General features: G+C 47.2%; 34 protein-coding genes (1 of these 34 running past the window's edge). 18 read left to right on the forward strand and 16 right to left on the reverse strand.

The genetic code is table 11. The features are described from left to right. Both QUB11_RS01535 and QUB11_RS01540 read right to left on the reverse strand, forming a co-directional pair. A partial coding sequence (locus QUB11_RS01535) for a DUF4347 domain-containing protein (protein WP_333389475.1) occupies positions 1 to 3090 on the reverse strand: 3090 nt, incomplete at its 3' end. Positions 3091 to 3509: 419 nt separating this feature from the next. Further along, positions 3510 to 7538, reverse strand: coding sequence for a CHAT domain-containing protein (locus tag QUB11_RS01540; protein ID WP_445300845.1), 4029 nt, complete (start codon positions 7536 to 7538; stop codon positions 3510 to 3512). A gap of 567 nt (positions 7539 to 8105) precedes the next feature. On the opposite strand from QUB11_RS01540, the gene QUB11_RS01545 reads away from it, so the two are divergent. The 4 genes from QUB11_RS01545 (at position 8106) to QUB11_RS01560 (ending at position 16391) form a co-directional block, all read left to right on the forward strand. Then, positions 8106 to 13448 carry an AAA family ATPase gene (locus QUB11_RS01545; RefSeq protein ID WP_333389479.1) on the forward strand — a complete coding sequence of 1781 codons (5343 nt, stop codon included), beginning with the start codon at positions 8106 to 8108 and terminating at the stop codon, positions 13446 to 13448. A gap of 50 nt (positions 13449 to 13498) precedes the next feature. Then, on the forward strand, positions 13499 to 13645 hold the full coding sequence (locus QUB11_RS01550) for a hypothetical protein (protein WP_333203961.1): 147 nt from the start codon (positions 13499 to 13501) through the stop codon (positions 13643 to 13645). A 375-nt stretch (positions 13646 to 14020) separates the two neighbouring features. Continuing rightward, a complete protein-coding gene (locus QUB11_RS01555; RefSeq protein ID WP_333389481.1) occupies positions 14021 to 14914 on the forward strand; it encodes an isoaspartyl peptidase/L-asparaginase family protein in 894 nt (297 codons plus the stop codon). Positions 14915 to 15116: 202 nt separating this feature from the next. Next, on the forward strand, positions 15117 to 16391 hold the full coding sequence (locus QUB11_RS01560; RefSeq protein ID WP_333389483.1) for a carbamoylphosphate synthase large subunit: 1275 nt from the start codon (positions 15117 to 15119) through the stop codon (positions 16389 to 16391). Positions 16392 to 16817: 426 nt separating this feature from the next. On the opposite strand, the gene QUB11_RS01565 is transcribed toward QUB11_RS01560, so the two are convergent. From QUB11_RS01565 to hisD, 3 genes are all read right to left on the reverse strand, one after another. Further along, the gene (locus QUB11_RS01565) at positions 16818 to 18938 is read right to left on the reverse strand and encodes an ATP-binding protein (protein ID WP_333389485.1); all 2121 of its coding nucleotides are present in this window, start codon (positions 18936 to 18938) and stop codon (positions 16818 to 16820) included. Positions 18939 to 19365: 427 nt separating this feature from the next. Then, positions 19366 to 19794 (reverse strand): universal stress protein, encoded by a 429-nt coding sequence (locus QUB11_RS01570; protein ID WP_333389487.1) that lies wholly within the window; start codon positions 19792 to 19794, stop codon positions 19366 to 19368. A gap of 324 nt (positions 19795 to 20118) precedes the next feature. Continuing rightward, the gene (hisD, locus tag QUB11_RS01575) at positions 20119 to 21432 is read right to left on the reverse strand and encodes a histidinol dehydrogenase (RefSeq protein ID WP_333389489.1); all 1314 of its coding nucleotides are present in this window, start codon (positions 21430 to 21432) and stop codon (positions 20119 to 20121) included. 905 nt (positions 21433 to 22337) lie between these two features. Here hisD and rpsT point away from each other — a divergent pair. From rpsT to QUB11_RS01605, 6 genes are all read left to right on the forward strand, one after another. Then, positions 22338 to 22640, forward strand: coding sequence for a 30S ribosomal protein S20 (gene rpsT / locus QUB11_RS01580; RefSeq protein ID WP_333066838.1), 303 nt, complete (start codon positions 22338 to 22340; stop codon positions 22638 to 22640). 361 nt (positions 22641 to 23001) lie between these two features. After that, positions 23002 to 23781: a TatD family hydrolase gene (locus tag QUB11_RS01585; RefSeq protein WP_333203938.1), complete on the forward strand. Its 780-nt coding sequence runs from the start codon at positions 23002 to 23004 to the stop codon at positions 23779 to 23781. A 588-nt stretch (positions 23782 to 24369) separates the two neighbouring features. Continuing rightward, complete coding sequence (rpoB, locus tag QUB11_RS01590) at positions 24370 to 27756, forward strand: DNA-directed RNA polymerase subunit beta (protein WP_333041547.1); 3387 nt, start codon at positions 24370 to 24372, stop codon at positions 27754 to 27756. A 169-nt stretch (positions 27757 to 27925) separates the two neighbouring features. Continuing rightward, entirely contained in the window at positions 27926 to 29014 is a 1089-nt protein-coding gene (locus QUB11_RS01595; RefSeq protein WP_333203934.1) for an HNH endonuclease, read from the forward strand. Positions 29015 to 29097: 83 nt separating this feature from the next. Then, a complete protein-coding gene (locus QUB11_RS01600) occupies positions 29098 to 30972 on the forward strand; it encodes a DNA-directed RNA polymerase subunit gamma (protein WP_333203932.1) in 1875 nt (624 codons plus the stop codon). A gap of 461 nt (positions 30973 to 31433) precedes the next feature. Next, a complete protein-coding gene (locus tag QUB11_RS01605; protein WP_333389491.1) occupies positions 31434 to 35564 on the forward strand; it encodes a DNA-directed RNA polymerase subunit beta'' in 4131 nt (1376 codons plus the stop codon). Positions 35565 to 35880: 316 nt separating this feature from the next. On the opposite strand, the gene QUB11_RS01610 is transcribed toward QUB11_RS01605, so the two are convergent. Next, entirely contained in the window at positions 35881 to 36276 is a 396-nt protein-coding gene (locus tag QUB11_RS01610) for a response regulator (protein ID WP_006632892.1), read from the reverse strand. A gap of 1508 nt (positions 36277 to 37784) precedes the next feature. Between QUB11_RS01610 and QUB11_RS01615 the strand changes: the two genes are divergently transcribed. The 3 genes from QUB11_RS01615 to QUB11_RS01625 all read left to right on the forward strand — a co-directional run bounded on the left by QUB11_RS01615 (position 37785) and on the right by QUB11_RS01625 (position 42353). Further along, a complete protein-coding gene (locus QUB11_RS01615; protein ID WP_333389492.1) occupies positions 37785 to 40337 on the forward strand; it encodes a DNA topoisomerase (ATP-hydrolyzing) in 2553 nt (850 codons plus the stop codon). 249 nt (positions 40338 to 40586) lie between these two features. Further along, on the forward strand, positions 40587 to 42074 hold the full coding sequence (locus tag QUB11_RS01620) for an ATP-binding cassette domain-containing protein (RefSeq protein WP_333389494.1): 1488 nt from the start codon (positions 40587 to 40589) through the stop codon (positions 42072 to 42074). Between the two features lie 126 nt (positions 42075 to 42200). Further along, positions 42201 to 42353: a chlorophyll A-B binding protein gene (locus QUB11_RS01625; protein ID WP_194063436.1), complete on the forward strand. Its 153-nt coding sequence runs from the start codon at positions 42201 to 42203 to the stop codon at positions 42351 to 42353. Between the two features lie 212 nt (positions 42354 to 42565). Here QUB11_RS01625 and rpoD read toward each other — a convergent pair whose 3' ends face one another. Beyond that, positions 42566 to 43732, reverse strand: a complete 1167-nt coding sequence (gene rpoD, locus QUB11_RS01630; protein ID WP_333389496.1) for an RNA polymerase sigma factor RpoD — start codon at positions 43730 to 43732, stop codon at positions 42566 to 42568. Positions 43733 to 44021: 289 nt separating this feature from the next. Here rpoD and QUB11_RS01635 point away from each other — a divergent pair, with 289 nt between their 5' ends. Next, positions 44022 to 44270 (forward strand): hypothetical protein, encoded by a 249-nt coding sequence (locus QUB11_RS01635; RefSeq protein ID WP_333054807.1) that lies wholly within the window; start codon positions 44022 to 44024, stop codon positions 44268 to 44270. 148 nt (positions 44271 to 44418) lie between these two features. Here QUB11_RS01635 and QUB11_RS01640 read toward each other — a convergent pair whose 3' ends face one another. The 6 genes from QUB11_RS01640 to trxB form a co-directional block, all read right to left on the reverse strand. Then, positions 44419 to 44583 carry a hypothetical protein gene (locus QUB11_RS01640; RefSeq protein ID WP_223300711.1) on the reverse strand — a complete coding sequence of 55 codons (165 nt, stop codon included), beginning with the start codon at positions 44581 to 44583 and terminating at the stop codon, positions 44419 to 44421. Positions 44584 to 44838: 255 nt separating this feature from the next. Further along, on the reverse strand, positions 44839 to 44982 hold the full coding sequence (locus tag QUB11_RS01645) for a hypothetical protein (protein WP_333203922.1): 144 nt from the start codon (positions 44980 to 44982) through the stop codon (positions 44839 to 44841). Positions 44983 to 45387: 405 nt separating this feature from the next. Further along, complete coding sequence (locus QUB11_RS01650) at positions 45388 to 45993, reverse strand: DUF4276 family protein (protein ID WP_333257035.1); 606 nt, start codon at positions 45991 to 45993, stop codon at positions 45388 to 45390. 51 nt (positions 45994 to 46044) lie between these two features. After that, a complete protein-coding gene (locus QUB11_RS01655) occupies positions 46045 to 47244 on the reverse strand; it encodes an AAA family ATPase (protein ID WP_333203918.1) in 1200 nt (399 codons plus the stop codon). Positions 47245 to 47391: 147 nt separating this feature from the next. Then, complete coding sequence (locus tag QUB11_RS01660) at positions 47392 to 48276, reverse strand: ABC transporter permease (protein WP_333203959.1); 885 nt, start codon at positions 48274 to 48276, stop codon at positions 47392 to 47394. Positions 48277 to 48453: 177 nt separating this feature from the next. Then, positions 48454 to 49824: a thioredoxin-disulfide reductase gene (trxB, locus tag QUB11_RS01665; RefSeq protein WP_333203916.1), complete on the reverse strand. Its 1371-nt coding sequence runs from the start codon at positions 49822 to 49824 to the stop codon at positions 48454 to 48456. Between the two features lie 584 nt (positions 49825 to 50408). On the opposite strand from trxB, the gene QUB11_RS01670 reads away from it, so the two are divergent. After that, complete coding sequence (locus QUB11_RS01670) at positions 50409 to 51425, forward strand: methyltransferase domain-containing protein (RefSeq protein ID WP_333203914.1); 1017 nt, start codon at positions 50409 to 50411, stop codon at positions 51423 to 51425. Positions 51426 to 51531: 106 nt separating this feature from the next. Here the strand turns inward: QUB11_RS01670 and QUB11_RS01675 are convergent, their stop codons facing one another. Then, positions 51532 to 51711 carry a hypothetical protein gene (locus QUB11_RS01675; RefSeq protein WP_333203912.1) on the reverse strand — a complete coding sequence of 60 codons (180 nt, stop codon included), beginning with the start codon at positions 51709 to 51711 and terminating at the stop codon, positions 51532 to 51534. A 150-nt stretch (positions 51712 to 51861) separates the two neighbouring features. Here QUB11_RS01675 and QUB11_RS01680 point away from each other — a divergent pair, with 150 nt between their 5' ends. Then, positions 51862 to 52101: a helix-turn-helix transcriptional regulator gene (locus QUB11_RS01680; RefSeq protein ID WP_172186452.1), complete on the forward strand. Its 240-nt coding sequence runs from the start codon at positions 51862 to 51864 to the stop codon at positions 52099 to 52101. 59 nt (positions 52102 to 52160) lie between these two features. Here QUB11_RS01680 and QUB11_RS01685 read toward each other — a convergent pair whose 3' ends face one another. After that, positions 52161 to 53270 (reverse strand): diguanylate cyclase domain-containing protein, encoded by a 1110-nt coding sequence (locus QUB11_RS01685; protein ID WP_333203910.1) that lies wholly within the window; start codon positions 53268 to 53270, stop codon positions 52161 to 52163. Between the two features lie 379 nt (positions 53271 to 53649). Further along, positions 53650 to 54144 (reverse strand): DUF427 domain-containing protein, encoded by a 495-nt coding sequence (locus QUB11_RS01690; RefSeq protein ID WP_333203908.1) that lies wholly within the window; start codon positions 54142 to 54144, stop codon positions 53650 to 53652. A gap of 113 nt (positions 54145 to 54257) precedes the next feature. Between QUB11_RS01690 and QUB11_RS01695 the strand changes: the two genes are divergently transcribed. Together QUB11_RS01695 and QUB11_RS01700 are read left to right on the forward strand one after the other, a co-directional pair. Then, positions 54258 to 55538 (forward strand): GH25 family lysozyme, encoded by a 1281-nt coding sequence (locus tag QUB11_RS01695; RefSeq protein ID WP_333203906.1) that lies wholly within the window; start codon positions 54258 to 54260, stop codon positions 55536 to 55538. Between the two features lie 898 nt (positions 55539 to 56436). Further along, on the forward strand, positions 56437 to 57671 hold the 5' portion of the coding sequence (locus tag QUB11_RS01700; RefSeq protein WP_333389498.1) for a cation:proton antiporter domain-containing protein. 724 nt of this gene lie beyond the right edge of the window; 1235 of the gene's 1959 nt are visible here — the first part of the coding sequence; it begins with the start codon at positions 56437 to 56439; its stop codon lies beyond the right edge, outside the window.

Here is a 57671-nt window from a genome sequence, read left to right on the forward strand (position 1 = left end):
AGTTGGCGTGGGAGTTGGAGTTGGCGTGGGAGTTGGAGTTGGCGTGGGAGTTGGAGTTGGCGTGGGAGTTGGAGTTGGCGTGGGAGTTGGAGTTGGCGTGGGAGTTGGAGTTGGCGTGGGAGTTGGAGTTGGCGTGGGAGTTGGAGTTGGCGTGGGAGTTGGAGTTGGCGTGGGAGTTGGAGTTGTTGTCGGAGTTGGAGTTGTTGTCGGAGTCGGAGTTGTTGTCGGAGTCGGAGTTGTTGTCGGAGTCGGAGTTGTTGTCGGAGTTGGAGTTGTTGTCGGAGTCGGAGTTGTTGTCGGAGTCGGAGTTGTTGTCGGAGTTGGAGTTGGCGCAGTGTCGTTATCAGTAATAGCGACGCTAACAGTCGAAATTGTGATGCCGTTATAATTAACATCGCTACTGGTAGAAGTAGGCGCGATCGCACCTGTATGATTTCCTTCAACTAAATTATCGTCAAAAGCAACAACCGCAACAGTTTGAGCAACATTCCAATTAGTGCTGTCAAAATTTATCGACGAAATCGGATTAATTTGACTGCCTGTATCAAAGCTAATCGTAACAGGTGCAGTCGGCTGAGTATTTAACTTAACACTGTAACTTCCCGTTGCACCGCCTTCAGTCGCAGTCGTGGTGGTAGTGTTAACGGTGAAACCTGCGGTGTCATCATTAGTGACAGTTGTTGCGGCCGCATCAGCGGTAATAGTAGGAGTTGCACCTGGTGCGACAGGATTAGACAAGGTGAGGGTAACAGTTTCGTCAGGTTCGATCGCACTGTCGCCTAATACATCGAGAGTAATCGTTTTGGATGTCTCACCAGTGGCGAAATTGATCGTGCCAGTCGTACCCGTTGCCCCAGAAGTGCCACCGATATTGTTGTAATCGCTGACGTTGGTAGCAGTTCCCGCGATCGCATAATTGACGCTACTCGCTACACCAGCACCGCCGCTACGAGTCACCGTAAAAGTTAGAGGAGTTGTGCCGCTATTACCTTCAGGAATGCTGGCAGTACCAGCGGCGACGGCATAAGAAACAGTACCGTTAGCAGCAATAGTTAGTGTGGTTTGAGCCGTTGTACCTGCAACCCCACCAGTAATTGTGCCAAAGTTGAGAATTGCGGTTTCGGCGTTTTCAGCTATGTTGTCAGGTTTGATAGTAACTGCAACATTTTGGGTGAGTGCGGCACCTGTTGCACCTGCGGGGAATGTAATCGAGGTAGGCGAAAAGGCGTAGTCGGAATTTTCGGTGGCTGTGCTGCTGGGGTCGATCGCAATTGGTACTGTTACATCAGCAAAAGGAGTGCCGCCGCTGAGGGTAACGGGAATATTAACTACTGTGTCTGTTGTTCCTTCTGTCTCGCTGTAAGTTGCAGCCCCGAAATTAACTGTATTGGGTGTATTTAGCAGCACAGAAACGTTGTCTGAACCGTTGTTCGCTACTGCCAAATCCGGGAGAGTGTCAGCATTAAAGTTGCCTGAAATAAGGGAAGTTGGATCTGTCCCCGCAGCAAAGTTAATGGGTGCACTAAAACCGCCATTGCCGTTGCCTACTAAAATTGTAGCGCCGCCGGTGCCTCCTACTGCTAAGTCAAGTTGGCCATCTCTGCTAAAGTCATTCGCAACAATGCCTTGCAGCCCTGTCCCGGCGCTAAAATTAGTGACTGCACCAAAGCTGCCCGTGCCATTTCCCAAGAGAATTGAAACATTGTTAGATCCGTTGTTAGCTGTGGCCAAGTCGAGGTAAGTGTCTCCGTTAAAGTCCCCAGTGGCTATCGAATTTGGATTTTGCCCAGCGCCAAAATTAGTAGCTGCACCAAAGCCGCCAGTGCCATTCGCTAAAAAAACAGAAATGGTGTTAGATAAACTGTTCGGTACAGCTAAATCGGAAAAAGTATCCCCGTTAAAGTCCCCGACAGCCATGAAAGCCGGCAATGACTGCACCGTTAAGTTGGTACTGAAATTCAATGCCCCGCTGCCACTGCTATTTGCCAGCAAAATTGTGACAGTGCCAGAGGTACTGCCAGGGCTTGCATTGACTACTGCTACGTCTGAAAAGTTATCAGCGTTAAACTTCCCAACTGCAACCGAGATAGGGGATACTCCTGTAGGATATGGAGTGGGGCTGCCAAAACCGCCCGTACCATTTCCTAGGAAAATTGAGAGGGCGCCACCACTGCCGCTACCTACTACTGCCAAGTCAGGGAAATTATCGTTGTTAAAATTGCCGATCGCGATCGATGTGGGACTTGACACCGCCAAGGTAGGAATAGGCGCGGGATTAAAGCCACCAGTCCCATTTCCTAACAGGATGGAAACAGTGTCAGATCCTTGGTTTGTTACAGCTAAATCAGGTTGGCCATCGACGTTAAAATCCCCGGTAGCAATACCGTAGGGATTTGTCCCCACGCCAAAGTTTGTTGCAGCGCCGAAAGTTGAGAGAACATACTCGTAAGCTGCTAATACTTCGGGTTCAAATACTAGCGGTGTTTTAATTTCTCCGGTTCTCACTTCTAATTCCCAGTCGCCGCCTTTTGCAGCACTTCCCGTCAGCTTTTTGGAAGCTGCAACCGACGCGCCAGTTAACTCACTCAGGCGTTGGAGAAATTGGTTAGGTTTTGTAGGTTTTGTAGCACTTTCAACTGGGCGGTTAAAACCGCTACTACACAAACTAAACCCGCCTGCGCGGGTTGAAATTCCATAGTCCGCGTAGGCGGACTTTGTTTGTATAGCCGCGAATTCTATTCGCCGGGGCTGATTAACAGCCGCGACATTACACCCGTAGAGGAGAATATCGGCACCGGGAATTAATGCTTTGCGCCACTGTTTGAGTTGAGGGGCGAAACTTTCTATGTTGCTGCTGTTGAGTGTATTTACACCGAGATGTACTGCACCTGGACTACCGTGAGAGATGATGTGGATTGCTTCTATATTTTGTTCAATTGCTAGCCTTTCGGTAATTTGCTCAATGCCATCCCGCGTTTCATCTAGGATAATTACCTCAGCACTTGGGGAAATGCCGCTAATTAAACTCTGGTAATTTTCAACAGTTGAGTCAATAAAAACTAGAATTGAAACAAATTTTTGCTGTCTCATTATGCAACCTCTTTAATTGTTAAACTTTATAGATTTTACTAAAATATAACTTACAGCAAATTCCACCTTTATGAAGTAGCACCGCCTATCGTTCTATCCCCGTAGGGACACTCCAAAAGCCCATTAGTGTCAACTTAAGCTCAAACCCAGTCAGAGACTGTTGTTTGACGATTAGGGCCAGATCCCCCCTAGCCCCCCTTAAGAAGGGGGGACAGGAGTCTTCTCAAAGTCAACCCCTACTCCCCTTCTTAAGGGGGATTTAGGGGGATCTGAACTATGGTAAAAGCGATATTTTTAAAGGGTTTCAGGCTTAAGTTGACACCAATGGGCATTGCCTTTGTCCCTACACTTCATCAACTAGCATCTGATTGCGAGCTACGCCTAAAGTCCTTACGATTGCTTTGTTCCTCGCAATGACATTACCAAGGACTCCCAATCATCGTGAAGGCAGACCAATAATAAGGATGGGAGAGATTTTCATTAGTCAGTTGAGCTAATTCTGGCGGTAATTCTAACTCCTTATTTAAGTTTGACAAAATTAAACGACCCTTTTTAATGCGAACTTGACCTTTGATCATGGCGATTTGAGCTTGCCGTAAGGCTTCGGCTTTAATCGGCGCGACCTTTAACTGATGGTAAAATTCAGCCATTAACCCTAAAGTACCTTCATCGCTGACATACCAAAGACTCGCCAAAACTGACTTCACCCCCGCTTGCACAGCTAACCCCGCAAAACCTAATTCGGTGTCATCATCACCCACAGCAGTTTGGCAAGCGCTCAACACCAATAGCTCAACTTTAGGTGGCTGATTCCACCCTAGTTGCCGCACGCGATCGAGTGTTAACCTGCTATCTGATAACTGAATGTAAGAATTGCTCGGTGATCCTGGGTTAAAGTATCCGTGAGTGGCGAGGTGAATAATCCCATAGGGTCTGTCTTTGCGCTGTGACCTAAGATTGTTGAGAGTAAAGGTTTGGTTGAGGAAGGATTCGCCTTTCCATTCGGAGGCAATAGCGTTAAGTTCTGCAGGCACTGCTGGCAAGGGTGGGTTATTAGTAAATTGTGAGGCTCCCATTGCTAAAACTTCAGCATTTTTAACACTTGCATAGCTAGTATCGGTTAAGTTGACGCTGGGAATGAGTCCGATGCTGTACTTTTCTACTAGAAATTGAGAACCGTCATGGAGGGCGGCTAAGGGGAGCAATCGCAACCCTGCATCCATACTAAAAACTAGCGTATCGATGCCCTGAGCTTTCAAATCAGCTTCCAAGGGCGCAATTATCCACTGGTAAAGTTGTTGGGATGCTGGCAAATAGCTCTCAGTATTGATGTTTCTGGAAGTAGTGAGTTCAGAGCTGAAATTGGCTGCGACTTGCATCAAAGTTTCGCGCCGGGCGGCGGGGATGGCTTTATGAATAGGGATGCCGCTAGGGGGGACTACGATCAGGTCTAATTGTTCAGGGCGGGAGAAGGCGTAGATAATGGCTGGTTTTTTACCAGTTTGGCTGGCGATGATTCTAGTTCTTTTCTGTATGGCGGTAAAAGATTGCAAATCGCGCCTGATTTCCTGATTAATGTATGAACCCACTTGTTCACTGTAGAAGATATCGATAAAGAAAATGGCTTGTGGGATATCGCCTCTATCGATTAGCCGTGTGATATCGCTGCGGCTAACTATATTTAGAGGCGATGCCGTTTGGACAATTTCGCTTACCCAATCGGATCTGTAGTTAAAAAGAGATTCAATTCTATTAATGATATTCAAATTGCCAGATTGAGCGATCGCATTGGTAATTGAAATATCCGGTAATGTCGTTTGTTCTGATATTGGAGATGGTGTTTGTTCTGATATTGGAGATGGTGTTTGTTCTGATATTGGAGATGGTGTTTGTTCTGATATTGGAGGTGGTGTTGAAGATGGTGTTGGTGGTGGTGTTGAAGATGGTGTTGGTGGTGGTGTTGAGGATGGTGTTGGTGGTGGTGTTGAAGATGGTGTTGGTGATGGTGTTGGTGATGGTGTTGGAGATGGTGTTGGTGGTGGTGTTGAAGATGGTGTTGGAGATGGTGTTGGAGATGGTGTTGGAGATGGTGTTGGAGATGGTGTTGGTTCCGGCGTTGGTAGTGGGGTTGGAGAAGGTGTTGGAGATGGTGTCGGTTCCGGCGTTGGTAGTGGGGTTGGAGAAGGTGTCGGTTGTGGTGTCGGTTCCGGCGTTGGTAGTGGGGTTGGAGATGGTGTCGGTTGTGGTGTCGGTTGTGGTGTCGGTTGTGGTGTAGGTTCCGGTGTTGGAGATGGTGTTGGTTCCGGCGTTGGTTCCGGTGTTGGTTCCGGTGTTGGAGATGGTGTTGGTTCCGGTGTTGGAGATGGTGTTGGTTCCGGTGTCGGTTCCGGCGTTGGTTCCGGCGTTGGTTCCGGTGTTGGAGATGGTGTTGGTTCCGGTGTCGGTTCCGGCGTTGGTTCCGGCGTTGGTTCCGGTGTCGGTTCCGGTGTCGGCGATGGTGTTGGTTCCGGTGTTGGAGATGGCGCGGAAGAACTGATCGCAATATTGCCCTGAGTGTAAGTGCTGGGCGGCACTGGCACCGGGAATTGTGGCGAAATAGTCTCCGAACCTGATGTAATGGCTCCCGCCGTCCCATTCGTTGTCGCATCGCCGACAATAAAAGGTGTAGTAGTGCCCCCCGCGTGGCGAAGAGTAATCGCGCCGCCACCCGTGCCATTAGCGCTGGAAATGCTCGCATTTACACCGCTGCTATCTGTAAAAGTGCCGCTGACTGTGAGAAGATTGCCAGCCGTGAGGTCAATACTGCCGCCAGTAGACTGAAGAGTGCCTGTAACGGCGATGTCGCTGGCCGCTTTGAGAGTAATATTACCCCCAGAAGAGGCGATCGCATCCAACGCCATGTCCCCTGCTGATTCCAAAATCACAGGCCCGCCTACTGTCGAAATCGCTCCCACTCCGATGCTATTGCCCGAAGCAACACCCGGTGAAGCAAAAAATGTCTCCCCTTCGGTGACATTCGGCGGCAAATTGGCAGCATTCGCCAGAGTCGAAACCCCCGATCGCAAAATTAAAGCTGCACTACCTGAAAGCACCGCCGCATCTGGATCGGCGGAACCTGACAAAGTAGTATCTGGCCCATTGATGGTAATATCTCCGGCCGCGATCGCGCCTTTTGCTTCTACCTTAAGTGAGGTTCCAGTATAATCCCCAAATCTCACATCTCCATCCGAGCTAATAATCGGGTCGTACAAACTCAGAAAACTGCCGCCGTTGCCAGACAATGTGAGAATAGAAAAATTACCACGCGCAGCGAAGTGAGCATCACCGGAAACAGTGCCATTGCTCAATAATGTGACATCCCCTGCGGATTGGAATGCAGGGCTAGGGTAATCTAGCGCGAAGATATCAATATTTTGATTACCTTGTATAGTAAGATTGCCACCTGCGATCGCCCTGAAAGGATAACTGCCATCCCTCACCCGCACCGTATCTCCTGCCAACAGAAACAAATTGTTCTCAGTAAGTAGCTGGCTTTCTACCAAAGTGAGATTACGTGCTGCCGAGAGTGTACCATTCTGACTATTAACAGTAGAACTAGCGATCGCCACATCCCCGCTTTCCACCCTCAAACCCGCCGTCAAAACCACTTCTCCTGCACCGTTAACGGAGACGCCAGTAGCAGAGTTCCCACCTGGGCCCGCAAGCAATTGCGGAAGAGACAAAGGCAGAGATAATTGCCCATTCTGTGCCAACAATTCCCCGCCAACAACCCCAATTTCTAAACTTAATAAATGTCCTTCTTGACTAAGCCGAATAGCATTCTTACCGGGGACAGCAGCGACAATAATATTACCTTGGGGAGCATGGAGAGAACCAGTGCTGACGACAGTACCGCCGATTAAAGTTATACTTTTTCCCGGCATAACAGCTAAATTACCTGCATTGAGGATACTTCCCGGTTGGCTGAGATTAAAGTAAAAAGTGTTCGGAGTTCCTATCAGCTTACTGTAATCATTCGCTCCAGCCACATTGAATAAACCGGAATCAAAACCGATGTTAGTAGCAGTAGTAGCTGTAAAGGCTGCCGGAAGATTCAAGCTAGCATTAGGGCCAAAGATAATGCCCGAAGGATTTATTAAAAACAGGTTGGAATTGCCGCCACTTACTTGAATCAAACCATTAATAATAGAAGGATTGCCGCCTACTACCCGACCCAGAATGTTGCGAATAGCGTGATTAGAGATAAAATTAGCAATCTGCCCTTCGCTAAGCCCAAACTGTTGAAAACTGTGGAAAAGATTCGCTCCATCTCTAGAAGTTTGGCCGCCTGTAATATTCAAGCGATCGCCGCTAGGCGTGACAGTAGTGCCAGTGCGATCGGCTGCAGGAACAATGGGTTGTGCTTGTACCACCGCTGTACTCAAAATAGTGGCTGCGAGCGCTAGCATTGCAGCACCATGTATAGAAAATAAGGCTAGTTTCATTAGCTTTTAGCTGGCAGAGCACGTATCTGACAATTATAATTTTAAGGTATTGGCTGCTAAGTGCGGTCAACTGCGACCCAGGCTTAGCTATTAAGAACGTCGTCACCATCAGGGCGGTTGCTTTACCTGAAACCTAAATTCTGCACCCTCAACTGTCACGATCGGTTTTTACTTATTTTTAGCCAGCAATAAAGCTATAATTTATAGTTTTCTACCGTACATTGACTGATAAAAAACTTTTTAAAGCTATAATTTATTATTTTAAAAATAGAGTTTTATGCGTAATTATGCTGTGTGATACTCCAGGCTGCGTAATGTGGGCTGAAAATGAAAGCAAAAGTGCGATCGACTGTTAAGGCATCCTACAAATTAGGCGATCGCGATCGGGGCAACCACAAAGTATTTGCAGGCTGCTACCGGACAAACTAAACATTTGTTACAAAAAGATTTTTTTTTCCTTTCAAACGCGCTATTGTATACACAAAGCTAGTGCGTTTTGAGTTAGCTTTAATTTTTACCATAAAAATCAATATGCTCTCTATTCCAGGCGTTGCTGTCCAGACGCTGCTTTACGAAAGTGTCAACTCTCTGGTTTACCGGGCGATTCGGGAAGCAGATCAAGAGCCAATTATCCTCAAACTGCTCAAAGAAAGCTACCCCACACCTCAAGAATTGGTGCGCTACCGCACCGAATACCGCATCACCCAAGAGCTAAAAGAGCCGGGAGTCATACAAGTTTATGACTTGCAAAAATACCAAAATAGCCTCGTGATGTTTGTGGAGGACTTTGGCGGCGAATCCTTGACAATTTGGATGCAGCAGCGAAAGTTTAGCCTAAAGGAGTTTCTGCAAATTGCGATCGCCACCACGGAAGCATTAGGCAAAATTCACAGCGCCAACATCATTCATAAAGATATTAACCCCTCAAATATTGTTTACAACGCCGAAACGAAACAATTAAAAATTATCGACTTTGGTATTTCCACTCAGCTAACCCGAGAAACGCCAACCCTGAAAAACCCCAACATTTTAGAAGGCACATTAGCCTATATTTCACCCGAACAAACGGGGAGAATGAATCGCACTCTCGATTACCGGACTGACTTTTACTCGCTCGGCATCACCTTCTACGAATTGCTGACAGGAAAACTACCTTTCGAGACTGAAGATCCTTTAGAACTTGTTCACTGCCACATTGCTAGACAGCCACTTACCCCGCACGAAATCAAGCCAGAAATTCCCCTAATCGTCTCCCAAATTGTCAGCAAACTGATGGCGAAAAATGCGGAAAACCGCTATCAAACGGCATTAGGGCTCAAGCACGATTTAGAGAGATGTCTAGTTCTATTACAAGCAACGGGTAATATTGAGCTGTTTGGCTTGGGAACGCGGGATATTACAGACCGTTTCCTGATTCCCGAAAAACTCTACGGCAGAGAAACTGAAGTTGATGACCTATTAGCAGCCTTTGAACGAGTGAGTACAGGTAGCGCCGAAATGATGCTGGTGGCTGGCTTATCTGGGATTGGTAAAACCGCCGTAGTTAACGAAGTCCACAAGCCGATCGCCAGACAGCGTGGCTATTTTATCAAAGGCAAATACGACCAATTTCAACGCAATATTCCTTTCTCAGCATTTGTGCAAGCTTTTCGCGAATTGATGGGACAATTATTATCAGAAAGTGACGCTCAGTTACACAGATGGAAAACCATGATTCTCACCGCAGTAGGCTCCCGTGGGCAAGTGCTGATTGAGGTGATTCCTGAGTTAGAACACATCATTGGCGCTCAAAGTCCTGCACTAGAATTGTCCGGGAGTGCCGCCCAAAATCGCTTCAATCTGCTGATGCAGAAATTTGTGCAAGTATTTACCCAAGCAGAACATCCCTTAGTGATGTTTCTGGACGATTTGCAGTGGGCAGATTCAGCATCTTTGAAGTTATTACAACTATTGATGGAAGATACGGGGCATCTGTTAGTATTGGGTGCTTATCGGGATAATGAGGTATCACCGGCTCATCCGTTTATGTTGACTGTGGATGAGATTGTGAAGTCTGGGGCAGTAGTGAATACGATTACCTTGCAACCGTTGAGTTTAGCCTATCTCAATCAGTTGGTAGCAGATACACTGATTTGTAATTTATCCTTTGCCGGGCCATTGACAGAACTGGTTTATCAAAAAACCAAAGGTAATCCCTTTTTCTCTACTCAATTCCTCAAGTCGCTGTATGAAGATGGTCAAATTATCTTTGACTGGGATCTAGGGCATTGGCAGTGCGATATTGCTCAAGCTAGACTTACCCACGCCTCGGATGTGGTGGAGTTTATGGCGGCGCAATTGCAGAAGTTGCCGAAAGAAACTCAGAATGTTCTCAAGTTGGCGGCTTGCATTGGGGCACAGTTTGATTTAGATACATTGGCAATAGTCAGCGAACAATTACCAGAACAAACGGCATCAGCACTCTGGAAAGCCTTGCAAGAAGGACTTATTAGACTGATAAAAGAAGGCTATAACTTCCTTCAGACAGATGCTCAATACCCTACTGAGTCTGTGGCTAACCCAATTTATAAGTTCCTGCACGATCGCGTCCAGCAAGCAGCTTATTCCCTAATACCAGAAAACAAAAAAAAAGCTACTCATCTCAAAATTGGACAGTTACTCCTACACAAATATTCGGACATAGAAAGAGAAGAAAAACTCTTTGATATTGTGGGGCATTTAAATCAAGGAATTGAGTTAATCAATCAATTAAGCGAACGAGAAGCCTTAGCCCTACTCAACTTAGAAGCGGGAGGTAAGGCCAGAAATTCTACCGCCTACGCAGCCGCAATGGTCTATCTGCAAACAGGGATTGAGCTACTAACAGCCAACTGCTGGCTTCTTCAGTATGAATTGACCCTGAATCTCTATGTTGCTGCTACCGAAGCTGCCTATTTGAATGCTGACTTTGAGGGTATGGAACAGATGGCAGCATTGGTATTGCAAGAAGCTAAGACGATTTTAGACAAAATTAAAATTTACGAAATTCAAATCGCTACTCATGCAGCCCAGGGCAAGATGTTGGAGGCGATCGCAGTGGGTAGAGATGCCCTGCGACTACTGGGGATCGATCTCCCCAGCGAACCTGACAAAGCCACGATTGGTAAAGCGCTGCAAGCCCTGGCTAGCCAACTTCAGGGCCGACAGATCGAGCAACTGCTTGACTTGCCTTTGATGACAAATCCACAGAATCGGGCAGCTATGCAACTCTTAAGAATGTTAGGTGCACCCGTTTTTCAAGCAATGCCCGGTTTGCTGCCCCTAGTTACCTCCACGATGGTGAGTTTATCGCTCTCCTTTGGGAATGCACCCGCATCGACGGTGGGGTATGCCATGCACGGGATGGTTCTGTGTGCCTTTTTAGGAAAGGGGGAAACGGGTTATGCCTTTGGTAAATTGGCACTTTCATTGCTCGATCGGTTCAATGTGCCCGAATTAAAGTCCATGATTCTGTTTGTGTTTAGTTGCTTTATTCAGCATCACCAAGAAGCTCTCTGGGCAACGGTACCGACGCTGAAAGATGGCTACACGGCGGGCATGGAAACGGGCGATTTTCTATACGCTGGCTACAACATAACTATTTACTTTTATGCCAACTTTTTCGGTGGGGTAGAACTAGACAATTGGGGAGCCGAACTAGCAGATTACAGCACTGCCTTAGATCGGGTGAAGCAATATTCTGCTCAGGATGATTTGGATATGATGCGGCAGACGGTGCAGAATTTGACGGAATGTGTGAGTCAACCGGATTGCTTAATAGGAACTGCATACGATGAAACTGTAATTATTCCTAAGCGCTATCATAACAATGAATTCACAGCGCTCGCTTTTATCTACATCAACAAACTACTTCTTGCTTACTCGTTTGGGAATTATTCGGCTGCCATATACCACATTACCCAAGTTAATTCGTATTTGATGGCAGTATCGGGAAGTGTTTATTTTCCCATTTTCCCTTTCTATGCCGCCCTAACACACTTGGCGCTATTTCCCACACAGCTAGAAATTGAGCAAGTAGAAATTATCGCTCAGGTACAAACACATCAAACCACTTTACAACAGTGGGCGGAAAATGCTCCCATGAATTATCTGCATAAATGGTATTTAGTTGAGGCAGAACGCTATCGAGTTTTGGGCAATAAAGCTGAGGCCATTGAAATGTACGATCGCGCCATCTCCCTTGCCAAAGAAAATCTATTCCTCAACGAAGAAGCCCTTGCCAACGAACTAGCCGCCAAATTTTACCTAGAATGGGGCAAAGAAAAATTTGCCCAACTCTACATGATTGAGGCGTATTATTGTTATGTTCAATGGGGAGCCACTGCTAAAGTAAGGGATTTAGAAACGCGATATCCCCAGTTATTGAAACCTATTCAATCGCCAAATAAAAACACTAAAACTACCGCAACAGTGACGACTACTGGTTCGGGTAGTAATCTAGATATCACCACAGTTATGAAAGCTTCTCAGGCGATTTCAGGTGAAATAAGGCTCGATCACCTAATGTCTAGCTTAATGAAAATTTTGATGGAAAGTGCAGGGGCGCAAAGAGGATATCTGATTTTGTCATACCAGGGAACGCTGTTAATTGAAGCTGAAGGGACAATAAATTCAGAACAAGTTACCGTGTTGCAGTCAATCTCCGTTGAAACCTGTCAAGAACTTTCCTCCGCAATTGTCAATTATGTGGCCCGCACTCAAGAAAGCGTGGTATTAGATGATGCAGTTCGAGAGGGACAATTTACTAACGACCCCTACATCCAAAAAAATCAGCCCAAATCAATTTTATGTGTACCCCTGATTAACCAATCTCAAATCGTCAGTATTGTTTACCTAGAAAATAATCTGACAGCCGGAGCTTTTACGCCAGAAAGAGTGGAACTATTAAAAGTGTTATCTGGACAGGCTGCTATTTCGATTCAAAATTCTAAGCTTTACACCGAAGTCCGCGAAAATGAAACGAGGTTGGCTCAACTTAACAAAGCTTACGAGCGCTTCGTCCCCAGTCAATTCCTCCAGTTTTTAGAGAAATCAAGTATTATTGATGTGGAATTGGGCGACCAAGTGCAGTTAGAAATGTCGGTACTATTTTCCGATATTCGCGACTTCACCACGCTTTCAGAAACAATGACGCCGGAGGACAATTTCAAGTTTATTAATTCTTATCTCAGTCGCATGGAACCCGTCATTAATACAAATAATGGGTTTATTGATAAATATATTGGCGATGCGATTATGGCGCTGTTTAGCGGTGAAGCTGACAATGCTGTGAACGCGGGAATTGCCATGCTGCATCGCCTCGTTGAATACAATCAAATTCGGGCTAATTCTGGCAATGCGCCGATTCAAATTGGGATTGGCATTAATACGGGTTCTTTGATGTTGGGAACGGTAGGCGGACAAAATCGCATGGATGGTACGGTAATCAGCGATGCGGTTAATTTAGCCTCTCGCGTAGAAGGGTTGACAAAAAATTATGGGGTGTCGCTGTTAATCACCCAGGAAACTTACTCGCGTTTAGAAAATCCATCCAAGTACGCAATCCGCACTCTCGACACAGTAAAAGTTAAGGGAAAATCGGAATTAGTAACAGTTTATGAGGTGTTTGATGCTGATGGGCCCGAAATCAAACAGGGCAAGTTAGCTACGCTGCAATTGTTTGCCGAAGCTTTGGAAATTTACTCGGAAAGGAAGTTTGGTGAGGCAGCGCGGCTGTTTGCCGAGTGTTGGCGTCAGAATCCGGGCGATGCCGTCGCTAAAATTTACTGGGAACGCTGTCAGTCTACTTTAAGGACTCGCACAAAAATCAAAGACAGGCTACACAATTTAGATTAATCATAAAAGCCCAAAGCTCGATCGCTACATTCTTTGAGCGGGAGATCATTTTGATTTTTCACCAGTGGTATGGGGGCGACGGTTGGGTGCAGTCTCGGTTGGAGGGAGTGTGGCTGCTGCCACTGAATTTGGGGCAAACGGCTAGTTTGTTGCGGCTGCGGGAGTTTTTGGCGGGTAAGTATAAAGGCTCAGAGTAAGGTGAAGCCCGATCGCACTTATTGTCTCTCAAAGTCTCCTTCTTCACCTTTACCAATTTTGCCTGTTAATGTGTAGTGCATCGCCTTAAATTTTACCCCCTTTTTACTCCCTAAATCTTTCAATTTCCCTAACTAACTCGAAGCCAAATTGCCTCACACTATTGACATAACTTTGGTCAGATATCTATTAATAATTTGTAAATAGCCAGGTCTGAAGGAACACCAAGCTCGACAAAAATAATTATCTCTGAAGATAGAAGAACCCCAAATTAAACACCGCTAATCTATAAAACTATGAGGGAGAAAAAACTACTTAAAAATTGATTAATGTAATAAATTTTTAAGTAGAGCTTAAGATAAAAACAAAGGAAATTTATGGTACTGAGTATTATTGTTCATGGTGGAGCAAAAACCATCTCAGAAGAGAAGGTTGCAGCCAACAATGCAGGCTGTACCGCAGCAGCCGAAGCTGGTTGGGCAGTGCTCACAAGCGGGGGTACAGCAGCAGAAGCTGTTGAGGCAGCTATCCGGGTTCTCGAAGCTGACCAGACATTTAACGCAGGCTTTGGATCGGTTCTCAACAACCAGGGAGAGGTAGAGCTAGACGCAGCGATCATGGAAGGCCGTTCATTAGCTTGGGGAGCCCTCGCCAATGTTCAAGGCGTGCGCCATCCCATCTCAGTGGCCCGAAAGATTATGGATAAAAAACCCATGTTCTTAGTAGCGGATCACGCCGAACATTTTGCAGCAGAAAATGGAGCCGAGATGTCTGCAAAAGAAGACTTAATCGCGGATGAGCAACAGGAAGAGTGGGAGGAGGAAAAAGAAGTTATTGACCGCCCCAATACCGTTGGTTGTGTAGCTTTAGATAGTAGTGGCACCTTAGTTGCCGGTACCTCAACAGGCGGCACTATGAATAAGCCCGCCGGTCGCGTCGGCGACAGCGCCATTATCGGCTCAGGCTTGTTTGCTGAAAATGAACAGGGCGGTTGCTCGACCACAGGCGATGGCGAGTCCATTATGCCAGTAGTTCTAGCTAAGAGGGCGATCGACATTCTAGCGTCCGGCAAGCACCCAGATGAAGCAGCGCAGATGGCAATTGAGACTCTGGCCTCTAAGGTGGCCGGAGAAGCTGGGTGCATCCTCATTGACCCTCAAGGGCGGGTTGGCTGGGCACATAACTCAACGGACATGGCTTGTGCTTATAGAACCTCAGAAATGGACAAGGTGGCTGTGTTCACTAAGAAAAAACAACTCGTCCATCGTTGAAATTATTGAGGCTGCATTCTCTCTAGTTGGAGAGAGTTAAAATTCCGCAACTAATCTCTTGTTTCCTAGCTATTAAGTAGCTTGACATCAATAAACACTTTGTCAATTTGTAGGGCGGGCCTTGCCCACCCTACTTTTAATTATGTCGAGCTACTTAATAGCTAGGAAAACAGTTCAATTCAAACTCGACTGGGATGTTTCTATGAACTCAACATACGACTTTCCTTACTTTCAGGGTAATTCTCTTTCCGATTTGTTTGCTCCAGACATCACAGATGCACGTTATGCGTTCATCCTAAATTACCCTGCAACTGCCAGTTGGGCTGCTTACCCCAACAGGGAAAAATACTTTATTCAAGACGGCAGCAGTGAAGCCACCAAAACTTCTTTCGACAAGATTGGCCAGAAGGAACCTTGGAAAAATCTGGCAGTGTTAGGCGATGCCATCCCAGGAATTGTGATTAATCACCCGCCGAACTCGCTGATTGACTATTGGCGGGAGCATTTGGGATTCAGCAACAGCAGTATGGAGATGATAGACTGCTCAACTTATCTCGAAGATCTCAGCGTAAGCGATCGCTTTGACAAACTCCTGACTCTATTTCCCTTCGACAATCTCAAACCCGAAAAACACGCCGTTCATCCCGACATCCACTACCACTTGCTCAGCAAAGCAACGCTAGCAGAATTAGGCGTGCAATGTCCGAAATACGAAACCTACAATCTGCACGAAGTCAATCTCGAAAGCATTCAGTTACCAGAGCAATTCCCCTACTTGATTAAAACATCTCACGGACTTTCTGGAGAAGGCACTTATATTATCAAAAGCGCCAGCGATATGAACTACTGCTTGCAGGAAGTGAGGAAATATCTCGATATTAAGTTGCTGGATACGATTATTGTCTCGGAATTCGTCAAGAATGAAGTGCAGAACTATTGCGTGCAGTTTTATGTAAGCAAAACGGGAAATATCACGCTTATCGGCACTACCGGCCAACTTGTCACTCCAGAGGGCAACTATTTAGGGGGACTGATTCACTACCGCGAAACCGACATGAGTAGGTTTTTTGAGATGATTGCCGCTATTGGTAAATATGCTCATCAACAGGGTTATTTCGGCGTTATTGGCTTCGACGTGCTGGAAGACTCTGAGGGACTGTTGTATGCCATTGATGCCAATTTCCGAGTTAATGGCTCGACTCCGCTTTGCTTACAGCGCAATACCTTACTGGGGCTGGGAAAGGAGGTGGCTCAATATTCCAGTAACTACCGCATGGATGGGACTTTGGAATCGATTCTTGTCACGCTGAAATCAGAACTCGATCGCAAGGACTTGATAATCTTGTCGGCTTTAGAGAAGGTTAAATACGGGAAAATCTACACGGAAATTTACGGGATAGTTGCGGGTGAGGATATGAAGGAAATGCACCACATCGAGCAGAATTTGCACAGTAAGGGATTGCAGCAAGTTGGTTGATATCTACTCTACCGATTGCAGCGGTTATGGGGTTTTCCCCCTCATCTCGCGCCCAGGGTTCGGTGATATCGGGAAACGGGCCATCAAAAATCAAAATTGAAGGTTCCACAGCTTTGAAGTGACCGAAAGCATCCAGGATACAAGCCCCCGGATTCATCCGTGGAGAAATAAAAAACCTGTAAGCTGTTCTGCATTTAAATTGTATGTCAAAAAATAATCAAACTATTGTGGGGAGTAGGGGCCCTAGCGTCCCGCCCGCCCTGAACCTACAATTTAAATGCGCGACAGCTTATCCGATAAACTTGCCCCCGAATTTATCCGTGGGGTCCATGCTTCAATCTAAAATCTAAAATCTAAAATCTAAAATCGATAGACCCGATTCATGGGGTTCGGCAAGATAATGCCACAGTTCGCGAATATCCTCAACTAAATAACACTTTGATTTAGGGGAATTTCGATCCAAAACTCTGTTCTTTCTCCGGGTTCTGATGTACACCACAGTTTCCCTTTATGCTTTTGGATCACAATTTGATAACTAATAGACATCCCCATTCCCGTACCTTTTCCTACCGATTTGGTGGTAAAAAATGGGTCAAATAGCCGTTTTTTGACTTCCTCTGTGATGCCACACCCATTATCAGCAATACAAATTCTGACCAATTCTGAGTTATACAGACTCGTACTAATCCGAATTGTCTTTTTCTCCACCCGATGCTCATCTAAAGCATCCAGAGCATTTGTCAGAATATTCATAAATACCTGGTTAAGCTGTCCTGCATAACATTCGATCGGCGGCAGATTACCGTACTCTTTGATCACTTCAATCTCTGGATGTGTGTGTCTGGGCTTGAGACGATTTTGCAGAATCATCAGGGTGCTTTCAATGCCTTCATGGATATCGACAGCTTTGAAATCTGCTTCGTCCAATCGAGAAAAGTTCCGTAGAGATTTAACAATATCGCGGATACGTTCTGAACCTACTTTCATAGAGTTGAGCAGTTTTGATAAGTCTTCGCTCAAAAATTCGATCTCAATATCTTCCGACTTGGCTTGAATCTCCGATACCGGCTGGGGATAATACTTTTGATAAAGCTGTACTAGCTCTAGTAAATCTTGGGTATATTGGCTAAGATGAGATAAATTACCGTGAATAAAATTCGCGGGATTATTCACTTCATGGGCAATCCCGGCTACCAGTTGCCCCAGAGATGACATTTTCTCACTTTGGATGAGTTGGGCTTGAGTCTCCCGTAGTTCTTGAGTGCGTTCTTCTACTTTTTGTTCAAGGGTTTGGTAAGAGTTCTTTAATTCGTGACTCATTTGATTAAAAGATACTGATAAACTTACCAATTCCTCTACGAGAGTGTCGGGAACATTTTGCTCGAAATTTCCACTGGCGATCGCCTGACTGGCTTGACTCAATCGCCGAATAGGTTTAGCTATCCATTGTGAAGTGATAATTGCTAATCCTGTTGCGATTACCAGTGATAATAGACAAAGGATAATCGTCGTAGTTCTATTATAATTTATTTGCTCCATAAAATCAGATTCAGGCACGACGACTACAATTAGCCAATCGATGCCTCTACCATCATTCAGCGGTAGCAACTGAACAAACTGCCGCTCACTTTTGAGGGTAAATTCTAACTGTTCTGATTTATGAATTTGGTCAAAGTTACCAAAATATTTCAGCAAATATTTGGCTGTCTCCCGCACAAATGGTTCCCTACTTTCCACGGCGTCAATCATTTTCTGAGCTTTACCTTGTCCTTTGATTAGTGGCTCTGTTGTGGAACTAGAAATCATTGAACCCGATCGCTCCATCACAAAAGCCTTACCTGTTTTACCAATAGACAAACTTCCCAGAAATTCCCTTAAATTTTCTGAGAGGACAACAAGAGTGGCACAGACACCCAGAAGTTTACCTTCTGGGTCATAGACAGGTTCGCTGGCAGTAATTGCAGGCTTACCATTGTTGACAATATTCACAAAAATATTGCTCCAAGTAGGTCTCCCTGCTTTCACAGCAGAAAGATACCAGGGGCGTTGGCGAGGATCGTAAGAAGAGTTTACCTGTTCTAGGAATTTTCGCCTATCGCCCCAATTATCCATTTCATAAAAATAAAAATGATAGTTTGTTTCTTGATTACTCGCAGTCATCGCGATTTTTGACTCTCGACGAGTCGCACCCAGATAATATCCTTGAGCATCGCCACAATAGGATGAAAAAACAAAAGGGGAAATTTGCACTTGGGTTAAAAATTGCTTAGCGTTGCGGCCATTCACCATGTCCATGTGGCCCTGTGCAAAAGCGACTGAATTCACACGATTGATATCATGAGGTTTGTTGATATATTGCTTGAGTTCTCCTTCAATGCGTGCTATTAGTTCCTGACGAAGTTGAGCCGCCACATCGTTAACCGCTTTTTGTCCATTGCGTAAGGAAAGCCAACCTGTTAAGCTCACTGCTGTAAAGATTTGTAGAACAAATGGAACAACAAGAACACCGCGCAGAGGAATTTTTAGGCACTTCGCAGTTGGAGGCATAGATGATAATGCTTAGCCATTGGTTCTTTGTCTATCATAATATCAATTCCTCAAAGGAGCCTGAAGCGGAGCTATCCCGATCGTGAATCGCCCTTTTTGTAGCCCCGTTACTCTGCGGTTAAAAGCGATCGCTTACTGGAAGTTTTTTATTTGTCCGTTGGTCGGTAAATTGACAAAATAGCATATATTTGATAGAGCGTTAATTTTTACATTCTACTAACAAATGATCTTATACAAAATCCGGGTTGCTCATCCCCTTTATCCTATGGTATGGTGCGTCGATTGATCGCTTTCTGGGGAGCAAGCATTGTTCGTGGCGAGGCACCCTACTTTTACTAAACATCAAGGGGATACGATATCCGGATTGGGTATTAATAGCTATCTTGGTTGATGTAAATGCAATAGTCGATCGCATTTACCAGCCTACTTACTTCGCCCGCACCACCAACACCGAACAAGGAGCCTCAGCCACAACCTCCGCACTCACCGAACCCTCCAAAATTCGCTTTAAACCAGTCAAACCCCGACAGCCGATCGCAATTAAATCCGCCTTATAGATATGAGCTAAACGCACAATTTCTTCTGCAGGTTGTCCCGAAACAATCTCCAATTCGCTCTGGCAAGGCAACTTTTCCTGATAAGATTGCAGCAACTTCTCTACCTCTCGGTAAGCAATCTCATCTCCTTGAGCGTGAGGTCGATCGACAACCGCGTCAAAATCCGACGTACCAGAACTCACAACATGAACTAGAATCACCTTTGCCGTCGGTTCTAGCTGAAATTGTCCTACAACTTGCAATACCTGAGTCGCTAACTCTGAATTGTCGATCGCTACCAAAACAGTATTCAATACCATGCACCTTTAAATTTCAGATATTTAGACTTTAAATTTTTCGTTGATTGTCGCCTACTTTCGACAATTTCGCGCTTCCCACCAACATCATTATTACCTACCCAGAAACCCGGTTTCTTAACATAATTGCGTCATTTAAGCAAGATTCTTGAAGAAACCGGGTTTCTTAAGCCCGCAGTGCGTAAGTAGGTAGGTGCAAATAAACTGGGCCGCTTGTCACAGAATGTAAAGCTACCATAATCGCAAGAGAATTGCTTCCTTTCACTGCATTTCACTCGCTTTTGACTACCTATGTATTTTGCCGATCGCCCATCTCAAATTTACCATCTAAAACTCACCCTTTCCCTCATTTTCAGTCCGCAGCCGCACCGAATCAGCGTGAGAAGGAAGCCCCTCTGCTTCGGCCAATACATTAATCGCCCTACTCACCTTCTTAAGTGCAGCCGGCGAATATTGAATCAAACTCGAATGCTTCATAAAAGTTTCGACACCCAGCGGCGACGCATAGCGCGGAGCCCCAGAAGTCGGCAAAGTGTGATTCGGGCCAGCCAAATAATCACCTACAGCTTCCGGCGTCGAGCAGCCCAAGAAAATCGCCCCAGCGTGGCGAATTTGGTCGAGCAAAGCCCAAGGATCTGCAACTTGCAATTCCAAGTGTTCGGGCGCAAACTCGTTAGAGAGTTCCGCCGCCGCTTTGAGCGAGTCAACTACCACGACTAAACCATAGTTGGCGATCGCCTTTTCTGTTAAAGTTCGGCGCGGGTGATTTGCCAACTGTCTGTCTACCTCAGCTACCACCTTCCTAGCCAGCACCGAATCCGCCGTCAGCAAAATTGCCGACGCCATCGAATCGTGCTCAGCTTGAGCCAACATATCCGCAGCCACGTGTACAGGATTCGCCGAAGCATCCGCAATAATCAACACCTCCGACGGGCCAGCCAGAGAATCGATCCCCACAGTCCCGTAAACCAGTTTTTTAGCCAGGGTGACGTAAATATTCCCCGGCCCAGTAATTAAATCCACCTTCGGAATAGTTTCCGTACCGTAGGCCAAAGCCGCGATCGCCTGCGCCCCGCCTACCCGATAAATCTCATCAACTCCCGCTTCCTGAGCCGCTACCAGCACCGCAGGATTCATTTTCTTCTCCTGTCCGGGGGGAGTACACATCACCAGTCTCGGCACCTTGGCGACCTTCGCAGGAACCGCATTCATGATCACCGAGCTTGGATAGGACGCCTGACCGCCAGGAATATAGATTCCCGCTCGATCGACCGGCGTGTAGCGCTTACCCAAAACAATCTCGTCATCACCAAACTGCACCCAAGACTTGGGTACGCGCTGTCGGTGAAACGCCTCTACCTGTTTGCAAGCCAGCCGGATGGCATTTAATAATTCTTTAGACACCTGTTGGTAAGCAGCATCCAATTCGGCGCCGCTCACCCGTAAATCTTCCACATTTAGGGTCATGCGGTCAAATTCAGCAGTGTAGTGCAGCACAGCCTGATCGCCTCTGCGCCTTACAGCTTGCAGCACCTCCCGCACGGTGGCTTCTTTGTGAACGACAAGTTCGTCATGGGTGCGATCGCAGATCCGTCGCAGTTCAGCTTGTGCCTCAACCCACTGAGTAATGATTCGCAGCATGGAGATTAGGAATGCCGTCTATAACTTCACTAACATTTGCTTGACAATTGGGGATTTTTGTGGCGATCTCCTAGAGAAGTAGGCCACCACCAGTCCACAAGCTTAAACCGCGAGAGTCGCGGCATTTTCCAAGGCTTCAGTGCAGCATTTAAATCTCTGTCGAGGATTTTGCAACACTGAGGACAAGTCACGACCTTCTCTCTTGAATTGCCCGCCAGAGAACCGGTTGCGGAGGGAGAGGGTGGGAACGCAGAGGGGGAGAGTGTCCGACCCCGATAATATCCGAGAGGGAGAGTGTTCGAGGGGGAGAATTTTGATTCTGCCTTCTACCTTCTACCTTCTGATCCGGCTGTCTTCTACCTTCTACCTTCTACCTTCAGCTTTTTACCTTCTACCTTCGGTAAGTGCTTCTTGCCGAAGCCCAAATAACCCGTATTCTTTGTTATAGCTTAACTTGGATTTTTCCGAGAATTGGATTTTAAGCAAAATAGGTGCTATATTAGTTTTTCCAACACCTGATATTTTTTTTATAAAAAAACGCCAAATTATTGTATACTTGAAAATTGCGCGCAAGAAACCGTGACTTTAACTCGTGACGGTGGAAACACCGCAAAACGCCTCCGTAACACCCGTGTCATACCTGTGGGTATTGTCAGGGGTAAAAAACAGGCAGTTAAATGAGTCAATAAAAAATTATTGCGCGGGCCTCGCCAAAAAGTAGCCACAGATTCAGCTCAATCTGAATCTCAATCTGAGCGAATCGAGAGTGGCTGTCTCACTCCGCTCTTAAAAATCAAGCTTTTTGCGGATCGATCCCGAAAAGGTTGTCCTTCAAAATCCCCCTGTCTTGGGACTGTCTTGAGACTAGGGTGTATCAATGAATACCTACTTCCAGCAACTGAACTATGGCAAATATTAAGTCCGCCGTCAAACGAGTCAAAATCGCCGAACGTAACCGCTTGTACAACAAATCTTACAAGTCAGCGGTCAAAACTTTGATGAAGAAGTATTTCGCTGCCGTAGACAAGTACGCAGCAGCTCCGAGCCCGGAATTAATGCAAGAAGTCCAACAGCGAATGTCTGAGGCATACAGCAAAATTGACAAAGCTGTCAAAAAAGGTGTACTCCACCGCAACAACGGCGCTCGCAAAAAGTCCCGCTTGGCAAGAACCCTCAAGCCACACGAAACATCCTCGGTAGCGTCTTAAGGAAGCAGAAAGTTCGGCAACGAAGCAGTGTACAAGATTGAAGGGATGGATGTTGAGGGAAGAAGTCAATCGATTTTCGATTTTCGATTTTCGATTTTCGATTTTCGATTGAAGCATTGACCCCACGGATAAATACGTTCGGCAAGTTTCATCGGATACAGGTTTTTTATTTCTGGACGGATGAATCACGTGGCGGGTATCCTGGATGCTTGATTGTCAAGCGTGAAGCAGGAAGAAGGAAGAAAGAAGACGGAAGATTTTTCCCGCACACTCTCTGCCACTCCCACTCCCAGACTCTCTCACTCCCCCCCCGCCCTATCCCACCAAGACTCTCCCGTATCACCTCTAATCTGCTTCCCCCATGCAGCTCATCGACACTCACGTTCATATCAACTTTGAAATCTACAAATCTGAGTTAGAAGCCATTCGAGAACGCTGGCGCGAAGCTGGTGTAGTTCGGCTGGTTCATTCTTGTGTAGAGCCAGAAGAGTTTGCCGGTATTCAAGCAATCGCCAACCAGTTTGCAGAAGTGTCCTTTGCGGTTGGACTCCACCCCCTAGATGCGGACAAGTGGAAAGACGAGACTGCCAGCCAGATTAGGGAATTAGCAAGTTCGGACTCTAGGGTAGTGGCGATCGGCGAAACCGGACTGGACTTTTTTAAAGCTGACGATCGAGAACACCAGTTTAAAGTGTTTGAGGCACAGCTTTCAATCGCCCAGGAACTTGACAAACCAGTCATTATCCACTGTCGCGACGCCGCCGCCCCAATGGCCGAAATGCTGAGGAACTTTTGGCAAACACGGGGGCCAGTGCGCGGGGTCATGCACTGCTGGGGAGGCACACCCGAAGAAACCCAGTGGTTTTTAGACCTAGGTTTCTACATCAGTTTTAGCGGAACAGTCACCTTTAAAAAAGCCTTGCAAATACAAGAATCAGCTTGTATGGTAAATAGCGATCGCATCCTAGTCGAGACAGATTGCCCTTTTCTCGCCCCCGTACCCCAGCGGGGAAAACGCAACGAACCAGCCTACGTCTACTACGTAGCCGAGCAAGTTGCTAAATTGAGAGGAGTTTCTCTCTTAACTTTGTCCCAGCAGACAACCGAAAATGCCTGTCAGCTATTCGGCTTTTCAGTTTAGTTATAGCAGAACAGAGAAACGAGGAAAACAGGTCGATTTAGGGGCAAGCTATAGGGATAATCCCATTTCTATCCTGCCAGAAAAACCGGATTCATCCTTTGTGTGAGATTCTTTTGGCGTTGCCTGCTGCGATGGGATTTGCGTCCTATAATAAAAGAACCAACCGATCGGGCGTTGGCTTAGTATCCGCGACTGCGATGTCGCCCGCTTGAGGCCAACACAACGCGAGTACGCCAACCTTCGGGATCGCCAAAAACTTCACGCAATACCTCAAACTTACACATAGCGAAGAAACTTGGAACCTCAGCAATTTGGCAATAGCTGTCCAGTCAATTTTAGGAGTCAAAAGTGTAGGGGATTTACCCTGGAACACCACGAGATCGGAGCTAAAAGCATCTCGATCGAAACCAAAATCCGCACAAAAATACTGCGAGCAACCCGAAAAAATAACCGTTGCAGCAGTTGGTAGGCGATCGAAAACATCATATAAATTCTCTCACACAATCAATCAAAAAAACGCAACAAGGTAAAAAAGCCCAGCCTTGGCGCCATGTAAAAAGCTAGAGCCACTGCGGAAAAAGGACACCCATGACCACTAAAGATTACACAGAATTCGCCTTCACCTTGCCCGATTTGATCGAAATCCAGCGGGCAAGTTTTCGCTGGTTCCTAGAAGCCGGGCTGATCGAAGAACTCGACAGCTTCTCCCCGATTACAGACTACACCGGGAAGCTGGAACTTCACTTCATGGGCAAAGACTTCAAACTCAAGCGCCCAAAATACGACGTGGACGAAGCCAAGCGCAGGGACAGCACCTACTCGGTGCAAATGTACGTCCCCACCCGCCTGATTAACAAAGAAACAGGGGAAATCAAAGAACAAGAAGTCTTCATCGGCGATTTGCCCTTGATGACCGAGCGCGGCACTTTCATCATCAACGGCGCGGAACGGGTGATTGTCAACCAAATCGTGCGTTCCCCCGGCGTCTACTACAAATCGGAAACCGACAAAAACGGTCGCCGTTCCTATAACGCCTCGCTCATCCCCAACCGAGGCGCTTGGCTCAAGTTTGAAACAGACAAAAACGATTTAGTCTGGGTCAGAATCGACAAAACCCGCAAACTATCGGCTCAGGTGCTGCTCAAAGCCCTCGGCCTCACCGACGGCGAAATCTACGACTCCCTGCGGCACCCGGAATACTTCCAAAAGACGATCGAGAAAGAAGGACAATTCGGCGAAGAAGAAGCTTTGATGGAGCTCTACCGCAAACTCCGTCCAGGTGAACCCCCCACCGTAGCGGGCGGCGAACAGCTCCTTAACTCGCGCTTTTTCGACCCCAAACGCTACGATTTGGGCCGAGTCGGCCGCTACAAACTCAACAAAAAATTGCGCTTGACAGTCCCCGATACCATGCGGGTGCTGACATCCCAAGATATCTTGACGGCGATCGACTACTTAATTAACCTCGAATTCGACATCGGCTCCACCGACGACATCGACCACTTAGGCAACCGTCGCGTCCGCAGTGTCGGAGAACTGCTGCAAAACCAAGTCCGAGTCGGACTCAACCGCTTAGAACGGATTATCCGCGAAAGAATGACCGTCTCGGATGCCGACTCCCTCAGCCCCGCTTCTCTGGTCAACCCCAAACCGCTGGTAGCAGCAATCAAGGAATTCTTCGGTTCCTCCCAGCTATCCCAGTTCATGGATCAAACCAACCCTCTGGCAGAACTGACGCACAAACGTCGGCTTTCCGCCTTGGGCCCTGGAGGTCTGACTCGGGAACGCGCCGGGTTTGCAGTACGGGACATTCACCCGTCCCACTACGGCCGGATTTGCCCGATCGAAACACCAGAAGGCCCCAACGCCGGTCTGATCGGTTCCTTAGCAACCCACGCCCGCGTCAACCCCTACGGCTTCATCGAAACTCCTTTTTATCCAGTAGAAAAAGGACGGGTGCTGCGCGACAAAGCCCCTGTTTACATGACAGCCGATGAAGAAGACGATTTGCGCGTCGCCCCCGGAGACATCAGCCTCGACGAAAACAACAACCTCTTGGGCGAAACCGTAGCCGTCCGCTACCGCCAAGAATTCACTACCACCACTCCGATGCAGGTGGACTACATGGCGATTTCGCCCGTGCAAATCGTCTCCGTCGCGACATCGCTGATTCCGTTCTTGGAACACGACGACGCCAACCGAGCTCTGATGGGATCGAATATGCAGCGGCAAGCTGTGCCGCTACTGAAACCAGAACGGCCCCTAGTCGGTACGGGCTTGGAAGCTCAGGCGGCCAGAGATTCCGGGATGGTTGTGGTTTCCCGGATCGACGGCGAGGTGATTTACATCGACGCTACCCGGATTATTGTCAAACCCCTGGCTGTAGATGCCGAATCGAATTCCAGCGAAGAACATTTCCTGATTAAGGAATACGACGATCTCAAAGTCAAACAGCCCTCGGTTTGGAAGCAAAAATATGCTGGCTGCATCGAACACGAACTGCAAAAATATCAGCGTTCTAACCAGGATACTTGCTTAAACCAGCGTCCGCTGATTTATGAGGGCGATCGCGTCGTAGCAGGTCAAGTGCTCGCCGACGGTTCCTCCACCGAAGGGGCAGAACTCGCTCTGGGTCACAACATCCTCGTAGCTTATATGCCCTGGGAAGGCTACAACTACGAAGACGCCATGCTAATTAGCGAGCGTTTGGTGTACGAAGATGTCTACACATCGATCCACATTGAAAAATACGAAATCGAAGCCCGCCAAACCAAACTCGGCCCCGAAGAAATCACCCGTGAAATTCCTAACGTCGGCGAAGACGCGCTGCGTCAGCTAGACGAACAGGGCATTATCCGCAAAGGTGCTTGGGTAGAAGCCAGCGACATCCTAGTGGGCAAAGTCACCCCCAAAGGCGAATCCGACCAACCGCCGGAAGAAAAACTGCTGAGGGCAATCTTCGGCGAAAAAGCCCGCGACGTGCGCGACAATTCCCTCCGCGTCCCTAACGGCGAAAAAGGCCGCGTGGTGGACGTGCGGGTGTTTACCCGCGAACAGGGCGACGAACTGCCCCCCGGCGCCAACATGGTCGTCCGCGTCTACGTGGCTCAAAAGCGCAAGATTCAAGTCGGCGACAAAATGGCCGGCCGCCACGGAAATAAGGGTATTGTGTCCCGCATTCTGCCGATGGAGGATATGCCTTATTTGCCCGACGGAACTCCCGTTGACATAGTGCTCAATCCCTTGGGCGTACCGTCGCGGATGAACGTGGGTCAGATTTTTGAGTGCTTGCTAGGATGGGCGGGCGAAAATCTGTCGATGCGGTTCAAGATGGTGCCTTTTGATGAAATGCACGGGGCTGAAAAGTCGCGCGAAACCGTACACGGCAAGCTACAGGAGGCACGCGAAAAAACCGGCAAGCCTTGGGTGTTTAATGAAAAGCACCCCGGTAAGACTATTGTCTACGATGGCCGAACTGGGGAACCGTTCGATCGCCCGATCACAGTCGGCATCGCCTATATGCTGAAGCTGGTTCACTTAGTAGACGATAAGATCCACGCCCGTAGCACAGGCCCTTACTCGCTGGTAACGCAGCAGCCTTTGGGCGGCAAAGCGCAGCAGGGGGGTCAGCGGTTCGGAGAAATGGAAGTCTGGGCGCTGGAAGCGTTCGGCGCCGCTTATACTTTGCAAGAGTTGCTGACTGTGAAGTCGGACGATATGCAGGGGCGGAATGAAGCGCTGAATGCCATTGTCAAAGGCAAAGCTATTCCGCGCCCCGGTACGCCGGAATCTTTCAAGGTGCTGATGCGGGAGTTGCAGTCTTTGTGCTTGGATATTGCCGTGCACAAGGTGAATACGTCCGACGAGGGCAGCGAACACGTTGAGGTGGATTTGATGGCGGATGCTGGGGGCAAGCGATCGCCCTCCCGGCCTACTTACGAATCGCTTTCTCGTGACGAACTTGACGAGGATTAGGGATTTTAGATTTTAGATTTTAGATTTTAGATTGAAGAATTGTTTGACAGCATTCAATCTTACATCTCACATCTCACATCTAAAATCGAGAAGTCCCAATTAAAATGCCTCAGCAGTGGTACGAACACTGGTGAGGCGAATCAACGCTCTTAAGAGGAGAGACGCTGACATGACTATTGTAACAGTTGTCCCAGGAATAGAAGGAGAATTTGACCGGGCGACAGGCTGTATTAACTGGCAAGGGAGCAAGTTTGGCAACGGTTACGGGCGCAAGTGGCTCGATGGCAAAACGGTATTAGTCCACCGATTAGTCCTCGAATCAAAAATAGCAGGATTCCTTGGTTCCGGTTATTTTGCTTGCCACACCTGTGACAATCGAAGCTGCATCAACCCAGCACATCTCGTAGCGGGAACTGCGGCGGAAAATACCGGGCAGATGATCGAGCGCGATCGCAAAACTCCCAGACGCAAAAGTATTCCCGGTATTGGCATATTGTCGATCGCACAACTCCGGGAAATTCAGACTAAATATTTATCTGGAACAGTCAAAAACCACCTAGCAAAAGAGTATGGAGTACAACATGAAACTATTACTAAGATACTTCAGACAAATATTCCCGATAACTTCACTACAGTTTTGCCCGGTTTTTTAGGAGAAATTCAAGACAACGGCTGCATCATTTTTCAAGGCTCAAAGGACGGTCAAGGCTATGGCAGATACTGGAAAAATGGGAAATCGAAATCAGTTACTCGTGCTGTTTTAGCTGAGAAATTAGGATGTGAAATTCCGACTTCGATAGATGCTTGTCATACCTGCGACAATCCCAGTTGTATTAATCCAGAACACCTTTGGGGTGGTACTCGCACTCAAAATTCATTAGATGCTTCTAAGAAAGGACGCACTCAAGGCAAAAGTCATCCCCTTTCCAATGCCAAATTAGACTGGGAAAATGTGCGAGAAATTAGGCAAAAGCTAGCAGCCGGAAAGAGGATGAAGGATGTAGCACAGGAATACAGTGTCGACCGCAAAACCATACACGATATTAAGTATCACGTCACTTGGAAAGAAGAAGGTCAAGAGGTTCCAGTTCCCCGCATGGGTGGACATCTCGAACGCAAGCTAACTTTTGCTCAAGCTATTGAGATCCGAGAACGAATCCAAGCCGGAGAATCCCTTGCTAAAATAGCTCAGGAATTTGGAGTATCCAGAAATATCATTTCTGATATTAAAAGAAACATCACCTATAGAGGAGCGTAATATTGATTTGAGTTCAAAACGAAGCAAACAAAAAATATAAATTGCCAGCACTAATCGACAGTAAATAATCAATTGGAGTCAAAATGGCTAAAATAGAACAACGCTTTGATTACGTCAAGATAGGATTAGCTTCACCAGAAAGAATTCGACAGTGGGGAGAGAGAACTTTACCCAACGGTCAGATAACCGGTGAAGTGACAAAACCCGAAACAATAAATTACCGGACATTAAAACCTGAAATGGATGGCTTGTTTTGCGAGCGCATTTTTGGGCCTGCAAAAGACTGGGAATGTCATTGTGGGAAGTACAAACGAGTTCGCCATAGAGGCATTGTTTGCGAAAGATGCGGTGTTGAAGTCACTGAATCTCGCGTCCGCCGTCACCGGATGGGATTTATCAAATTAGCGGCTCCCGTAGCTCACGTTTGGTATCTCAAAGGCATCCCGAGTTACATGGCTATTCTGTTAGATATGCCGCTGCGAGATGTCGAACAAATCGTCTATTTCAATGCATACGTTGTCCTAAATGCAGGTAATGCAGAGAAGCTGCAATACAAGCAATTGCTCACGGAAGATGCTTGGCTGGAAATAGAGGACGAACTTTACAGCGAAGATTCCACACTCACAGGTGTAGAAGTGGGGATAGGTGCTGAAGCTTTGCAAGTTTTGCTGCAAAATATTCCGCTAGAAAGTGAAGCGGAAAAGTTGCGGGAAGATATTGCCAATGCTAAAGGTCAAAAACGGGCGAAGTTAATTAAACGTTTGCGGGTAATTGACAACTTCATCGCTACGGGATCTCAACCCGATTGGATGGTGCTCAATGTGATTCCGGTGATTCCCCCCGACTTGCGGCCAATGGTACAGCTAGACGGCGGGCGTTTTGCAACCAGCGACCTCAACGACCTTTACCGGAGAGTAATCAACCGGAATAATCGGTTAGCGAGACTGCAAGAAATTCTGGCGCCGGAGATTATCATCCGCAACGAAAAGCGGATGCTGCAAGAAGCTGTGGATGCGCTGATTGACAACGGTCGCCGGGGCCGGACAGTGGTGGGGGCCAACAACCGCCCGCTGAAGTCACTCTCAGACATCATCGAAGGGAAACAAGGTCGCTTCCGGCAAAACTTGCTGGGTAAACGGGTTGACTACTCCGGACGCTCAGTGATTGTGGTAGGGCCGAAACTGAAAATTCATCAGTGCGGCTTGCCAAGAGAAATGGCGATCGAACTTTTCCAGCCTTTCGTCATCCACCGCCTGATCCGCCAAGGACTAGTCAACAACATCAAAGCAGCCAAAAAACTAATCCAGCGCAACGATCCCAGTGTTTGGGACGTGCTTCAAGAAGTGATTGAAGGACACCCGGTAATGCTGAACCGGGCCCCCACCCTCCACCGTTTGGGGATTCAAGCCTTTGAGCCGATTTTGGTGGATGGCAGAGCAATTCAACTTCACCCGCTAGTCTGTCCCGCTTTTAACGCCGACTTTGACGGAGACCAAATGGCAGTACACGTCCCCTTATCTCTGGAATCTCAGGCAGAAGCACGCTTGCTGATGCTGGCCTCTAACAACATCATGTCGCCAGCAACCGGAAGACCGATCGTTACCCCTTCCCAAGACATGGTGCTCGGTTGCTATTACTTGACAGCCGAAAACCCTGACGCTCAAAAAGGAGCCGGCCACTACTTCTCCAACCTTACCGACGCCGTTGTAGCTTACGAACAAGGAATCGTTGACTTGCACTCCTATGTGTGGGTGAGGTTTCAAGGCGCCATAGAAAACGCAGAACCCGAAGGAGAACCACTGAAAGTAGAACGCTCTACCGACGGCATCGTGACAAAAGAATACAAGTTCCGCCGGGTTCGGGAAGACCCAGAGGGCAACACTCTCAACCAGTTCATTCGCACTACCCCGGGCCGGATTATCTATCACCAAACCATCGAATCGGTAATTAACAATTAGAAATGGGTAAGGGTAAGAGGTAAGGGATAAGAGGTAATGGGTAAGAGGTAATGGGTAATAACTGATAAATGATCGCTAATAAATAATAGTGATTAAAACCAGAAAATTTACCCATTACTACTTACAAATACTTTCAGCGACGCGGTGACTGAGCAAAGTCTAAGGGTAGAAAAAGCTACCAACTACCAACTAAGTAGGTAAGTGCAAATAAACTTTATTATGGGAAGGGCAGGTGAGTCGATTCATCTCCTAGCTTAGCTCTCTTCCTTATACGCTAAATCAGCCCTTACAAAAGGCTCGTGGTTTTTTACCCCGCTGTACTTATCAATTACCAATTACCAATTACCAATTACCACTTACCAATTACCAATCCTTCGGCTACGTTCTGAAACCTTGGGCTTAGCTCAGGGGAGCCGAAGTCGAACAGCAGTAAAAGTTACCAATTACCACTACTCAGAAAAATGACAGAAAATAAAGAAATTGTTTTTCGCAATCGAGTTGTTGACAAAGGTCAGCTCAAAAAATTAATCTCTTGGTCTTTCATGCACTACGGAACGGCCCGTACAGCGCAAATGGCCGACAAACTCAAAGACTTGGGTTTCCGCTTTGCGACACGAGCGGGAGTTTCGATTAGCGTAGACGACTTGCAAGTGCCCCCGTCAAAACGATCGCTCCTCGATGCCGCCGAAGAAGAAATCCGCATCACCGAACAAAAATACACCAGAGGCGAAATCACCGAAGTCGAACGCTTCCAAAAAGTAATCGACACCTGGAACAGCACCTCAGAAGACCTCAAAGACGAAGTAGTCAAAAACTTCCGAGCCACAGACCCCCTAAACTCCGTCTACATGATGGCCTTCTCCGGAGCACGGGGAAACATCTCCCAAGTGCGGCAGCTAGTCGGAATGCGCGGACTGATGGCAGACCCCCAAGGCGAAATCATCGACTTGCCAATTAAAACCAACTTCCGCGAAGGACTCACCGTCACCGAATACATCATCTCCTCCTACGGCGCCCGCAAAGGCTTAGTAGATACAGCCCTACGGACAGCAGACTCAGGCTATCTTACACGTCGCTTAGTGGACGTATCCCAAGACGTAATTGTGCGGGAAGTGGACTGCGGCACCCAGCGGGGAATTCGAGTCCGGCCCATGACCGACGGAGCAACAGTCCTGATTCCCCTCAAAGACAGACTGCTAGGGCGCGTGTTCGCCAGAGACGTGGTACACCCCAAAACCGGGGAAATCGTAGCTTATCGCGACGAAAAAGCCATCCGAAATCAGCCAATTACCGAAGAGTTGGCGACGGAAATTGGTAATTCTGGCGTGGGAGAGGTGTATTTACGATCGCCCCTGACTTGCGAATCTACCCGATCAGTTTGTCAGCACTGCTACGGCTGGAGTTTGGCCCACTTGAAAATGGTGGACATGGGAGAAGCGATCGGGATTATTGCAGCTCAGTCGATCGGCGAACCCGGAACCCAACTCACCATGCGTACCTTCCACACCGGCGGCGTATTCACCGGAGAAGTCGCCAAACAAGAACGCGCCCCCTTCCCCGGCGTAGTCAAATTCAAAAACCTGCGTACTCGCTCCTTCCGCACCAGACATGGCGAAGAAGCACTGGTGGCAGAAAACAACGGCAAGCTTGTGTTTGAGGGGGATGGTTTTGAGGAGGGGAAATCCGGGGCTAAGAATCAAAAACTGAAAATCGAGTTGGCGATTGTCCAGGGTTCTACTCTGATGGTCAAAGACGGACAGCGGGCGATTCCGGGTCAAGTTTTGGCTGAGGTGCCGATCGTCGGTCGGGCTGCGCGCAAGACTACGGAAAAAGTGACTACAGATGTGGCTTCTGACTTAGCGGGAGAAGCGAAGTTTGCTGATTTGGTGCCGGAAGAAAAAACCGATCGCCAAGGGAACACGACGCGCACAGCCAGCAAAGGCGGGCTGATTTGGATACTCTCAGGAGAAGTCTACAACCTGCCCCCCGGCGCCGAACCAGCAGTGAAAAATGGCGATCACATTCCGGCCGAAAGCGTGATTGCTGAAACTAAGCTGGTCTCGGAACATGGTGGGGTAGTTCGCATCGCTGACCCCAGAGAAATCGAAATTATCACCGCCCAAGTCCTGCTCGACCAAGCGGTGGTGCGGGCAGAAAGTGCGGGGGGCCGGGACCATTACACGATCGAAACATCTTCTAAGCAGCGGTTTTCCCTGAAGACTGCTCCTGGGAGCAAGGTGATTAACGGGGAAGTGGTGGCGGAACTGCTGGACGACAGCTACCGCACGGCTACAGGGGGGATTGTCAAGTACGGGGGAGTGGAAGTCCACAAGCGCGGCAAGGCTAAACTTGGCTACGAGGTTGTCAAGGGTGGGACTCTGCTGTGGATACCGGAGGAGTGCCATGAGGTGAATAAGGATATTTCTCTGCTGCTGGTGGAAGACGGCCAGTACGTAGAAGCCGGTACAGAAGTCGTTAAAGATATTTTCTGCCAAACCAGCGGGGCAGTAGAAATCACTCAGAAAAATGACATCCTCCGGGAAATTGTCATCAAGCCGGGCACACTCCATGTAGTTGACCGCCCGCCCCTAACATTAGGGGAAGGTCAAATTGTGAACGCCGGTCAAGAAATTTTCCCAGGCTTGGTTGCGGAAGAGTTGGGCTATGCCGAGTATATCGAAACCCCCGAAGGCCCCGCCTTGTTGCTGCGGCCTGTCGTGGAGTTTCCAGTGCCCGATAAGCCACCCGTGCCTTCTCAGACGGCGCTGAACGAGTCCATCTCTTTGAAAGCGGTGCAGCGGCTTCCTTATAAGGATGGAGAGCGCGTCAAATCTGTCGAGGGATTGGAACTGCTGCGGACTCAGCTTATTTTGGAAATTGGTTCGGGGGCTCCGCAACTGGCGGCGGATATTGAGCTGTTGCCGGATGAGGATGATGCTGCGGCTTTTGGGGCGGATGGTTCGGGGCCGGCTTGGGGTTCGGCTGAGGATGTTAGTGGGTCGCAGGAGTTGGCGGTGGCTGTGGATGATGGGGGCGATCGAGTTTCCAAGACTTTCCGCTTGCAGTTGGTGATTTTGGAGTCGCTGGTGATTCGGCGGGATGTGTCTGCTGACCCGACTCAGGGGAGCACTCACACGCGGCTGTTGGTGGAAGATGGACAGTCGATCGCGCCTGGGGCAGTAGTCGCCCGGACGGAGATTCTCTGCAAAGAAGCCGGTATCGTTCGAGGCATCCGCGAGGGGCTCTTAGAACCAGTGCGCCGACTGTTGGTGATGCGAGATGCCGATTCTATTTCGATCTCTGTGGCGGGTACCCCCGATGTCAGTCCGGGTCAACTGCTGGTAGCTGGTACCGAAATAGCTCCCGGAGTTGTTCTGGAAGAGTCGGGCCAAGTTGTGAAGGTTGTGCCTGCGTCGGAGACAGAACCGGCGAAACTCTTGCTCAGGGTAGCTCGCCCTTACCGGGTTTCCGCCGGTGCCGTCCTGCACGTAGACGACGGCGACTTAGTGCAGCGGGGCGACAATTTGGTGATTCTGGTGTTTGAGCGGGCAAAGACTGGGGATATCATTCAGGGTTTGCCCCGGATTGAGGAGCTTCTGGAGGGGAGGAAGCCGAAGGAGGCTTGTATTTTAGCTAAGCGGCCGGGGACGGCTCGTGTGGTTACGGATGATGATGTTGTGGAACTTGCGGTGATTGAGGATGATGGCCGGATTGAGGAGTATCCTTTGTTGCCTGGTCAAAATCCGATCGTATCCGACGGCCAGCGCGTAGGCGTCGCCGAAGCCTTGACCGACGGGCCTGCCAACCCCCACGAAATTCTGGAGGTGTTCTTCCACGTGCTGAAGGAGCGGCAGTCTACTTTTGAGGCTGCCTTGGAGAGTTTCCAGCAGGTGCAGACGTTTTTGGTGAATGAGGTGCAGTCGGTTTATCAGTCTCAGGGCGTGGATATTTCTGATAAGCACATTGAGGTGATTGTCCGCCAGATGACCAACAAAGTCAGGATGGAGGATGGCGGCGATACCACTATGCTCCCGGGCGAGTTAGTGGAGTTGCGGCAGGTGGAGCAGGTGAACGAAGCCATGTCTATTACTGGCGGGGCGCCGGCGGACTATACTCCCGTGTTGCTGGGGATTACTAAGGCTTCGCTGAATACTGATAGCTTTATTTCCGCTGCTTCGTTCCAGGAGACAACGCGGGTGTTGACTGAGGCTGCGATCGAAGGCAAATCTGACTGGCTGCGGGGCCTCAAGGAAAACGTAATTATCGGCCGCCTGATTCCAGCCGGTACAGGGTTCAACGCCTACGAAGACGCTGGGGTTCAGGACGCAGGCTTTGACGGCGCCGTATTTGATGACGACATCCACGACTTACAGGAAGATGTTGTACTTGACGATCGCACTGCCCGTCGTGCTTATACGATCGAAAGCGGTTATGAAATTGGCCGCGGAGCCGATCTTGAGCCCGATGAGGACTTTGAGGAAGTTGAGGTGGATGAAGACGAGTTTGTCGCTGAGGCTGAGGATGATGCCTTGGGCCCAGATGCTGACGATGATGATGATATCGGTTTTGACTTCGATGAGGACGAAGACTAATCGCAGTCTTGGGGCTGCATGAAGTGAGTGAATGGTGTTGCACAGGGCGATCGAATAATTTCGTTCCTCGTCGCAACGCACACTCCTATGTCACTCGTCATAAAAATCTCAAATTTTTCCTCAGAAATTACAAGTCCGAACTCATAGCATTGTGTAATCGGGACATCGAAAGGAAGAAGGAAGAAGGAAGATTCAGAGTTTAAGCAAACTTTGTAAATAAGAGAGTTTTAATTGTTTGTTGGTTCAAACGAACAATTCTTTCTTCCTTCTTCCTTTTTCCTTCTTTCTTCTTATTCCTTCTGCATATATGGTTCACTCAATCAGGCAGCAAAGCCTTGATTTGATTAACAAACTCTTGATGGTCTACCACAGGTTTAGAGATGTAACCGTCGGCACCGCTTTGATCCAGAAATGTTTCTTTATCACCAGCCATCGCGTGAGCAGTCACCAAAATAATCGGCAGCGATGCCGTTTGCGGGTCAGCTTTGAGCAGTTGAGTAATCTTAATGCCGTCAACAGATTTGCCCTGGTACACGCTGCGGGAAAGAGACACATCCATTAAAATCAAATCAGCTTCGCCGTTGGCAGCAATTTGCATCACCTCTTCAACATTTTCCGTGTGCTTCACGGCTAAGCCCCCCCGCTTAGTCAGAATTTTGGAAAAAACCCGAGCATTAACCAAATCGTCCTCTACAATCAGAACGGTTTTCATAAATAAATATGGGAAGTATAGAAACTTTGTGACTTTAGTCCAAAGAGGAACACGACACGGGGACTACATTCCCCGTCAAAAATGCAGAGTTTTTAGCGCCATCAGCCGGGAACCCTGCAAAACCCGTATGTATATCCTTGAGCCACTAGCTGTGAGAGGGTTTACAGATGCCTAGAAGCATCCAGTACCATCATTTAGACTACTACACACAGACAGTTTAGTTGTTTTTTATAACTACACCTGGCACTGGTGAGAGCCTCAAGATTCTCAGGTAGCAGGTTTCTAGTACAATCTAGGACGCAGGGACGACGCCTCGCAACCCGGTTTTTGCTCGTTTCGGCCGGCTATAACGAACTATTGCTATGAAAAAACCCGGTTTCTGACTACCCGTGCGTCCTGGACTTATAATATCCTCTCTTTCGGTAAAGCCTCCGGCTTCTACCATTTTAGATTTTAGATTTTAGATTTTAGATTTTAGATTTTAGATTTTAGATGGGAACTGATTGACTGGATATCAGTTTGGATCACGGGCCTACAGTTGCATTATTTTTTGAACTGGGATTAGAGTCGGGAATGTGTGATAATTATTTTCCTTCTTCCTCATTAGAATCAAGCCATGTTTATTCACGTACTCCCGTCGCCACAGCATTCGGAGTAGCGAATCTAGCGGGGATTGGTGGGGATTGTTGGAGATTCCTAATTCTCAGTTTTAACCCCTCAAAAACGGCTTAAAATATCGATGCTTGCGTTCATCAAGGGGATGTCAGACTAGGAGATATCGCCAGGAGAGCTTTTGAGTGATGAATTCATCAATATCGGCATTTTTGACACTCTCAGCGAGTCAGGGCCACGCTCTATGGTTGAATAAGCCCAAAACTTGGACTTCACTCATAGTCCAGTCGCCTCTACACGCTCAGAACAAGTACCAGTACCAGAGGTATTCAAATTCCGCTTACTTTTCTTTTTTAATAGTTTCGGAGTTCATCACGCTTGCCAAAATACGGTAAGCTCGATCTTCAACCATTGCTGCTTGATCCACGCTACGGCTGTACCGAGACGAGCTCAATGCGGGGTTTCTCCTGAAGAGAATATTTCTTCGTGTAGATGGTTATTCCTAATTGCAATTAAATTCTATCATGGATTGACGGGGACTCAAGTCCCTCGTGACGCTTTCCTAGGAAAAGCTAAAGCCTCACTAGGTTCTGAGTTTCGGGCATTCCGTGTTCTCCTGTGAATCAACCTTCTCACGGCAGAAGGTAAATAGACAGGTAGGCACAAATGAAGGCAACATAGAGGTTAGGGTAAGAGTGGAGAGTAAGAGGCAAGTGTTGCCCGTCTTCGGGACTCTGATTCTGCTTTCACAAGTTAAGTTTATTTTTATTCTTCAACTGGGCGGTTGGGTCGAACTTTCGGTTCGCCTGCGGCAAAGGCTTTTAAATCGAGACAGGGAACCTCGGCATTATTGACAGAGGCTGTTTTCACTCAGGAATTAACGGACACAAGGACTCATGGCTAAACAACTCAACCTACTTTCCGGGCAAGTAATTTCTACGCCTCTGCACGCCGAGATGCAGCAATCGTACCTCGAATATGCCATGAGTGTGATCGTCGGGCGAGCTTTGCCTGATGTCCGCGACGGTTTAAAACCTGTTCACCGTCGAATTTTATATGCGATGCACGAACTCGGTCTGACGCCAGACCGACCTTACCGTAAGTGCGCCCGGGTAGTTGGAGATGTTTTGGGAAAATATCACCCCCACGGCGACCAATCGGTTTACGACGCTCTGGTACGCATGGTTCAGGAGTTTTCGAGCCGCTATCCTTTACTGGCGGGTCACGGCAATTTCGGTTCGGTGGACAATGATCCGGCGGCTGCTATGCGCTATACGGAAACTAGGTTAGCACCGATCGCCCACGAAGCTATGCTAACCCAAGTAGGCGATGCAACTGTTGATTTTACTGCTAACTTTGACAGTTCGCAGCAGGAACCGACGGCGCTGCCTGCTCAGTTGCCGTTTCTGTTACTCAACGGCTGTACGGGCATTGCTGTGGGGATGGCAACTAATATCCCGCCGCACAATTTGGGGGAGGTGGTAGACGGTTTAATTGCTTTGATTGAAAACCCGGAACTATCCGACGAGAAGTTGATAGAACTGATTCCGGGCCCGGATTTTCCAACCGGAGGGGAAATCGTCGCTACAGAGGGCATTGTTGACGCCTACACTAAGGGTCGAGGCAGCATTGCGGTCAGGGGTGTGGCCGGGGTGGAAGAGGTGCCTGGTAATCGCAAGGTGCGTACTAAAACGGCGATCGTGGTGACGGAGTTTCCGTTTCAGGTAAATAAGGCGGCTTGGATTGAAAAGGTGGCGGAGTTGGTCAATGCTGGCCGCCTCGACGGTATTTCTGATTTGCGTGACGAGAGCGATCGCGAAGGCATTCGAGTGGTGATTGAACTCAAGCGGGAATTTACTCCAGAAGCGGTTCTCGCTCGCCTTTACCAACAAACTGACCTGCAAACAAATTTTGGGGCGATTTTGCTGGCAATTGTCAACGGTCAACCGCGACAGTTGACGCTCAGACAATTGTTGCAGGAATTTCTGGATTTCCGGGAAGTGACTCTTACCCGCCGCTACAATTACGAGTTGCAAGCAGCAGAACGCCGCTGTCATATTGTCCAAGGCTTAATGTTGGCTTTGACAAATCTCGATACAGCGATCGACATTCTCAGAAATTCTCCTGACGGCTCTACTGCTAAGCAAACTTTCCAAGTTCGCCTCAATTTGAGTGAAAGTCAAGCTGATGCGATTTTGGCGATGCCTATGCGGAGACTGACTGGTTTGGAAAGGCAAAATTTGCAGTCTGAGTTTGATGAGTTGATGGCTAATATTCAAGAATTGCAGCGGTTGTTGAGCGACAGGCGCGAACTTTTGAAAGCTTTAAAGAAGGAATTTCGATCGCTAAAACGTAAGTACGCTGACCCCCGCCGCACTAAATTCGCCAATGGAACTGCACGCGCAGCAAACGCCGAACCACAATTTTCTGGTAAGAAAAATTCTGCGGTAAAGCAGTTGTCGCCGGCAACGATTCAGCCTAGCTTATTACCGGTTCTAGAGGCAGAGGAAACTATTGTTGAATTTTCGCACAAGCAGTACGTGCGACGCTTGCCGACTGGGGAAAAGCCACGCTCGAAGAGTCGCGAAAAATCGGTTTCAGCGTTAGAAAAGAATGAAGATTTTATTGTGACGGCAAATCTGACGAAAACCGATCGCACTTTGGTCGTTTTAACTCCTAACGGCAAAGCTTACCCGCTGAAAGTGGCCGATATTCCTAGTAGTAGCGCCAAAGACCGGGGAACGCCGATCGTTAGTTTGTTGTCGCCGAGTGCTACTAAAGATAGTGCCGATCGCGCTTTGTCGGAAATCACAGTTGCACACTTTATTTTGCCGGAAAATTCGGAAGCCGCAGATTTAGTAACTCTGACTCAGCAAGGAAAAATTAAGCGCTTGGCGATGCAGGAATTTGCTGATTTGACTAATCGTGGGGTTACTGTTGTTAAACTCAAGGAGGACGATCGGCTGCGCTGTGCGAGTCTGGGTAAAGTTGGCGAGCAAGTGGCGATCGCAACTTCAGGAGGCAGAGTCCTCCGGTTTGAGATTGATGATGAACAACTGCCGCCAATGGGCCGCGCGGCCCAGGGTTCTCAAGTCACCAGGTTGCGGAAGCAGGAAGAGTTGGTGGGTTGCATCACTCTTTACCCGGACGACAGTCTGGTACTATTTTCCGAGTTGGGTTGGGCAAAACGAATGCCGGCAGGTTCTGTCAGACTTACTAACCGGGGGGAAATTGGCACTCAAGCTTTTCGCTTCGCAGAGCCTAAAGATGCTTTAGTTGGTTTGCTGCAGGCTGTTCCGGGTACGGATGTCAAACTTTTTACTAATTCTGGCCGCCTGTTGCGATCGGCTATTGATGCTATAGCTTTTTGGGGGAAAGATGCTGCGGGCGATCGAGTTTTTGACCTCAATCCGGGTGAAAGAATCATCAAAGTTATCAGCAGTCAATAGTCAATAGTCATGGGGCATGGGGCATGGGGCATGGGGCATGGGCCAAACAGGGCATTGAGGAATTAATCTGACTTCTTCCATCTGACTTCTGACTTCAACATCCATCCGTTAAATCATTTAAATCCTTTACACTGCTCGTTCCCCAACTTCCTCCTTCCTTGAATATCTCAATTACCAATGCCCAATGCCCAATTCCCAATTCCCAATTCCCCAATCTAAAATCTAAAATCTAAAATCTAAAATTGTTTAATGGCGCAAGTTGTATTAGAAAATATCTACAAAAGTTTTCCGCTCCGCCAAGGAGAACAGGAAAAAGAAGCAAACACCGTCGCAGAAAGTGTCTCACCTATAGCCGATCGCCCTGCGTCTAACAGCGTTTTGCGGCGCATTAACCTGACGGTCGAAGATGGGGAATTCATGGTGCTGGTGGGGCCTTCTGGCTGCGGAAAAAGCACTTTGCTGCGATCGATCGCCGGTTTGGAAGTTTTGACGGCCGGCAATATTTGGGTTGGCGATCGGCTCCTTAACGATTTGCCTCCTAAAGACCGAAATATCGCTATGGTATTTCAAAATTATGCTCTCTATCCTCACTTAACAGTTTACGATAATCTCGCCTTTGGATTGCGCCGCTCTGAAAGGGAGAAGGAAGAAGGAAGTTCGGCAACGGATTCTGTAACGGATGTAACGGATGTAACTGATAGAAGGAAGAAGGAACAAGGAACAAGGGAAAAGGGAGCAGCTAGAAGGAAGCAGCTAGAAGGGAGCAGAGAGAAGGCAGAAGAGACAGAAAAAGAAAAAGGAAGCAAGGAGAAGGCAGAAAAAATCAGGAATCAGGTAAAAGAGCTTATTAATTATTTAGCTTCTAATACTTTAAACAACGAGCGAATATATGCTTTATGGGAGGATTTTTTGGTAGGAGCGACTCGCAAGTTGCCTCCCGGTTTGCGCTATTTGTCGGAACGGGAAAAGGCTGTAGGAAAACGAGTGCGGGAGGTAGCTGAATTATTGCAAATAGAATCTCTTTTAAATCGCTTGCCAAAACAACTTTCGGGAGGGCAAAAGCAGCGGGTAGCTTTGGGTAGGGCGATGGCTAGAAATCCTGAAGTTTTTTTGATGGACGAACCGTTATCGAATCTGGATGCGAAATTGAGGGCCCAAACGAGATCGCAAATTGTGCAGTTGCAGCGACAGTTGGGAACTACAACTATTTATGTAACTCACGACCAAACTGAGGCGATGACTATGGGCGATCGCATTGCTATTATGAAGGTCGGCCAGATTCAGCAAGTAGCTCAACCTCTAGAGCTTTACAACAAGCCGGCTAATCTGTTTGTTGCTGAGTTTATCGGTTCTCCGCCGATGAATTTTTTGTCTGTGGAATTTAGTGCTCCGCTGTTGATTTCTCACCCGCAATTTCGCTTTACTTTACCCGATATTTGGGCAAAAAGTCTACAACAATATGACGGGCGAAGGCTGATTTTGGGCATTCGGCCGGAACATCTGAGCATTAACCCTCCGGCTACCAAAAATATTTCGGTACAAGTGGAAATTGTAGAGGCTTTGGGACACGAAACTTATTTGGGGGTTTGTTTGACGGATGCTCCGGCGGTGCGGATGCAAGTGCGGGTTCCTCCTGAGCGATCGATCCGAGTTGGCGAGGAGCTTTGGTTGGCTATCGCCCACGACAAGATTCACTTGTTTGACCCTGATACCGAGTTGGCTATTTTTCCTCGTTAGGCAAAATCATCAAGGTCGATCGACCGTTGTGACCGATATCACTCATCACAAGCTTGCACTTTTTTCAAGTCACTGTTATATTTATTTACATAAGCCTTACAAAAGTTAACGAAAGGAGTTCGCACTATGCAAGAACAAAAACGCAACGCTTGGAACTGGGGCTTCAGCGAAGGAGCCGAAAATTGGAACGGTCGTTTGGCGATGATTGGTTTCTCTGCCGCTGTCATCATCGAATTGGTTTCCGGTCAAGGCGTGCTTCACTTTTGGGGCCTGATGTAATTTTCTAGTTAAGACTTTTGTGACAATGCAAAGCTTGGGAGTTCCGTAACGGACTCCCTAAATTTTGGCAGCGCGATTTGGGCCACAAATAGCCAATTGCTCCCTGCAGTTAGCAGCACAAAATTTAACAGCTCTAGCTCAAACCGGGTCGGGGGGTTCCCCCCCCCCAAAAGAGTGATAATCACTCTTTCGGGTGATGCTAGCAAATTACTCTAGCGGATATATTCTTTCAAGATGCTGTTCCGGTTGGGATGGCGCAACTTCCGCAGAGCTTTAGCCTCGATTTGGCGAATCCGCTCACGAGTGACGTTAAAGATTTGACCAATTTCCTCCAAGGTCTTCATCCGTCCGTCATCTAAGCCGTAACGCAGCCGCAGTACATCTCGTTCTCGGGGGCTGAGAGTATCCAAAACGCTTTCCAAGTCTTCCCTGAGCAAGTTTTTCGAGACTTGATCTTCTGGTGTTTCCCCGTCAGATTCAATAAAGTCTCCCAGACGCGAATCTTCCTCTTTGCCGATCGGAGTTTCTAGAGAGATGGGCAACTGTGCGGACTTAGCGATAAACCGCAACTTCTCGATCGTCATCTCCATGCGGGTAGCAATTTCTTCTTCCGTAGGCTTGCGACCCATTTCCTGAGACAGGAGTTTGGTAGTTTTCTTGATCCGCGAGATGGTTTCGTAAAGGTGAACCGGTAGGCGGATAGTGCGGGATTGGTCGGCGATTGCCCGGGTGATGGCCTGACGTATCCACCAAGTTGCGTAGGTAGAAAACTTGTAGCCTTTTTCGTGATCGAATTTTTCAGCGGCCCGGATCAGACCCAAAGAGCCTTCCTGAATCAAATCTTGGAAAGACAAACCGCGATTCATGTATTTTTTGGCGATCGACACCACCAAACGCAGGTTTGATTGCACCATTTTCTCCTTGGCCCGCCGACCAACGTGAAGTCGGTGACGGAATGCAGGAAGTGCCATATCTACAGCATTAGCCCATTCGCTGTCTTTGGGTTCGCGGTTATACTCTTCGAGCAGTTGTTCTCGAACTCGCTCTAATTCCAGCAAATCTGCAATTTTGCGCGCTAGTTCAATCTCTTCGTCAGCTCGCAGCAGTCGAATCCGACCGATTTCTTGCAGGTAAAGACGAATAGAGTCTTCAGTATAATGCTTTTTCTTTGCCTGTGCCCGCCGGCGGGCTTTGGCGCCTTTGCCAGATTTAGGGTCTTCCTCAGATTGAGAGTCTAAGAATTCTTCTCGATCGTCTTCTTCGTCGATAAAGAGCTCTAACTCGCTCTCAGGTAGAACGCTTTCGGCGCCCCGAAGCAACTCGAGTGTTTCCATTTCCGGTGTAATTGTGGTTTCGAGTACGGTGTTAGCCTGGATCATGCCGTCTTCCTCATGCTCCTGAATTAAAGAATAAATAACAGTGGAATAGTGTCTGTTTGTAGTTTAGACAAGTTAGCCAGTATTGACATTCCCGCAGGAAAAAATAGTGGGATTTTCGGTCTGCTAGCTGAATCTGTTACCGAAACAGCACCTGTTTTATGAGTCACAGTTCGAGTTCTGGCTTGAAGCAGGCAACGCATTCAATCGATCGCAAATTTTAACATCGCGACCTTGAATTGAGCTAGCGGCTTTTTCTTTCGGAACGAGTTACCACATCATCTGCGATACCTTGCCCACAGAAGCAAACCATGAAGTGCGATCGATCGCACTTCCAAAAATACTGGCTTTTTTACTCGGTACTTCGAGCTTTTACCCGTACAAGTTTTCCCGCACGGAACCCTCTAACTTTTGTATTGGAGGTATCGAACTTTTGATTCGCCTTGCTTTCACTCTGGTTGTCAGACATGACAGTTGCACGGCAAATTTTCGCCACCTTGGATGTCGGTCTGCTGCCTCAAATGCAACAGCAGAGGGTTGAAGCACCAAAAGGGGAGAATCGGATCTTGCCAAGACCTTCCCGATTGTAGCCTTTCTCACAAAAAATGGAAGTTGTTTTCCATTGTTTATCAAGAACTAGGAAAACTCTGTCAGCTTAGCTTGACAATACTAACTCATGTCCGGCTCTGCTAAATCCTGAGAACGGCCCGCAAAAACTTTGGCACGATCGAACGGCGCTGTTTTCTGCGTATATCTGGGTGAACGGCTGCGGCGTAGTTGGCCAGACAGTTAGCAGACAATTTTTGAGTTGCCCAAATTGGAACCAATACAATCCGTGTAGATACACCCATCATTACCCTGTTTCCCTGAATTGAATCATACGCAATCTGCGATTGAATAAAGCTCGTAGCTTTAGTTTTAAGCCGGCCACTCTGGATTAGAGACCGACTCTGACCCCCTATGAAGCGTTGCGGGTTGAGTAGTGCAACAGGGGCTTTAATTGTTAAGTTAGCTCAAATCTCAGAAATTGGCTTTAATTTTGACGTTAAATCACATTAAGTTCTTAACGTCACATTCTTATTTAAGCAGTTCGACACGAGTTTGTCGCGTCAGTGGCAAAAACCACCAGGATAAATTCTACTGAGAGTTAAGCCACCGCGCCACTCTCGGCTGCGGACTTCTCTAAATTTTTTGGCTTTCGGTTCGCACTTGCGCGATCGCACGTTTCTCTCACAAACAATACAATTAGCCATCTCCCGGAAGTATAACTTCACGATTCCTTTAAATATATCGTGACAGTGTGAAGATTCGATAAACCCCTTTAATTAAATTTAGATAGCATTCCCGAATTGTCTGGATAATTTCAAGCAGACGAAACAAAAGCCACAGCGGGCGTTGCTGCAACTGTCGGCCGATGATAACTCCCCCAGGGAAGAAAAACTTATCCAGTTAGCGATGTGCTTGCTATTGTTAGAGAGGGCATAAACTGCAGGAGGCTTAAACAAGGGAAGGGTAGGACGCTGGTGCGATCGCTAAAACTTTTGTTACATTTATTTACAGCGTGTCCTCCGAAAGCGCGGATCTAGGTTTGAGCTCTAAATTATTTATCGCCCTCCTAGGTCAGCAATGACGAGAGCGAAAATTGTCTATAAAGTTGATTATACCTGCTTACTATTGATGATTTCTAATAAACCTTGATAAAAGACTTTGAAGCTTTTAGAGAGATTTGATTCAGGATTCATATATTTAGAAATTTCGCTAGAGGCTTTATATTTTTCTAGTCCTCCCTGATGGTATCCAGCGTTCCGTAATACTCTTTCTAAAGCCTCCCAGGTGCCTCCTTTGATAGCATCAGGCTCTCGATATTTTTTTTGATTAGCTAAATTGGGAGAGACTTTAGGGTAAGCTTGGCGAATTGCTTCAACATCGCCGAAAAACCACGCTTCTAATTCTTCAACTACAATTCGATTTAAGACTTGGAATGATTTATCTTTTTGACAGGAAGATTTAGTGATTAATCCCGATGATATTGCCATTATTTCTAGTTGTTGTTTTAATTTGAGACAATCTTCTCGATCTTCATCTATTAAAATAACAATTTTCCAATCAGGCGGAAGCCATGCTTGATAACCTTTCAAACGGTTAGGCAATTTAGCCAGTAAATCTGTTTTCCCTCGAAAAGCATGAATTTTATAGGTAACAGTCGATGGCAAAATTTTGGGCAAAAGCTGGGTTAAAGCTGATTCTAGGGATGCTTCTTCCACTAAAAACTCAAGATGCAAAATGCTCGCCTCCTCATAAGTTTCAGGTTAAAATCATTGCGGTACACCCGCATTTTTGAGGGGATTTCCCACATCAAAGAAATCTTCCATCCACAGCGATCCGAGTAACGAACCGTTTTCTATGAATTGTTTGATTCCCGGCATATCGGCGGTTTTTTTGGCTTGAGTATAACCTTTTTCATCTCTATATAATACCCATAATTCTTCTGGTTTTAAACGATCTACAAAAAAGGGAGAATGGGTTGTTATCATTAATTGAGTATTCGCCGAAGCCGAACGACATTCTTCTGCAAGCTGAGGTAATAATTGCGGATGCAAATGATTTTCTGGTTCTTCTATTCCCACTAATTGCGGGGGATTGGGATCGAATAAAACTGTCAAATAAGCTAAGAGTTTTAACGTACCATCGGAGGCATATTTTGCCAAAATGGGATGAGAAAAAGGAGCATCTTTAATTTCCAACAAAAGTCTGCCATCCTGCATGACAAGAGCCTCGACTTTTTCGAGGCGTGGAATACGAGCAGAAAGGGTTTTTAGTATTTGTTCTAACCGTTGGGGATGTTGTTCTTTTAGGTATTGGATAACATTAGGTAAATTGTCACCAGTGGGGGACAATCTTTCCTGTGCACCTGCTTCGGGAAGGCTGCGGGTATTATCTGCGGTTAAATAGGATAAATACCAACCTGTAATAAAGCGTCTTAATGCGCTGACGCGAGGATGTTTGGCAAATTGTCCTAATGTATTTACTGCTAATAATTCAGATGATGCTAGTTGTTCGGTTATCCTTTCGCCTTCTTCATCAGGAGTTGCGCCACTAATGACTTGTCCTTCGCCTTTTTTGAAATCTAAAAAGCGAAAAGGTTTACCTTGACCTCCTCGTCTCCACTGTAACCATTCTTCAGCGATAAAAGGACGATTATTTTCTTCATCTATGGCGAGATAATAGGTGATTAACGGTGATTTTGATGTCTCTCGATATTTTAATTCAATGATGATACAGCCTGTACTATCTCTGGTGCGTAATTCTCGAAATCTGCCTCGTCTATCCCATGCTTTTCTGAGGCTTTCGGTGAAACATTCGGACAGGAAAGCGAAAACATCAAAAATAGTTGATTTTCCGCTGCCATTTGGTCCTAAGAAGACGGTTAATGGAGTAATATTTTTAAGTTCTAGATTATGTAAAGCTCGGTAATTTTGGACTTTTAGATATTCTATGCGTGGAACATTTTTCATGATTTCGCCTCCTTAACTATACTTGGTGTTTCTTGGATAAGTAGGTCGTTTTCATTAAACCTAAAACGCTTTTTCGTTAGATTCCCGACTTCTCAAAGAAGTCCGGAATCTGGGTGTTTGGTTTTTTGAGATTGTGCTACAGAAAAATTACTGCTGATTCCGCAGGCGAGGATTCACAAACTCGTTTAATCCTTCTCCCACCAAAGACAATCCCACTACCATTAAAGTCATCGCCAAACCGGGAAACAAAGCTGTCCACCAAATGCCAGTAGGTAGCGCATCTAAAGCTAAACGCAAGTCGTGGCCCCATTCGGGAGTTGCTTCTGGAAGTCCTAATCCGAGAAATCCCAAACCTCCTAATGTTAAAATTGCATCGGCAGCGTTGAGCGCAAACAGCACCGGTACGCTCTGAATCACATTCAGAAACAGGTAGCGCGAAAGCACTGTCCAAGTGTCAGCACCCATTGCTCGCGCGGCTTCGACAAACAATTCGGTTTTGACGCTGACGGTGTGATTCCTGACGACGCGGTAGTATTGAGGGATGTAGGAAATGCTCAGGGCGATCGCAGCATTCAAAACTCCTTTTCCCACTACAAACGCTAACGTCAAAGACAGCAGCAGCCCCGGCAAAGTATAAATTGTATCCATTAAAAATAACAACACTCGATCGAGCTTACCGCCCAAATAACCGCTAACCAAACCCAGCGGCACACCGATAAACAAACTCAAAGATGTGGCTAAAATTACCACTTGCCAAGCAGCGCGAGAAGCAAACAGCGTGCGGGAAAACACATCGTAGCCGCTGCGGCTAGTACCAAACCAATAATTCGCCGACGGCGGTTCGTGGATGGGGTTACTCAAAGCCTCGGTAGGATTTTGCAGCCATCCCCAAGCTTGCATAGCTGGAGACAAGGTTGCTACCAATATAAACACGGCAGTTATTGTCAAACCTGCCCACATCATTTTCATTGACAGGCTTGACGGTGAGGCACTGTTGAGAAATCGCGGCAGTCGGAGGCGGCTTTGAGCCATAATTGATAATTCGTGCGTCAGATTTGTTTTCATCAGCATATCAATATTTACCGAAAACCATAGGAAGACTTTTTAACCGGAGATGAACGCAGATAAACGCAGATGTAATCTTATCTGCGTTTATCTGTGTTCATCCGCTGATATCTGCGGTTAAAAAGTCTTCACTAATTTGCCTTTCTACAAATTACTAGCAATTAACTCGCGGTACTGGCTTTTCGGCTTAACTCCCTTGAGCTCAGTCACCAAAGCTTTGTCTTTGAAATACTGAATCGTCGGCGTACCAATTACGCCAGCATTTTCAGCAATTTCTGGATCTTCTTCGATGTCAATTTCCACGTAGTGGATTTTGCCCTCGAACTCATCTACTACTTTGCTCAAAATCGGCTTAAGGCTGTGGCAAGGGCCGCAAGTCGGAGCGGAATATTTGACCACAATCAGTCGATCGCTATCGTGGAACAACTTCCGCAAAGCATAACCTCCTTCGTGGCGCGTGTCTTGGATATCAAAGTTCTCGCTGGTTTTGCGTACTTTTGGAGCTTCCGGCGCTGCTGTGGGTTGCTCGGATGCCTCGGTTTGATGGAATTCCTGCGTTAAACCGTTAACTGACAGCCAACGTTCTGCCAGCATCGCCCCCATACAACCGCTACCGGCGGCGGTGATTGCTTGGCGAAACTCGTGGTCTTGCACGTCGCCGACGGCGTAAACTCCCTCGACGCTGGTTTCTACCGAACCGTGTTTGGTAACGATATAGCCTACTTCGTCGAGTTCTAACTGACCTTGGAACAGTTGAGTGTTGGGAGTGTGACCGATCGCGTAAAACAATCCTTTCACCAGCAAATCGCTCTCAGTGCCGGTCACGATATTTCTAAGTCTCACCCCGTCCATTTTGCCACCCGCTTCGCCCAAAATATCCACTGCTTCGGTGTTCCAGTGCACGGTAATTTTGGGATTGCTCAGCACTCGGTCTTGCATGGCTTTGCTGGCGCGCATTTGATCGCGCCGCACCAGCATATGTACGTGAGAGCCGTATTTTGTCAAATAAATAGATTCTTCCGCTGCTGTGTCGCCCGCGCCGATGACAGCTAAATCTACTCCTTTAAAAATTGGGGTAGCACCGTCGCAAATCGCACAGGCAGAAATGCCGTGACTCCAAAATACGTGTTCGCTAGGCAGCCCCAGCCTTTTCGCCGTCGCGCCTGTAGCGATTACTATCGTGTGGGTTTTGATTTCTCTATCTTCTGATCGCACTGTAAACGGACGCTTGGTCAAATCCACCGAAATTACATCTTCTGTGTATAATTCGGCACCCCAGCGCGCTGCTTGAGCTTTCATCCGATCCATCAGTTGCGGCCCGGTGATGCCTTCGGGAAAGCCGGGAAAGTTTTCGACTTCTGTGGTGGTCATCAGTTGACCGCCGGGGACGCCTCCCGCTTGGTAGCCTTCAAAGACTACGGGTTTCAGGTTTGCCCTCCCGGCGTAGATTGCTGCGGTGTAGCCTGCTGGGCCTGAGCCGATAATTACTAAGTTTTCTACGGTTTGTTCGGTCATAGCTATTTATTCAAACTCATAACGACTTCGTTTTACTAATTCTAGCAGAGTTCGAGCAAGTTTGGTTTGATGCCATTGTGCGATCGAGCATCTGTATCTATTGTTGAGGGTCGATCGGTCTTCGGGGCAATTCCGGCTACTTTAATAAGCAAAAACAATCTAAAAGTCGATTTAGTTTTAAATGTTCGATCTATTTTGACCTCTCAATTGTTAAGCAAATCTAAAGACGACCAAAATTATTGACTTCATTCTCAATTATTTTACCTATTTACTTGTTTTGAGGCTTGTGGTACGATTTTCATAATCCAGGGGCATTATGACTAATTTTACTTTTTGACGCTGAAAGCTTTTAAAATCGTAAAATTAACGAATTCGCAAATGTAATAAGTACAATTATTTATGCAAAATCCGTATTTTATGGTTTAAGAATTGTAACGCAGATTTTGCCAGATTTGACAAAATACAGTATTTGTGGTATGCAAGGTGCAAGCGGGGGGAAATTAGAAGGAAATTTTTAACCGCTTTGGAAGCACAGGCGGGACGCCCGTGCCACGATAAACATAGAATTTTGTAATTGTGTCTAGATGGATAAAACCAAGATATTGTTTGTGTGCAGTCAGAATAAGTGGAGAAGTTTGACTGCCGAGAAGATATGCGAGAATGTTAGTGGCTACAGTGTGCGATCGGCGGGAACGGAAAAAGGTGCAAGAATTAGAGTAACTGAGGGTTTGCTGGGCTGGGCGGATTTGATATTTGTGATGGAGAAGAAGCATGGCGATCGACTTCGCAGCAAATTTCCCGAAAGTCTCGAAGGCAAGAAAGTTATTTGCCTGCAAATCCCGGACAATTACAAATATATGGAACCGGAGTTAGTCGAGCTTTTGCAGGCGAAGCTCAGCCTCTATATGGAAATGCCAGAGAACGAGATAAATTTTATGCAGCGAGTTTTGGAACCGGAAGTGATGGATTCCTTGGAAGAGGCGATCGAATACGATTCGATGGACTTTGCTGACGTTAATGCTGCTTTTGCTCAGAGTGCTGCGGCGTTGGGGCCGGTTTTTGGAAACGTTTTGGATGCGGGGACGGGTACGGCGAGAATTCCGATCGCCCTTTGTCAACTCCGGCCAGCATGGAAATTGACTTGCATTGATTTGTCGCCAAATATGCTGAAAGTCGGGGCCCAAAATGTGGAAAAGGCGGGCGTGCGATCGCAAATCAGTCTCGAATTAATTGATGCTAAGGCAATGCCGTATCCAGACAGTTATTTTGACATGGTGATTTCCAACAGCATTATCCACCATTTGCCCGATCCGCTGCCGTTTTTGCAGGAAATCAAGCGGGTGTTGAAGCCGCAGGGAGCAATTTTTTTGCGGGATTTGCTGCGACCGGAAAAAGCGGAAATCAGGGATAATTTAGTCAATCTGTATGCAGGAGATTGCAACGCGCATCAGAAACAGTTATTCAGCGATTCGTTGCAAGCAGCATTTACGCTGGATGAAGTTGAGGAGATGATCCAAAATGCCGGGTTGGATGGGTTGAGGATTTATGAATCTTCGGACAGACACTGGACGGCAGAACGTGCTTGGTGCGAGTCTTTGTAGGCACGGGACGATCGTCCGATAAAATTTCAAATGAGAATAGGAGCGATCGCGCCTTTCGAGCTATGCGCCTTACCGTTGGGCGATCGCTTCCAAACTCAAAACTAATTTACGAGCGATCGCCCGGATCGAACACGACTATTAGGCGAGCTTCCGGCAACAACTGTCGCAAAATGCGGATCTGACCGTCTGCATCCGACCAACTGCGAAACCGACCCACGACGCTTCTTTGTAAATTGGGAAGCAGGCGAACAATAATCCAGGAATTCAGACGCTGTTTGTAAGGCATAATCGATTCATGCTCCTTTCCAAAGGGGTATTAGAGCCAGTCCTTGTACTTTCCACGGTTCTGGACTGGCTATTAAACATATTGTCTAATCAATTTATTGTTTAGTCAAGATGCTTAAGCATCTTATATAAAAAATGTGCGATCGAGGATATGCCGAAAAAGCCCGTTCCGCGACCTGAAGATGAAGAGTCGCATTTGAAGAAGCTCAGGGAAGAACTGGAGATGAGTCAAGAAGATTTGGCCCGAGAGCTTGGCGTTTCGTCGCAAACCATCAGCCGTTGGGAGTTGGGGAAGAATGTGCCGACGTTCACCGTCAAGCAGATGAAAGCTTTGGAGAAATTGCTCGCTAGCATCGGCAGGTCGATCGGGGATTTGCCAGACAATCTGTGATCGAAACCATTAAACCAGCCCACGGATAAATCCGTGGATCACTTTTTCCAATCTAAAATCTAAAATCTAAAATCTAAAATCACTCGATCGCGCCCTCGGTCTTTAGCTTGATAAAGCGAACGGTCTGCCGCCGCAAGCAGTTTTTCCGGGGAAGTTTCGGGCTGAGGAAACGTGCTCGCTACCCCCAAACTCAGCGTCACGAAAGAACACACCGCTGAATTAAGGTGTTCGATTTCTAGTTCTTTTACCCAAACTCGAATTTGCTCTGCAATCCAAACAGCTATTTCTGACGAAGTGCGGGGTAAAATTACCGCAAATTCTTCACCTCCGTAACGAGCTACCAGAGTCTCCCCCGAAACTGCCCCTGCTGAGTAATGTACAGCCTCAACAATAGTTTTGGCTACCTGTTGCAAACAAGCATCTCCCGCCTGATGCCCGTAAGTATCGTTGTATGTCTTAAAAAAGTCAACATCGCATAAAATCAAAGATAGTTCTGCTGCTGCTTCTCCCAATTCTTGCCATTTTTTCTCTAAGTATTCGTTAAAACAGTGGCGGTTGGCAATCTGAGTTAAGCCATCTAAGTTGGCAAGGCGATACAATTCGGAATTAGCTGCTTTTAATTGAGAGTTAGCTGCTTCTAACTCGGATTGCGTGAGGGATAAATTGTAATAAAGTTCGCTCATAGACCAAGTAGCTTGTTGGTGAATTTGGGATAAAGCTACCCACAGTTGATGCACGTCTAAAAGTCGGTAAACTTGAGGTTCTAACTGCACAACAATCGGCTCGTAAAGCAGTTCCGGCGGTCGCTGCACGGAGCGCTGAGCGGCCATGACAATTAAGGCTACTCCTGGTAAAATCAAAATATCGGTTTGAGCTATTTGATACAAGGCTATAATCGGTCTGCAAGCAAATATATCTACTCCGTAAGGGCGGCTCATGCGTTCCATAAATCGCCGACGCGATATCATCCCTAAAAATTCCCCATTTACGGTCAAGATAACTCCCGGAAGCAGCGGGTGAGATTGAAACAACCGAGCTACTTCTTTGGCGAGATATGAGGAGTCAACCTGAAAATTGAATAGAGCCAGATCCTTAAGGGTAGACTCTAAAGATAAATTTTGGGGTGAGTTTTCTGCCGAGTTAGACGGCTCAATAAATTCAACAGACACAGCGCAGATCCGAATAAACAATAAACCAGCAACAAAGCTAGTGTCAGCTATTAAATTATATAATTATTTATTTATTACCAGTGACCGTATTCTTTACTACACTATTTATTTAAGCTGCGTTAGTTTCTGCCGTGCCTGCATTGTATTGATTCATCCTCACTCAATTATAGATTTATATTTATTGAATTATTACTCAATTTTTGACTCTTGGTTTTTTGCGCCGTAAAACAAACCAGTTTCTGCACGAGTCCTCAACTCATTCACGGGGCACAAAAACTCAAAAAACCAGGTTTTTAAACCGGGGTCGAGGCTGTAACGAGGTTTTGGGTAAAAAAACTCGGTGTCTGCCCCTGTCCTCAACTCAAAACTCAAAACTCCCTCACCACCCCCAAGTTCCTGGCCCTCCCTTAAACGGGCCGACAATATCTTTGGTAATCCAGCCGCCGTAAAAATCCCCTGGTTGAGATTGCACTAATTCCCCGTCCACATAACAGGCATCCATCTTGCTCGGATAAAAAGCCACATAATCTTTAATAGCTGCAAAAACCTGATTAGGATTGGGATAAAACCAAGCAGCATTGACTACTTCTTTCGACTCTACGGTCACAGTGTAATAACCGGCTTGTCCCTTCCACTCGCACCAAGAACCCCGTAAAGTTTTGTGCAAATATTCCATTTTGATGTCATCGGGGCAGATATAGTAGGCAGGAGGGTGACTGGTCTCCAATACCCGCTGAGGACGGCGCGTGTCGGCGATCGTCACTCCATTAAAAATTATCTGTACGTGTTTGGTCGATTCCTCAAGCCGAGGGGGACGCGGGTAATCCCAAACAGACTCTTGACCAGGGCCGGGCTCTATTCGATCGAAGTTCATGTGCACCATCTCCCCTCCAAAAAAAACAATTAGCGACTTAGCATTACAAATTAATGTACCCTTAATCGAGTCGCTGCTTCAGAGCAAACCAGCTTTTCTCAACTCTTTGTAATATGAGTATTCGCGGTATAGATGTTTCCGACTACCAGCCCAATGTCAATTGGCAAGCAGTTGCCAGGGATGGTATTACCTTCAGTTTTGTCAAATCGACCGAAGGTGCAACCTTCGTTGCCCAAACTTTCGCTCGCAATTGGGCGGCGATGAAAGCGGCGGGGATTCAACGCGGTGCTTACCACTTTTTTCGACCTGCAAGCAGCATTCAAGGACAAATAGATTTGTTCTTGAAAACTGTAAAACTCGAAGCGGGGGATTTGCCCGCAGTCTTGGATATCGAAACTACAGGCGGTTTGAGTGTGGATCAATTGTGCGATCGAGCCGCAATTTGGTTAGAAGCAGTCGAAAAAGCCACCTTGATGCGGCCGATTATCTACACTTACCCCGCTTTCTGGGACAACTTGGGGACAAAACGGTTTGCCGATTACCCGCTGTGGATTGCTCACTATACCACTGCTGAGGAACCTTGGGTTCCCGGCGGCTGGAAAACTTGGACTTTTTGGCAGTACAGCGACAGCGGCAGCGTCTCCGGCGTATCGGGCAATGTAGACACCAATATTTATGAAAGCGTCCGAGAAGGCGCCGTAAGTTATAAAGTTGCAGACATCCAGAGGGAATTAAGAATTAAAGGTTTCTATCAAGGCGCGATGGACGGTAAATTTGGAGCCAACACCACAGCGGCGCTCATCTCGTTTCAGAAATCTCAAGGTCTGAATCCAGACGGCATTGCCAGCCTCAAAACCTGGGCCGCTTTGATGCGAAAATCTCCCAAAGTAGTTGTCCCCCCTCCAGCGCCGACACCCACTCCGCAGCCGACTCCCACTCCGACTCCCACTCCCATATCAGACGTGCGGCTGACTCAGATATTTTCGTCTTATCAAGCTAAGGCTACCCAAGATACTGCCTTAATTTGGCTGCAAAGTCAGGTTCCTACCTCTGTTTTAGCGGACTTTGCTCAAAAATGGCGGGCAACTACCTTACCTCAAGACAGTAATTTGCGATTGATAGATGTGGGCAAATTTTATCGCGGTTTAGCACAACAAGACCAAGCTTTAGATTGGCTGCAAAAACAAATTTCTCCGGCTATTATTAACGAGTTTGCACAAAAATGGCGCTCTCAATCTATAGTCACTAATTCTCCGATTCGGCTGATAGATGCGTGCAAATTTTATCGGGCAGCACCAAACCAAAACCAGGCTTTAGATTGGCTGGAAGGGCGAATTTCGCCGACCATTCTATCGGAGTTTTTTCGCAGGTGGCAGAATGCCACTCGATTATAGATTTGAAATTTTAGATTGACTCTACAGATGAATCTTGCGATTTTAGATTTTATATCATGTCCGATCGAGTGACCGCGATTAAAAGGGCGGGTTTTTGAGATGGTCAATTATTGGCCGGTATTGTTGGTGAACCCGCCCCTACCTTATTAGGGGTAATCGACCGGACATAATATTAGATGGGAACTCTACTCTAAAGATGAGTCTGAGGGCGATCGATTAGATTTTAGATTTTAGATTGACTCTACAGATGAATCTTGGGATTTTAGAGTTTTTTAGATGGAAACTACTCTAAAGATGAGTCTGGCGGCGATCGATTTGAGATGTGAGCTTTTTGATTGGAGATTGACAATCAAGCATCTAGGATACAAGCCCCCGGATTCATTCCGAAAGCAGACTCAGGACCGGTGAAATAAAAAACCTGTAAGCTGTCGCGCATTTAAATTGTAGATTGAGGGCGGGCGGGACGCCCACCCCACAAGACTTTAAAAATTTTTGACATACCATTTAAATGCCGCAACAGCTTATCCGATGAAACTTGCCCCCCGAATTTATCCGTGGGGTCAATACTTCAATTCTAAAATCTAAAATCTAAAATCTAAAATCTAAAATCGATTGACTCCCCATCAAAATTCGTCAAATCCTCTCCCTCTGTGCCCGCATCCCCATCGGACTCTGGAAAATAACAGACAATTTCTGGCTTAGCTACAGCTAGCTGCCATCTTTGACGCCAAGAGAATTATCTGATAAAGTTATAGCGACTATCAAGGTTTTTTAATCTTATTGGGAAAAATCCAGGGCCGTGCCGAGTTTGTAAGCTGCGCCGAAAATAGCGCCTGCACTCAAATTACCCGCGATCGCACATTTAAAACTAAGCGGGCAGCCTGTAACAATTATATCTATGGAAATCTCCTTTAACATCACCCTGTTGATGGTCATGACCGTCATCTGTGGCATCAGCGCTCAAGTTCTGGCCGCTTATCTGAAAGTTCCGGCGATCGTCTTTTTGCTGTTGTTTGGCATTTTAGCCGGCCCAGACTGCTTGGGAGTGCTGCACCCGAATCTGCTGGGCAGCGGTTTGGAAGTTATGGTATCCCTTTGCGTAGCTTTAATTCTCTTTGAAGGCGGCTTGAATTTGGAATTGCGAGATTTAGGCAAACTTTCCGGCAGCATCCGCAATTTAGTTACGGTAGGCACTTTAATTACGCTCATAGGCGGCGGAATGGCCGCACACTGGTTGGGAGAATTTCCCTGGCCGATCGCATTTCTGTATGCTTCTCTAGTAGTCGTCACAGGCCCGACAGTAATCGGCCCTTTGCTCAAACAAGTATCCGTTGACAAACAAGTTGCCGCCTTGCTAGAAGCAGAAGGCGTTTTAATCGATCCTGTCGGGGCAATTCTGGCAGTATTGGTGCTGAATATTATTTTGAACGGCAATGCTGATTTGCTGGTTTTGTTCCGAGATTTAATCGTGCGACTATTAGTTGGCGCAGTCATCGGAGTTACGGGAGGTTGGCTGCTGGGATTCATTCTCAAGCGATCGCAATTTCTCTCAGAAGACCTCAAAAACTTAGTAGTTTTAGCCGGTTTGTGGGGATTTTTCGGCTTAGCAGAAGAAATCCGCAGCGAATCGGGACTGATGGCAACAGTCCTCTCCGGCATCGTCCTCAGAGCCGCTGCTGTGCCCGAAGAAAGGCTGCTGAGGAGGTTTAAAGGGCAACTCACAGTCCTGGCTATTTCCATGCTGTTCGTGCTGCTGGCGGCCGATTTATCCCTCGCTAGTGTGGTCGCCCTCGGTTGGGGAAGTTTGTTTACAGTTTTAGCTTTAATGTGGGTAGTGCGGCCGATCAATGTTTGGTTGTGTACTTGGAACAGCGGACTAAATTGGCGACAGAAATTATTTGTTTGTTGGGTAGCGCCGAGGGGAATTGTCTCAGCGTCGATCGCATCTTTATTTGCAATTTTGCTCACCCAGCGGGGAATCAACGGTGGCGACTCGATTAAAGCCTTAGTTTTCCTAACAATTATTATGACAGTTTTCGTCCAGGGACTAACCGCCGGCCGGATCGCTCAACTGTTGGGCATCACCTCAAAATCGGCAACTGGTGCAGCAATTGTAGGGTCAAATCCTTTGAG

Source organism: Microcoleus sp. B6-A1 (assembly GCF_036705085.1).
Taxonomy (GTDB): domain Bacteria; phylum Cyanobacteriota; class Cyanobacteriia; order Cyanobacteriales; family Microcoleaceae; genus Microcoleus.

Bases quoted from the DNA above. Each gene is read 5' to 3' on its own strand.
- QUB11_RS01540 (WP_445300845.1), bottom strand. From the start codon at position 7,538: ATGCTAGCGCTCGCAGCCACTATTTTGAGTACAGCGGTGGTACAAGCA.
- QUB11_RS01545 (WP_333389479.1), top strand. From the start codon at position 8,106: ATGCTCTCTATTCCAGGCGTTGCTGTCCAGACGCTGCTTTACGAAAGT.
- QUB11_RS01555 (WP_333389481.1), top strand. From the start codon at position 14,021: ATGGTACTGAGTATTATTGTTCATGGTGGAGCAAAAACCATCTCAGAA.
- QUB11_RS01560 (WP_333389483.1), top strand. From the start codon at position 15,117: ATGAACTCAACATACGACTTTCCTTACTTTCAGGGTAATTCTCTTTCC.
- QUB11_RS01565 (WP_333389485.1), bottom strand. From the start codon at position 18,938: ATGCCTCCAACTGCGAAGTGCCTAAAAATTCCTCTGCGCGGTGTTCTT.
- QUB11_RS01570 (WP_333389487.1), bottom strand. From the start codon at position 19,794: ATGGTATTGAATACTGTTTTGGTAGCGATCGACAATTCAGAGTTAGCG.
- hisD (WP_333389489.1), bottom strand. From the start codon at position 21,432: ATGCTGCGAATCATTACTCAGTGGGTTGAGGCACAAGCTGAACTGCGA.
- rpsT (WP_333066838.1), top strand. From the start codon at position 22,338: ATGGCAAATATTAAGTCCGCCGTCAAACGAGTCAAAATCGCCGAACGT.
- QUB11_RS01585 (WP_333203938.1), top strand. From the start codon at position 23,002: ATGCAGCTCATCGACACTCACGTTCATATCAACTTTGAAATCTACAAA.
- rpoB (WP_333041547.1), top strand. From the start codon at position 24,370: ATGACCACTAAAGATTACACAGAATTCGCCTTCACCTTGCCCGATTTG.
- QUB11_RS01595 (WP_333203934.1), top strand. From the start codon at position 27,926: ATGACTATTGTAACAGTTGTCCCAGGAATAGAAGGAGAATTTGACCGG.
- QUB11_RS01600 (WP_333203932.1), top strand. From the start codon at position 29,098: ATGGCTAAAATAGAACAACGCTTTGATTACGTCAAGATAGGATTAGCT.
- QUB11_RS01605 (WP_333389491.1), top strand. From the start codon at position 31,434: ATGACAGAAAATAAAGAAATTGTTTTTCGCAATCGAGTTGTTGACAAA.
- QUB11_RS01610 (WP_006632892.1), bottom strand. From the start codon at position 36,276: ATGAAAACCGTTCTGATTGTAGAGGACGATTTGGTTAATGCTCGGGTT.
- QUB11_RS01615 (WP_333389492.1), top strand. From the start codon at position 37,785: ATGGCTAAACAACTCAACCTACTTTCCGGGCAAGTAATTTCTACGCCT.
- QUB11_RS01620 (WP_333389494.1), top strand. From the start codon at position 40,587: ATGGCGCAAGTTGTATTAGAAAATATCTACAAAAGTTTTCCGCTCCGC.
- QUB11_RS01625 (WP_194063436.1), top strand. From the start codon at position 42,201: ATGCAAGAACAAAAACGCAACGCTTGGAACTGGGGCTTCAGCGAAGGA.
- rpoD (WP_333389496.1), bottom strand. From the start codon at position 43,732: ATGATCCAGGCTAACACCGTACTCGAAACCACAATTACACCGGAAATG.
- QUB11_RS01640 (WP_223300711.1), bottom strand. From the start codon at position 44,583: ATGATGGGTGTATCTACACGGATTGTATTGGTTCCAATTTGGGCAACT.
- QUB11_RS01645 (WP_333203922.1), bottom strand. From the start codon at position 44,982: ATGGCTAATTGTATTGTTTGTGAGAGAAACGTGCGATCGCGCAAGTGC.
- QUB11_RS01655 (WP_333203918.1), bottom strand. From the start codon at position 47,244: ATGAAAAATGTTCCACGCATAGAATATCTAAAAGTCCAAAATTACCGA.
- QUB11_RS01660 (WP_333203959.1), bottom strand. From the start codon at position 48,276: ATGGCTCAAAGCCGCCTCCGACTGCCGCGATTTCTCAACAGTGCCTCA.
- trxB (WP_333203916.1), bottom strand. From the start codon at position 49,824: ATGACCGAACAAACCGTAGAAAACTTAGTAATTATCGGCTCAGGCCCA.
- QUB11_RS01670 (WP_333203914.1), top strand. From the start codon at position 50,409: ATGGATAAAACCAAGATATTGTTTGTGTGCAGTCAGAATAAGTGGAGA.
- QUB11_RS01675 (WP_333203912.1), bottom strand. From the start codon at position 51,711: ATGCCTTACAAACAGCGTCTGAATTCCTGGATTATTGTTCGCCTGCTT.
- QUB11_RS01680 (WP_172186452.1), top strand. From the start codon at position 51,862: ATGCCGAAAAAGCCCGTTCCGCGACCTGAAGATGAAGAGTCGCATTTG.
- QUB11_RS01690 (WP_333203908.1), bottom strand. From the start codon at position 54,144: ATGAACTTCGATCGAATAGAGCCCGGCCCTGGTCAAGAGTCTGTTTGG.
- QUB11_RS01695 (WP_333203906.1), top strand. From the start codon at position 54,258: ATGAGTATTCGCGGTATAGATGTTTCCGACTACCAGCCCAATGTCAAT.